This window comes from Ruegeria sp. YKSF131, assembly GCF_059612645.1.
The window spans coordinates 1-44,581 of record NZ_JBXWQZ010000009.1 but is presented as its reverse complement, the minus strand read 5'-3'; the positions used below and the strand labels follow the sequence as shown (position 1 = coordinate 44,581).

Annotated in this window: 40 protein-coding genes and 1 riboswitch; of the genes, 26 read left to right on the top strand and 14 right to left on the bottom strand. The window is 57.5% G+C overall.

Annotation, left to right across the window (positions count from 1 at the left end; all coding sequences use genetic code 11):
• From AC2FLZ_RS05170 to cmk, 9 genes are all read left to right on the top strand, one after another.
• Positions 1 to 678 (top strand): outer membrane protein (locus AC2FLZ_RS05170; RefSeq protein ID WP_496881906.1); only part of this gene is annotated, 678 nt, incomplete at its 5' end.
• 136 nt (positions 679 to 814) lie between these two features.
• Entirely contained in the window at positions 815 to 1,837 is a 1,023-nt protein-coding gene (locus AC2FLZ_RS05165) for a PhoH family protein (protein WP_480494855.1), read from the top strand.
• A gap of 36 nt (positions 1,838 to 1,873) precedes the next feature.
• Positions 1,874 to 2,368, top strand: a complete 495-nt coding sequence (ybeY, locus tag AC2FLZ_RS05160) for an rRNA maturation RNase YbeY (RefSeq protein WP_480473791.1) — start codon at positions 1,874 to 1,876, stop codon at positions 2,366 to 2,368.
• A gap of 35 nt (positions 2,369 to 2,403) precedes the next feature.
• Positions 2,404 to 3,291 (top strand): hemolysin family protein, encoded by an 888-nt coding sequence (locus AC2FLZ_RS05155; RefSeq protein WP_480476819.1) that lies wholly within the window; start codon positions 2,404 to 2,406, stop codon positions 3,289 to 3,291.
• On the top strand, positions 3,288 to 4,802 hold the full coding sequence (gene lnt / locus AC2FLZ_RS05150; RefSeq protein ID WP_480554532.1) for an apolipoprotein N-acyltransferase: 1,515 nt from the start codon (positions 3,288 to 3,290) through the stop codon (positions 4,800 to 4,802). The genes AC2FLZ_RS05155 and lnt overlap by 4 nt, the downstream gene beginning before the upstream one ends.
• Positions 4,803 to 4,832: 30 nt before the next feature.
• Positions 4,833 to 4,881: riboswitch (SAM-SAH riboswitch) on the top strand.
• Between the two features lie 5 nt (positions 4,882 to 4,886).
• On the top strand, positions 4,887 to 6,068 hold the full coding sequence (metK, locus tag AC2FLZ_RS05145) for a methionine adenosyltransferase (protein ID WP_480518737.1): 1,182 nt from the start codon (positions 4,887 to 4,889) through the stop codon (positions 6,066 to 6,068).
• Positions 6,069 to 6,162: 94 nt separating this feature from the next.
• Positions 6,163 to 6,873, top strand: a complete 711-nt coding sequence (gene trmB / locus AC2FLZ_RS05140) for a tRNA (guanosine(46)-N7)-methyltransferase TrmB (protein ID WP_480473788.1) — start codon at positions 6,163 to 6,165, stop codon at positions 6,871 to 6,873.
• A 68-nt stretch (positions 6,874 to 6,941) separates the two neighbouring features.
• The gene (gene aroA, locus AC2FLZ_RS05135; protein ID WP_480488258.1) at positions 6,942 to 8,288 is read left to right on the top strand and encodes a 3-phosphoshikimate 1-carboxyvinyltransferase; all 1,347 of its coding nucleotides are present in this window, start codon (positions 6,942 to 6,944) and stop codon (positions 8,286 to 8,288) included.
• Positions 8,285 to 8,902: a (d)CMP kinase gene (gene cmk, locus AC2FLZ_RS05130; protein WP_480488256.1), complete on the top strand. Its 618-nt coding sequence runs from the start codon at positions 8,285 to 8,287 to the stop codon at positions 8,900 to 8,902. Before aroA ends, cmk begins: the two co-directional genes overlap by 4 nt.
• 24 nt (positions 8,903 to 8,926) lie before the next feature.
• Here the strand turns inward: cmk and AC2FLZ_RS05125 are convergent, their stop codons facing one another.
• Positions 8,927 to 9,403 (bottom strand): YHS domain-containing (seleno)protein, encoded by a 477-nt coding sequence (locus AC2FLZ_RS05125; protein ID WP_480473785.1) that lies wholly within the window; start codon positions 9,401 to 9,403, stop codon positions 8,927 to 8,929.
• 629 nt (positions 9,404 to 10,032) lie between these two features.
• Here AC2FLZ_RS05125 and rpsA point away from each other — a divergent pair.
• The 6 genes from rpsA (at position 10,033) to AC2FLZ_RS05095 (ending at position 16,972) form a co-directional block, all read left to right on the top strand.
• Positions 10,033 to 11,709 (top strand): 30S ribosomal protein S1, encoded by a 1,677-nt coding sequence (rpsA, locus tag AC2FLZ_RS05120; protein WP_480473784.1) that lies wholly within the window; start codon positions 10,033 to 10,035, stop codon positions 11,707 to 11,709.
• A gap of 270 nt (positions 11,710 to 11,979) precedes the next feature.
• Entirely contained in the window at positions 11,980 to 12,264 is a 285-nt protein-coding gene (gene ihfB / locus AC2FLZ_RS05115) for an integration host factor subunit beta (protein WP_050603110.1), read from the top strand.
• A 7-nt stretch (positions 12,265 to 12,271) separates the two neighbouring features.
• Entirely contained in the window at positions 12,272 to 12,622 is a 351-nt protein-coding gene (locus AC2FLZ_RS05110) for a lipopolysaccharide assembly protein LapA domain-containing protein (RefSeq protein WP_209505811.1), read from the top strand.
• 5 nt (positions 12,623 to 12,627) lie between these two features.
• A complete protein-coding gene (locus AC2FLZ_RS05105) occupies positions 12,628 to 13,272 on the top strand; it encodes a phosphoribosylanthranilate isomerase (protein ID WP_480473783.1) in 645 nt (214 codons plus the stop codon).
• 98 nt (positions 13,273 to 13,370) lie between these two features.
• Entirely contained in the window at positions 13,371 to 14,618 is a 1,248-nt protein-coding gene (trpB, locus tag AC2FLZ_RS05100) for a tryptophan synthase subunit beta (RefSeq protein WP_480554530.1), read from the top strand.
• Positions 14,619 to 15,376: 758 nt separating this feature from the next.
• Positions 15,377 to 16,972, top strand: a complete 1,596-nt coding sequence (locus tag AC2FLZ_RS05095) for an Ig-like domain-containing protein (RefSeq protein WP_480554528.1) — start codon at positions 15,377 to 15,379, stop codon at positions 16,970 to 16,972.
• Between the two features lie 28 nt (positions 16,973 to 17,000).
• Here the strand turns inward: AC2FLZ_RS05095 and AC2FLZ_RS05090 are convergent, their stop codons facing one another.
• The 7 genes from AC2FLZ_RS05090 to AC2FLZ_RS05060 all read right to left on the bottom strand — a co-directional run bounded on the left by AC2FLZ_RS05090 (position 17,001) and on the right by AC2FLZ_RS05060 (position 23,022).
• On the bottom strand, positions 17,001 to 17,375 hold the full coding sequence (locus AC2FLZ_RS05090) for a DUF2237 family protein (RefSeq protein ID WP_480473780.1): 375 nt from the start codon (positions 17,373 to 17,375) through the stop codon (positions 17,001 to 17,003).
• 9 nt (positions 17,376 to 17,384) lie between these two features.
• Positions 17,385 to 18,548, bottom strand: a complete 1,164-nt coding sequence (locus tag AC2FLZ_RS05085) for a serine hydrolase domain-containing protein (protein WP_496881905.1) — start codon at positions 18,546 to 18,548, stop codon at positions 17,385 to 17,387.
• A gap of 83 nt (positions 18,549 to 18,631) precedes the next feature.
• Positions 18,632 to 19,312, bottom strand: a complete 681-nt coding sequence (pth, locus tag AC2FLZ_RS05080) for an aminoacyl-tRNA hydrolase (RefSeq protein WP_496881907.1) — start codon at positions 19,310 to 19,312, stop codon at positions 18,632 to 18,634.
• 143 nt (positions 19,313 to 19,455) lie between these two features.
• Entirely contained in the window at positions 19,456 to 20,103 is a 648-nt protein-coding gene (locus tag AC2FLZ_RS05075; RefSeq protein ID WP_480622797.1) for a 50S ribosomal protein L25/general stress protein Ctc, read from the bottom strand.
• Positions 20,104 to 20,350: 247 nt separating this feature from the next.
• Positions 20,351 to 21,517, bottom strand: a complete 1,167-nt coding sequence (locus AC2FLZ_RS05070; protein WP_480546307.1) for an alpha-hydroxy acid oxidase — start codon at positions 21,515 to 21,517, stop codon at positions 20,351 to 20,353.
• A gap of 145 nt (positions 21,518 to 21,662) precedes the next feature.
• Positions 21,663 to 22,454 (bottom strand): tryptophan synthase subunit alpha, encoded by a 792-nt coding sequence (trpA, locus tag AC2FLZ_RS05065; protein ID WP_480518752.1) that lies wholly within the window; start codon positions 22,452 to 22,454, stop codon positions 21,663 to 21,665.
• Positions 22,455 to 22,533: 79 nt separating this feature from the next.
• Positions 22,534 to 23,022, bottom strand: a complete 489-nt coding sequence (locus tag AC2FLZ_RS05060) for an acyloxyacyl hydrolase (RefSeq protein WP_496881904.1) — start codon at positions 23,020 to 23,022, stop codon at positions 22,534 to 22,536.
• Positions 23,023 to 23,222: 200 nt separating this feature from the next.
• Between AC2FLZ_RS05060 and ychF the strand changes: the two genes are divergently transcribed.
• The 6 genes from ychF to AC2FLZ_RS05030 all read left to right on the top strand — a co-directional run bounded on the left by ychF (position 23,223) and on the right by AC2FLZ_RS05030 (position 31,285).
• On the top strand, positions 23,223 to 24,320 hold the full coding sequence (ychF, locus tag AC2FLZ_RS05055; RefSeq protein WP_496881903.1) for a redox-regulated ATPase YchF: 1,098 nt from the start codon (positions 23,223 to 23,225) through the stop codon (positions 24,318 to 24,320).
• Positions 24,321 to 24,385: 65 nt separating this feature from the next.
• Entirely contained in the window at positions 24,386 to 25,267 is an 882-nt protein-coding gene (locus tag AC2FLZ_RS05050) for a LysR family transcriptional regulator (protein WP_480476813.1), read from the top strand.
• Between the two features lie 85 nt (positions 25,268 to 25,352).
• Entirely contained in the window at positions 25,353 to 27,056 is a 1,704-nt protein-coding gene (locus AC2FLZ_RS05045; protein ID WP_496808823.1) for an NAD(P)H-dependent oxidoreductase subunit E, read from the top strand.
• A gap of 13 nt (positions 27,057 to 27,069) precedes the next feature.
• The gene (gene fdhF / locus AC2FLZ_RS05040; protein ID WP_480622793.1) at positions 27,070 to 29,853 is read left to right on the top strand and encodes a formate dehydrogenase subunit alpha; all 2,784 of its coding nucleotides are present in this window, start codon (positions 27,070 to 27,072) and stop codon (positions 29,851 to 29,853) included.
• 111 nt (positions 29,854 to 29,964) lie between these two features.
• Complete coding sequence (locus tag AC2FLZ_RS05035; protein WP_496808825.1) at positions 29,965 to 30,753, top strand: cyclase family protein; 789 nt, start codon at positions 29,965 to 29,967, stop codon at positions 30,751 to 30,753.
• Between the two features lie 10 nt (positions 30,754 to 30,763).
• Positions 30,764 to 31,285, top strand: a complete 522-nt coding sequence (locus AC2FLZ_RS05030) for a thioesterase family protein (protein WP_496808826.1) — start codon at positions 30,764 to 30,766, stop codon at positions 31,283 to 31,285.
• Positions 31,286 to 31,306: 21 nt separating this feature from the next.
• Here AC2FLZ_RS05030 and AC2FLZ_RS05025 read toward each other — a convergent pair whose 3' ends face one another.
• Complete coding sequence (locus AC2FLZ_RS05025) at positions 31,307 to 35,395, bottom strand: translocation/assembly module TamB domain-containing protein (RefSeq protein ID WP_496881902.1); 4,089 nt, start codon at positions 35,393 to 35,395, stop codon at positions 31,307 to 31,309.
• On the bottom strand, positions 35,392 to 37,197 hold the full coding sequence (locus tag AC2FLZ_RS05020; protein WP_496881901.1) for an autotransporter assembly complex protein TamA: 1,806 nt from the start codon (positions 37,195 to 37,197) through the stop codon (positions 35,392 to 35,394). Before AC2FLZ_RS05020 ends, AC2FLZ_RS05025 begins: the two co-directional genes overlap by 4 nt.
• Before the next feature lie 331 nt (positions 37,198 to 37,528).
• Here AC2FLZ_RS05020 and AC2FLZ_RS05015 point away from each other — a divergent pair, with 331 nt between their 5' ends.
• Positions 37,529 to 38,464 (top strand): LysR family transcriptional regulator, encoded by a 936-nt coding sequence (locus AC2FLZ_RS05015; RefSeq protein WP_496881900.1) that lies wholly within the window; start codon positions 37,529 to 37,531, stop codon positions 38,462 to 38,464.
• Positions 38,465 to 38,500: 36 nt separating this feature from the next.
• Here AC2FLZ_RS05015 and AC2FLZ_RS05010 read toward each other — a convergent pair whose 3' ends face one another.
• The 3 genes from AC2FLZ_RS05010 to AC2FLZ_RS05000 form a co-directional block, all read right to left on the bottom strand.
• Positions 38,501 to 39,487, bottom strand: coding sequence for a type I glyceraldehyde-3-phosphate dehydrogenase (locus tag AC2FLZ_RS05010; RefSeq protein WP_496881899.1), 987 nt, complete (start codon positions 39,485 to 39,487; stop codon positions 38,501 to 38,503).
• A gap of 53 nt (positions 39,488 to 39,540) precedes the next feature.
• Positions 39,541 to 39,864, bottom strand: a complete 324-nt coding sequence (locus AC2FLZ_RS05005; protein ID WP_480554517.1) for a hypothetical protein — start codon at positions 39,862 to 39,864, stop codon at positions 39,541 to 39,543.
• A gap of 111 nt (positions 39,865 to 39,975) precedes the next feature.
• A complete protein-coding gene (locus AC2FLZ_RS05000; RefSeq protein WP_480554515.1) occupies positions 39,976 to 40,809 on the bottom strand; it encodes a bifunctional allantoicase/(S)-ureidoglycine aminohydrolase in 834 nt (277 codons plus the stop codon).
• 224 nt (positions 40,810 to 41,033) lie between these two features.
• Here AC2FLZ_RS05000 and AC2FLZ_RS04995 point away from each other — a divergent pair, with 224 nt between their 5' ends.
• Entirely contained in the window at positions 41,034 to 41,342 is a 309-nt protein-coding gene (locus AC2FLZ_RS04995) for a hypothetical protein (protein ID WP_480473761.1), read from the top strand.
• A 15-nt stretch (positions 41,343 to 41,357) separates the two neighbouring features.
• Here AC2FLZ_RS04995 and AC2FLZ_RS04990 read toward each other — a convergent pair whose 3' ends face one another.
• The gene (locus AC2FLZ_RS04990; RefSeq protein WP_480554513.1) at positions 41,358 to 42,293 is read right to left on the bottom strand and encodes a 2-hydroxyacid dehydrogenase; all 936 of its coding nucleotides are present in this window, start codon (positions 42,291 to 42,293) and stop codon (positions 41,358 to 41,360) included.
• Positions 42,294 to 42,525: 232 nt separating this feature from the next.
• Between AC2FLZ_RS04990 and AC2FLZ_RS04985 the strand changes: the two genes are divergently transcribed.
• The 3 genes from AC2FLZ_RS04985 to AC2FLZ_RS04975 all read left to right on the top strand — a co-directional run.
• A complete protein-coding gene (locus tag AC2FLZ_RS04985) occupies positions 42,526 to 43,329 on the top strand; it encodes a thioesterase family protein (RefSeq protein WP_496715072.1) in 804 nt (267 codons plus the stop codon).
• Between the two features lie 44 nt (positions 43,330 to 43,373).
• Entirely contained in the window at positions 43,374 to 44,048 is a 675-nt protein-coding gene (locus AC2FLZ_RS04980) for a DUF1007 family protein (RefSeq protein WP_496715073.1), read from the top strand.
• On the top strand, positions 44,033 to 44,581 hold a 549-nt coding region (locus AC2FLZ_RS04975), incomplete at its 3' end, for a nickel/cobalt transporter (RefSeq protein ID WP_496881898.1). The genes AC2FLZ_RS04980 and AC2FLZ_RS04975, both read left to right, overlap by 16 nt.

Sequence of the window (44,581 nt, the reverse complement as noted above, 5' to 3'; positions counted from 1 at the left end):
ATTGCCGGTGATTTGAAAGGTGAGATAAGCGATCCGGAAGTGGTCAGCCCGAAAAGATTCAGCAGCGATGTCAGTGCTTTTTATCTGGGGCTTACTGGTGGTTATGGCGCTGGTGGGGACGATCGATTTGGCCTGACAACACCCGGCGGACAGTTTGATATCGGTGATCAGGATTTGTCGGGAGCATACGGGGGGGTCCGGGGCGGCTGGCGTGGCATTTTACCTGCAAGGGAAGGGCGCGACTATGTCTACGGCTTCGAAATCGGGTATGAATTCGGATCTCTTGACGACACTGTCAGCAGGCGGATCGGCAGCGTCAATGTGCAGGGCGGAACAAAGATATCGGATGTTCTGGCAGTCCGATTTCGCAATGGTCTGACGAACCGCAGCGGACGAATTCTGTATTTTTTTAGCGTCGGATATCTGTGGGGCGATGTGGAAACAACCAACAGTATTGCATCGGCCACCTCGGTTCAGAATTTCCCGGTGTCAGATCGGCGGAACGGCTATTCGGCAAGCATAGGGGCCGAGCATAGGTTGTCCGACAATTGGTCGATTACGGGCGAATATGAATATGTCCAGTTCCAATCAAAAGACATCCAGTTCAGTTCTGGCTTCTCCACAAAGTCCACACCAAAATACAGCGGATTAAGATTCGGGCTGAATTACACCTTCTGATGTTCATCCAATCGGCAACCAATCACCGTTAAATCGGCTGTTATGACATCTCAGCATTTATTTTTTAAACTGTGGCTTGCGCCTACCAAGATTTGTTGTCTACGCTCGGGGTGAACAGCCAAGACAGGAGAGCGGATTGGCCATCGGTGCCCTGACCCCACCGCAAGATGAAATGCCCCAACACGAGGCGTTCGTAGAATTTCCCGACAACCGATTGCTGATTGACCTGTGCGGTGAATATGACCGCAATCTGGCTGAGATCGAAACCAAGCTTTCGGTCCAGATTGTACGCCGCGGCAATCAGCTTGTTGTGATGGGCGATGAAGATGCTCAGAAACAGGCGGTTGAGGTGCTTCAATCGCTTTACACTCGGCTTGAAGGTGGGCGCGAGGTTGAGGCCGCAGACGTCGATCGCGAGTTGCGGATGGGTGTTTCGGAACAGGGAACCGGTAGCCGCGATGGCGATCAGCTTGAGATGTTCAAGGGCGGTTCGGTCGAGATCAAAACCCGCAAGAAGTTGGTTGAACCGCGCACCGACGCCCAGAAAGCCTATGTCCAGTCACTGTTCAAGAATGAGCTGGCCTTTGGAATTGGTCCGGCGGGGACGGGTAAGACCTATCTGGCGGTGGCGGTCGGGGTTTCGATGTTCATCGGCGGGCATGTGGACCGAATCATCCTGAGCCGTCCGGCGGTCGAGGCGGGCGAAAAACTGGGCTATCTGCCGGGTGACATGAAGGACAAGGTCGACCCTTACATGCAGCCGCTTTATGACGCGCTGAACGATTTTCTGCCCGGAAAACAGTTGGCCAAGCTGATCGAAGAAAAACGAATCGAAATCGCTCCGCTGGCCTTTATGCGCGGTCGTACGCTGGCCAACGCATTTGTGGTTCTGGATGAAGCGCAAAACGCCACCACGATGCAGATGAAGATGTTCCTGACTCGTCTGGGCGAAGGAAGCCGCATGGTCATAACTGGCGACCGGTCACAGGTCGATTTGCCGCGTGGCGTTCAATCGGGCTTGGCGGATGCTGAGAGGTTGTTGAAAACAATCCCGAATATCAGCTTCAACTACTTCACCTCGAAAGACGTGGTGCGTCACCCGCTTGTCGCTGCGATCATCGAGGCGTATGAGGCCGATGCGGGCCGTGAAACCACGTGAACACATAGCCCGCTAACGAGGCTGTTGCGCGGTAAGATGACCCTGGAACTCATTTTCGAAGACGAAAGGTGGCAAGATCTTGAGGTCTTGTCACAAAAGGCGATTAACGCCGTTCTGACCCATTGCGGATTGGCCCCGGAGCAGTGCGAAGTCAGTATATTGGGATGCAACGATGCGCGGATTTCAGAACTGAACGCAGAATTTCGCGGTAAACCGACGCCCACCAATGTGCTGAGCTGGCCTGCGGAAGACCTAGCTCCGGATGAGCCAGGGCAATCACCACGCCTGCCAGAGCCGGATTTTACCGGCGAGATTGTTCTGGGCGATATTGCGATTTCCTATGACACCTGTGCCCGCGAGGCGGCCGAGGCCAACAAGGCAATGAGTGACCATGTGACCCATTTGCTTGTTCACGGAACGTTGCATTTGCTGGGTTATGATCACATTCGTGACCCCGATGCCACCTTGATGGAAGGGATTGAGGTCAAGATACTTGGCAAATTGGGTATTGATGACCCATATAAGGTATAATGTGGGTTCAAGACCCGATCAGTTGGAACAAGGTAATGGGCGATATAGAAGGCAGTTCTAGGGCGGCGCAAAGCGCGCAACCTCAGGACAGCAGTACTGAAACGGAAGAGAAAACCGGTCTGTTTTCTCGAATCCTCGAAGTGTTTTCGAGCGATGATACTCAACCGGACCAGACGGTGAACGGACAAAACGCGGCTGTGGCGCAGCCACGCGGGATGATTAACCTGCGCCGGATGCGCGTTGAGGATGTTGCCATCCCTACCGCTGAAATCGTCTCGGTACCTTCAACGATCACAAAAGATGAACTGGCGGATGTTTTCCGGAGCAGTGGTATGTCAAGGATTCCTGTCTATGAGGGAACCTTGGATACACCGCTTGGTTTTGTTCATCTCAAGGATTTTGCCCTGACCCACGGTTTCAACGGTGGCGGCAAAGAGTTTGATCTGACCTCGATGCTGCGGACGCTATTGTTCGTGCCGCCATCCATGCCAATCGGCGTCTTGTTGACCAAGATGCAAACCGAGCGGCGTCACATGGCATTGGTGATTGATGAATATGGCGGCGTTGATGGACTGCTCACGATCGAAGACCTGATCGAGCAGGTCGTCGGCGAAATCGCTGACGAGCACGATGCGGATGAAGACCAGCTTTGGGTGCAGGAAAAGCCCGGATGTTATGTGGTGCAGGCGCGTGTGCCGCTCGAAGATTTCGAGGCCGAGATTGGCCGGTCTCTGACCAGTCATGAAGACGTCGACGAAGAGGAAATCGATACTCTGGGCGGGCTTGTGTTTATGCTCTCCGGCCGCGTTCCGGCGCGGGGTGAAGTTGTCATTCATCCAGAGGGTCCGGAATTCGAAGTGATCGAAGCCGATCCACGCCGTATCAAACGGCTGCGCGTCATGCTGCCGGACGTTGCTGCATGACCCCAGTACGGGGCTGGCCATTATCGTTGAGATTGTTGGCCGGTGCCGCCCTTGGCGGGGTAGGCGCGTTTGGTCAGGCACCTCATCTGTATTGGGGCGCAACCGTTTTGGTTCTTGTCCTGATTGTCCCGATCTTCCTTGCCAGCGAAACCCGAGGCCGGGCGGCATGGGTCGGCTGGGCCTTCGCGACCGGCTATTTTGCCCATGCCCTCGGCTGGATCATTGAGCCGTTTCAGGTAGATGCTGAACGCCATGCCTGGATGGCCCCGTTTGCGTTGGTGTTCATGGCGGGCGGGCTGGCCTTGTTCTGGGCCTCTGCATTCGGCCTGTCGCGCAGAATTGGTGCCACGCCAGTTCGTCAAGGCATATTACTGGTTGCAGTTTTGTCCCTGGCCGAAGTGGCGCGGGGATATGTGTTGACCGGCTTTCCATGGGCTGGGGTCGCGCAAATCTGGGTGGACACGCCAGTGGCGCAGATGCTGTCTCTGGTCGGGCCGTATGGGTTGAATGTGCTGACCTTTGCCGCAACATTCCTAATTGGCGCGGCATTGGTGCAGGACAAACCCTTGGACGGTTTGGTGCGGACTCTGAGTTTTACCGGCGTTATGGCAGCGATGGCGATTGCCTACGGGTCGACGCGACCCGTCGTTCAGGGTAGTTCGCATCTGGTTCGCGTGATCCAGCCGAATGCCCCTCAGCATCAAAAATGGGATCCGGCATATGCGCCTTTGTTTTTTGCGCGTCAGGTTGAGTATACTGCAGCCTCTCCTAGACCTGACCTGATTGTTTGGCCCGAGACCGCGGTTCCCGCATGGTTGGGCAGCGCACAACCGTTTCTGTCGACTATTGCGGATGCCGCGCAGGGTGCGCCGGTGATACTGGGGATTCAGCGCGCAGAAGGTCCGAGGATTTTCAACTCGCTGATCTATCTGGATGAAACCGGGCGTCTGGCAGGGGTGTATGACAAACACCATCTGGCGCCATTCGGCGAATATGTCCCCTTGGGTGATCTGATGGGGCGTTTCGGGATCAGTGGTCTGGCAACTACAACCGGGCACGGGTTCAGCGCGGGGCCGGGCCCTGCCCTGTTGGACCTCGGCAAGCTGGGAAAGGCGTTGCCACTGATTTGCTACGAAGCCGTCTTCCCGCAAGATGTGAACGGTGCGCCGGGTCGGGCTGATTTCTTGCTGCAAATCACAAATGACGCCTGGTTTGGAACTCGGTCGGGACCGTTTCAACACCTGGTGCAAGCCCGGATGAGGGCAATTGAGCAGGGCTTGCCGATGATCCGTTCGGCCAATACCGGTATATCGGCCATGATTGACCCATTGGGTCGTTTGACTGCGTCGTTGGCTCTGGGTGAGGCTGGATATGTGGACGCCGTGCTGCCGCAACCACACCGTCGCACGACTTATGCACGTATCGGGGACAGTCCGATCGTTGTTGTCTTACTGTTTATTCTGGCAATGGCGCTGTTTGGTACCCGCGGCAACCGGGCAATTAGAGATTGACCCCAACTTTGGGCAAGCGTATGCGTCTGTGGTCTGCCACAACGGCTTCCTGGCGTGGCGGAGAAACCTTAATGGAGCACATTTATGTCCCGACAGAACTATACTTTTACTTCGGAATCCGTTTCTGAAGGGCATCCGGATAAGGTCTGTGACCGTATCTCAGATGCTGTCCTTGATGCATTTCTGAATGAAGAGCCTGAAGCGCGCGTGGCCTGCGAAACCTTTGCCACGACCAACCGCATCGTTATCGGTGGCGAAGTTGGTCTGTCGGACAAGGACAAACTGCACGACTACATGGGCCGCATCGAAGAGATCGCGCGCGAGTGCGTGAAAGATATCGGATATGAGCAGGACAAATTCCACCACGAAACCGTCGAGGTTACAAACCTTCTGCACGAACAATCCGCCCATATCGCGCAGGGCGTGGATGCCGCGGACAACAAGGACGAAGGCGCTGGCGACCAGGGCATCATGTTCGGCTTCGCGACAACCGAGACGCCTGCGCTTATGCCGGCACCGATCCAGTATTCGCACGCAATCCTGCGGCGTCTGGCCGAAGTGCGCAAGAACGGCACCGAGCCTGCACTGGGGCCGGATGCGAAATCTCAATTGTCGGTCGTTTATCAAAACGGCAAACCGGTCGGCGTCAGTTCGATCGTTCTGTCGACGCAGCATCTGGACGAGGCGCTGACGTCGGATGACATCCGCGCCATCGTTGAACCTTATATCCGTGAAACTCTGCCCGAAGGCTGGTTGTCGGCTGATACCGAATGGCACGTCAACCCGACCGGAAAATTCGTTATTGGCGGGCCGGATGGCGACGCTGGTCTGACCGGTCGTAAGATCATCGTGGATACCTATGGTGGCGCAGCCCCGCATGGTGGCGGCGCATTCTCGGGCAAAGACCCGACCAAGGTTGACCGTTCGGCGGCCTATGCCGCGCGCTATCTGGCGAAAAACGTCGTAGCCGCCGGTATGGCCGAGCGCTGCACCATTCAGTTGAGCTATGCCATTGGCGTATCGAAGCCGCTGTCGATCTATGCAGACACGCATGGCACGGGCCAGATCGACGATGCTGCTATCGAAAAAGCAGTTGGTGAGGTCATGGATCTAACACCCCGCGGCATTCGTCAGCACCTTCAGCTGAACAAGCCGATCTACCAGCGTACAGCGGCTTACGGTCACTTTGGCCGCGAACCGGATGCGGATGGCGGTTTTAGCTGGGAACGCACTGATCTGGTCGACGCGCTGAAATCCGCAGTTTGATCTGAAAAATCCAAAGCGCGCCTTCAGGGGCGCGCTTTTTTTGGGGCGGTGCACGCCCTTGCAACGTACTCCACTGCGCAGTATGGCCACCGCCATGAGCACAGAGACCCCACAACGCCCGCGCAGAAACTTTTATGGCCGCTTCAAGGGCAAGACCCTGAAGCCCAGTCAAAAGACCTATCTGAACGAAGATCTGGCCGCCTTGTCGCCCGGCGCCGTGGACTGGGCCTCGAATCCCGAACGCAAGCCACTGGACCTGAACGATCTGTTCGGCGGCAAGCCGGTCTGGTTGGAAATTGGCTTCGGAGGTGGTGAGCATCTGGTGCACCAGGCGCAAAACAATCCTGACATTGGCATCATCGGGGCCGAGCCATACATCAACGGTGTTGCCATGCTGCTGGGCAGAATCCGTCAGGCAGGTGTTGAAAACCTTGCCGTGCACCCCGGCGATGTGCGCGATCTGTTCGACGTGCTGCCAGAGGCCAGCATTTCGCGCGCGTTCCTTCTCTATCCCGACCCATGGCCCAAAACGCGGCATCATCGCCGTCGATTTGTAACCCAGGAACATCTTGAACCGCTGGCGAAAGTGCTGAAACCCGGGGCGATCTTCCGGGTTGCAACTGACATTCCCGATTATGTGCGTCAGACCTTGGAAGAGGTTCCGCGCGCCGGGTTTGAATGGCTGGCCGAACGCCCTTCTGACTGGCGCGAGCCGTGGGGCGACTGGATCTCCACGCGATACGAACAGAAGGCGCTGCGCGAGGGTCGGACACCTCACTACCTGACCTTCCGACGCAAAGGCTGATTGCCGCTGGACCAACGGGCGTCAATTCGCTAATCGGCTTGAGCACTGATAGCGCAAAAGGAGCCCTCATGTCCGGACACGGCACGCCCATCCCGATGACCTCGCATCCCTGCGGCCCGCTGACCGGCACGGCCGAGGTGCCCGGCGACAAGTCGATTTCGCACCGGTCGCTGATCCTTGGTGCGATGGCCGTGGGTGAAACCAGGATTTCGGGTTTGCTGGAAGGCGAAGACGTACTGGATACCGCAAAGGCGATGCGTGCCTTCGGCGCTGAGGTCACAGAGCACGGAAACGGGGAATGGACAGTGCACGGCGTGGGTGTCGGTGGCTTCGCCGAACCGGGTCAGGTGATCGACTGTGGCAACTCGGGAACCGGTGTGCGGCTGATCATGGGGGCGATGGCGACCTCTCCGATCACGGCGACCTTTACCGGTGATGCCAGTCTGAACAAACGCCCCATGGCGCGGGTGACTGACCCTCTGGCCTTGTTTGGGGCACAATCGGTTGGGCGATCCGGCGGGCGCTTGCCGATGACCATCGTCGGCGCTGCGGACCCGACCCCTGTGCGATACGAAGTTCCTGTGCCGTCGGCGCAGGTGAAATCCGCCGTACTTTTGGCGGGTCTGAATGCCCCCGGAAAGACCGTTGTGATCGAGAAAGAGGCTACGCGTGACCATTCCGAACGGATGCTGGCTGGATTTGGTGCCGAAATCACGGTCGAGGATACCGACGAGGGCCGTGTTATCACTCTGACCGGTCGCCCGGAGCTGAAGCCACAGGTCATCGCTGTACCGCGCGATCCGTCCAGCGCGGCTTTTCCGGTTTGCGCGGCATTGATCACACCTGGATCGGATGTTTTGGTGCCGGGGATCGGTTTGAACCCCACACGCGCGGGCCTTTTTACAACCTTGCGCGAGATGGGCGCTGATCTGACCTATGAAAACGAACGCGAAGAAGGGGGCGAGCCGGTTGCCGATTTGCGCGCCAAGTACTCGCCCAACATGAAAGGCATCGACGTTCCTTCCGAGCGTGCCGCCTCGATGATTGATGAATACCCGGTTCTGTCTGTGGTGGCTGCAAATGCCACAGGCACAACGATGATGGGCGGCGTGAAAGAGCTGCGCGTGAAGGAAAGCGACCGGATTGACGCCATGGCCCGTGGCCTGCGCGCCAACGGGGTGACAGTCGCTGAAGGCGACGACTGGTGGTCGGTTGAAGGGCTGGGCATCGGCAACGTTCCGGGCGGCGGCACCTGCGAAAGCTTTCTGGATCACCGCATTGCCATGTCGTTCATGGTGATGGGTATGGGGGCGCAGAATCCCGTAAGCGTGGATGATGGTGGCCCGATTGCAACGTCGTTCCCGATCTTTGAACCACTGATGGCGTCGCTGGGCGCAAAGGTACAGCGCACGTGAGTTTCACGGTTGCCATTGACGGACCAGCGGCTGCGGGCAAGGGCACGATATCCAAGGCTGTGGCGGCGCATTTCGGCTTTGCCCATCTGGACACGGGCTTGCTGTATCGCGCTGTCGGAAGGCGGACCCTGGAAGGGGTTGACGCGCTTGAGGCCGCACAGGCCCTGACAGCGGAAGAACTTGAACAAGGCGACCTGCGCACCGCCGAGATTGCGCAGGCAGCTTCCAAAGTGGCGGTTCTTCCGGAAGTTCGTGCGGCCTTGGTCAATTTTCAGCGCGCTTTTTCCCGCAGGGCAGGTGGGGCCGTTCTGGACGGTCGTGATATCGGCACGGTGATTTGTCCGAATGCCGAAGTGAAGCTGTTTGTAACAGCCAGTGCTGAAGTGCGCGCCGAGCGACGCTTCCTGGAGCTAAGTGCAAAAGGCGCTGACGTAACCCGTGAACAGGTTCTGGCAGATGTCAGAGAACGGGATGCGCGAGATGCTGAGCGCAGCACCGCTCCGATGAAACCCGCTGAGGATGCCGTGCGGTTGGACACCACCGATTTGAGTATCGAGGCGGCGTTGGCCAAAGCCCTTGAGGTGATCAACGCAAAACTGCCCGCGACGCGTTAACGCCGCAGGCAAACGGGGCAGGTCTTACAGCTCGCCCACGGCGACGGTTTTGATATTCGCCCATTGGTCATCCGCCGTCTTTGCGGTGGCGACAACGTCCTTCAAAAAGGCTGCCCGGGTTTCCGCGTTCAGGAACAGAAACAGTTTTCCGTCTGCGACAAGGTATTGATCCGGGTCACCGTCAAACTTCTTGCCGACCGATACGCCGAATGAACAGAAGCCACCATGCTGCGGCAGGTATGCAGCAGGGTTTGCCTCGAACGCTTCACGGTTCGCGGCGGACGTGAAATAATAGGAGGCTCCGTCATAAGTTGACGAGTGAGTGGCGAAGCCTTCGACCGGGTTGCCATCATTGACCAATGCAACCAGATCAACGCCATGTGCGGCCAGTGGCGCACCAGCGGCTGAAATGCCGTTGGACACGTTGATTTCGTCAGCGGCAAAGGCCGGGGTGGACAGGGCAATTGCAGTCGCCATGGCGGCAAAGATGAGAGATTTCATAATATTTTCCTTTTGGTTCTGGTTTCTGGTCGACCTCTTTGTCGACCGATAAAGCTAAATTAGGGAAAGGATACGGAACGTTTAATCTCAGATACGTCACCAAATCTTGCAGATCGTACAAACAGTCGAATGGTTGGCGTTCACTCTCCAATTCTCCACCATCCATCCTGTGACGCAGGAAGCCGGGCGCCGCGTGACGCGCGAAAAGTTGAGACATATCACCTTTGCGTTGCATGCTGAGGCTTAGCCGCGTGGTTCGGTTCCCGGTACCAAGATTCCTTCGGGCAAGAACCTGCCGCGGACCATGCAGACTTTTTCAGTCAGAACCTGTTATCATTCAGGTTGCCATCTTGCATTGGGGATCAGCGCTAGGCAGGAGTTCCTGCGCGCGCTGCCGCGCACCATAGGCTTTGCACTTGCACCGGTTCAAGATTCAGCCTATACGCGCGCTGTCGATACAAGGGCGGTCAACGTCCGGATGACGTTTCTGAGCAGGGCCGGGTTAACTCGGCCCTTTGTGTTTGTTTGCTCGGGGCGCACCGGATCACGCCTGAAGACGTCATGAAACAAGACCGGCGGAGACAACCGCTCGGCCAGCAAAAACGTACTGTAAAGGAAATGAACGCCACATGGCTAACACATCCATGGAGGAATTCGAAGCCCTCCTGAACGAAAGCTTCGAAATGGACACGCCCGAAGAGGGTTCTGTTGTCAAAGGCAAGATCCTGGCGATTGAAGCCGGTCAAGCCATCATCGACGTCGGCTATAAAATGGAAGGCCGCGTTGATCTGAAAGAATTCGCAAATCCCGGCGAAGCCCCTGAAATCGCTGTCGGCGACGAGGTCGAAGTTTACCTGCGTGCCGCAGAAAACGCCCGTGGCGAAGCCGTCATCTCGCGCGAGATGGCCCGCCGCGAAGAGGCATGGGATCGTCTGGAAAAAGCATATGCCGACGACCAGCGTGTCGATGGTGCAATCTTTGGCCGCGTCAAAGGTGGCTTCACCGTCGATCTGGGTGGCGCAGTTGCATTCCTGCCTGGTTCGCAGGTTGACGTACGCCCCGTACGCGACGCAGGCCCGCTGATGGGTCTGAAGCAGCCGTTCCAGATTCTGAAAATGGACCGCCGCCGTGGCAACATCGTTGTGTCGCGTCGCGCAATCCTGGAAGAATCGCGTGCCGAACAGCGCGCCGAAGTCATCGGCAACCTGACCGAAGGTCAGAACGTCGAGGGCGTGGTCAAGAACATCACCGAATATGGTGCATTTGTTGACCTGGGCGGCGTTGATGGCCTGCTGCACGTCACTGACATGGCATGGCGCCGTGTAAACCACCCGTCTGAGATCCTGACGATCGGCGAAACCATCAAGGTTCAGGTCATCAAGATCAACAAAGACACTCACCGCATCAGCCTGGGCATGAAGCAGCTTCAGGAAGATCCGTGGGATCTGGTTGCCGCCAAGTACCCGCTGGGCTCGGTCCATCAGGGTCGCGTCACCAACATCACCGACTACGGCGCATTCGTCGAACTGGAAGCCGGTGTCGAAGGTCTGGTGCACGTGTCCGAGATGTCCTGGACCAAGAAAAACGTCCACCCCGGCAAGATCGTCTCGACCAGCCAGGAAGTCGACGTCATGGTTCTGGAAATCGACGGCGCCAAACGCCGCGTGTCTCTGGGCCTGAAACAGACTCAGCGCAACCCATGGGAAGTGTTTGCAGAAACACACCCCGAGGGCACCGAGGTCGAAGGCGAAGTCAAGAACATCACCGAATTTGGTTTGTTCATTGGCCTCGAGGGCGACATCGACGGCATGGTTCACCTGTCGGACCTGTCCTGGGACGAACGTGGCGAGGATGCAATCCAGAACTACCGCAAAGGCGACATGGTTTCGGCCGTTGTCTCGGAAGTGGATGTCGAAAAAGAACGTATCTCGCTGTCGATCAAAGCTCTGGGTGGTGACAAGTTCGCAGAAGCCGTTGGCGGCGTGAAGCGTGGCTCGGTCATCACTGTCGAAGTGACCGCAATCGAAGATGGCGGCATCGAGGTCGAGTACGAAGGCATGAAGTCGTTCATCCGCCGTTCCGACCTGTCGCGTGACCGTTCCGAACAGCGCCCCGAGCGTTTCTCGGTCGGTGACAAGGTTGATGTCCGCGTAACCAACGTTGACAGCAAGACCCGCCGTCTGGGCCTGTCGATCAAGGCACGCGAGATCGCCGAAGAGAAAGAAGCCGTGGAACAGTACGGTTCTTCCGACTCGGGCGCGTCGCTGGGCGACATTCTGGGTGCAGCGCTGAAGTCGGGCGACTAAGCCCGGGGCGCATCCCAAGTATGATTTACGGCCTCGCATGGAAGTGCGGGGCCGTTTTTGTTGCGAATCAACATGTTCCAAACACACTGCTAAAACTCGATATTGTTCGCGCTTGAAGTGTGTAAATCGGCCTGTCGGGCAAAATTTCGCGTGAGAATATGGCAAAATAAGGCATCAACACGCAGAGTATCCGTTCCCCCGTTCTGGGTTTTTTCCTATACTGTCAAAACAGTAGACCTGTCACACCGGCTGCCTGGGAGGGTATCTCGAATGATCCGTTCAGAACTGATTCAGAAAATCGCTGACGAAAACCCGCATCTCTATCAGCGTGATGTCGAGCGGATTGTGAACACCGTGTTCGAAGAAGTCACCGATGCCATGGCGCGCGGCGACCGGGTCGAACTGCGTGGCTTTGGCGCGTTTTCGGTGAAAAAGCGGGATGCCCGCGTAGGGCGCAACCCCCGTACCGGTGAAACCGTTCAGGTCGAGGAAAAATGTGTACCATTTTTCAAAACTGGCAAGTTGCTCAGGGATCGTTTGAACGGTAAAGCCTGACCTCATGATGCGTTACCTTCGATATGCTTTTCTTGGGACTCTCGGGATCGTTCTGATTTCCGTGTCCTTGGCGAATGTTCAGTCTGTTGAACTGAAACTGATGCCCGATGCTCTGGCCGAGCTTCTGGGCTTTAACGTCAGTACCTCTTTACCGCTTTTTCTGGTCGTTCTCGGTGGCGTTGTCGCCGGTTTGATCATCGGTTTCATGTGGGAATGGCTGCGGGAACATAAACACCGCCGCGATGCGACCGTGAAAAAAGGCGAGGTCCGCAAGCTTGAACGCGAAGTCAAGAAGCTCAAGAAAAAGCAGAACGAGGGTAAGGATGATATTCTGGCCCTACTCGACGAGGCCAGCTGAGGCTTATGTCTACCGATGTATCCGTTAAAATCTGCGGTTTGACCGCATCAGAACATGTGCGTGCTGCGGTTGAAGCCGGCGCGCGCTATGTCGGGTTCAACTTTTTTCCCAAATCGCCCCGTTACGCACCAATACCGCAAGCCGCGGCCTTGGCCGCCGAAGTACCAGTCGGCGTTGCCAAGGTCGCTCTGGCCGTGAATTTCTCGGACGCGCAGCTTGATGAGATTGTCGCTGGGGTTCCGCTGGATATGTTGCAGCTTCACGGCGGAGAGTGCCCCGAGCGTGTGGCAGAGGTCAAGCAGCGCTATGGCCTGCCCGTCATCAAGGCGATCGGTGTGGCGGAGGCCGAGGACTTGGCAGCGATTGATCTGTATTCCGAAGTTGCAGACCAGCTTCTGATCGATGCAAAGCCGCCGAAGAATTCGGAACTTCCCGGAGGCAACGGTCTTCCTTTTGACTGGCGGCTGCTGGCAGGTCGCAAATACTGGCGCAGGCCGTGGATGTTGTCCGGTGGTCTCAACCCGGACAATGTCGCTGAGGCGATCCGCATGACTGGTGCGCGGCAAGTCGATGTGGCGTCGGGTGTTGAAAGCGCGCCGGGCGTAAAGGACGCGGGACTGATACAGGCATTTATTGACGCGACACGCTGATTTTGTTTGCCTCCGCAAGGGGGCAATATGGTGCGTTTTGCCATGGCAAATCCCGCGACGACCACCTATGACAGTCAGGTACGACGAGGGAGACACCCATGGCCAACGATCTTTTCAATTCCTTCATGTCCGGCCCTGACGAGCAAGGGCGCTTTGGCATATTCGGTGGGCGTTTTGTCAGCGAAACGCTGATGCCGCTGATCCTGTCACTGGAAGAGGAATACAACAAAGCCAAGGATGATCCGACCTTCTGGGCCGAGATGGATGATCTGTGGGCCAACTATGTGGGCCGTCCCTCGCCCCTGTATTACGCGGAACGCCTGACCGAGCATCTGGGCGGGGCGAAGATCTATCTGAAACGTGATGAGCTGAACCACACCGGCGCACACAAGATCAACAACGTGCTGGGCCAGATCATTCTGGCGCGACGCATGGGCAAGACCCGGATCATTGCCGAGACCGGGGCAGGGCAGCACGGTGTCGCGACAGCCACGGTCTGTGCGAAATTTGGTCTGAAATGCATCGTTTATATGGGTGCCCATGACGTGCAACGTCAGGCCCCGAACGTGTTTCGTATGCGCTTGCTGGGGGCCGAGGTGATTCCGGTCACTTCGGGTCGTGGTACGCTGAAGGACGCGATGAATGACGCGCTGCGCGACTGGGTGACCAATGTGCGCGATACGTTCTACTGCATCGGAACAGTGGCCGGTCCGCACCCATACCCGGCGATGGTGCGTGATTTCCAGTCGATCATTGGCAAGGAAGCGAAAGAGCAGATGATGAAGGCCGAAGGCCGCCTGCCGGATACGATCATTGCGGCTATCGGTGGCGGCTCGAACGCGATGGGCCTGTTCTATCCTTTCCTTGATGACAAGGACGTCAACATCATCGGTGTTGAGGCCGGCGGTAAAGGTGTGAACGAAAAGATGGAGCATTGTGCCTCGCTGACAGGCGGTCGCCCGGGTGTGCTGCATGGCAACCGGACCTATCTGTTGCAGGATGATGACGGGCAGATTCTGGAAGGCTATTCGATCTCGGCCGGTCTGGACTATCCGGGTATCGGCCCCGAGCATTCCTGGTTGCATGAGGTCGGTCGCGCGACTTACGTCTCGATTACCGACACGGAAGCGCTTGAGGCATTCCAGCTGTGCTGTGCCACCGAGGGAATAATTCCAGCTCTGGAACCCAGCCACGCCCTGGCGCATGTCATGAAGATCGCGCCCGAGTTGCCCAAGGACCACCTGATCTGCATGAATATGTGCGGACGCGGTGACAAGGATGTTCAGACCGTCGCAAAATATCTGAACTTCGATATGTCAGACACCGAAGGCCGCACTGCAGGGTGATTTCAACCAGGACCGCACCGGGGCCACATGCCCCGGTTGACAATCTTGATCGAACAAGTAGCGGGGAAAACCCGTCGGTCCACCCGTGATTGTAATGCCCCTTTGAAATGGCTTTCGAATCTGATTGCTGTTTTTCCGGGCGCAGCCGGATGTTGTTCCTGCCCTGGCGCGGCATCCGGTTTTGTCACGCGTGCTCGCCCTCGCAAGCGATCCTTTTGGACCCGATGGAGCCCGTGCAAAGAATCGTCCACAAGCGATATCGCCCTGTTCAACTTGTGCCAGAAGGTTTCCAAATGGTGGTCAGTGTAGCAACTGGAGCCACACTGTTGCAAAAATGCTGAACTGACAGCGATTATGTCCCTTCTGTCTTTGCAGACGAATTTCAAGCGCTGCCTGTCTCACGGTTCTTTCTCCACGCGACGACACAGTAAAAATTGGGTGTTTCAAGCTGTCTGAGAGTTGGTTCAGGTCAAAACCCGGTTGTTCCAACAACACTGTGTGGTCCGCACGCCCTAGTTGAATCCCGCAGCGTTCTATACAGCGTCTTCCAATTGAATTAACTTCTCATTAACCGGCGATTTGCCGCCGGTTCTGGGGATGTCTCTGCGAAGACGGGGCAAGGATGACGCTGCTTGGGATGTGATTTTGACCCCGGGCACTCTGGTGTTTGGCACCCACGCGGTGCTGTAGGAGGTAATATGGTTTGGTCCGCAATCACGAGGCTGTCATGTCTCTGTCTTCTGGTTTCCGCGCTTTTGATGGGAAGCGTCAAAGAGGGTCTGGCATTTGGCAACCCGTCCTTTCCGTCCCAGACAGTCGCAACACCTAACGGCGGGCAGATTTTCTTTTCCAATCTCCAAGGCACTGCAACAGCGTTTATGTCTTTGGGCGTTTCGGGAGAAGGCCCCGGAGGATCGTTCTATTTCAACAATGGTGTTTTGACTCAACCTGCTATAACGCCGGCAGGATTGGCCAATCTGGGGTATATTGGCGCGACGATACTCAGCCAGAACGGAGCGGACTCCACTTACGCCACTGATGGCTATCTTGGAGTCATGTTCACCGCGCGCGAAACCGTCGGAGGGCCGCTTTACCTTTATGAAATCGCGCTGTCCGGCGTCACGAATACCCAGATTATCAACACGCGGACTTTGGCCGACACGACGCAGCCGACGGCCTCAATCGGTGCACTGACAACAATCGGCAACGGTACGTTCCAAGCGGTGATCACACTTAGTGAACCCAGCACAGATTTCACAGTGGGCGACTTGTCGGTTACCAATGCTTCAGCCACCCTGACAGGGTCCGGAACCAATTATGTCGCAACGTTGACTGCGCAAAATAACGGTACAATTGAGCTGTTTATTCCCGCTGGCGTTTTTTCTGATGCCGCCGGGAACCTGAATCTTGCATCCAACAGGGTCAGCACACAACAGGGCGTAACGGATACACAGCGACTGGTGCAGGCCTTTCAGAACGCCCGGGCCAACAGCCTTGTGACCAATCAGCCAGAGCTGACGCAGTTTCTTCAGCAATCGGGATCAGGTGCGTTGGACTCATCAGTGACGCAGGGATCGGGGTATCTGAAATTTGCAAGTGATCCAACTCAACCGGTCTGGTTCAATCTGTCCGGTAACTGGAGCTCGCAAAACGATTACGACAGTTCTTATGCCTTGGCCGTGGTGGGGGCGCATGGCTGGGTGAACTCGAACCTTCTGATCGGTGCCATGTTGCAGATCGACTATGCCGAAACCGAAAACGGCCCGGCCAGCGTGGATGGCACAGGGTGGCTGGTCGGGCCTTATGTCGTCGCAAAACTACCTAGCCAGCCGGTGTTTTTCGAGGGGCGCGTTCTGTACGGTCAGGCCGATAACGATATTTCCCCGCTGGGCACCTATACCGACAGTTTCGATAGCGAGCGCTGGCTGATCCAGTCGCGCGTAACCGGAGAGATGAAGCGCGGGAACCTGACGCTTATGCCGTTGCTGGACATCAGCTATGCCAGCGACAATCAGGAGACTTATACTGATAGTCTGGGCAACCTGATTCCGCAGCAGGATTTCAGCCTGACCACCGCACGGTTGGGCATGGATTTCAGCCATCCAATCCAAGTGTCGCGCGGTCAGATGATGCTGACCGGTGGTCTATCTGGTATTTGGAGCACAACATCCGGCACAGGCACTGTTCCTGGCGTGACACCGATAGGGGATACGGCCCGTGCACGCGCTGATCTGGGTTTTGACTACCGACTGGAAAACGACAGCCTTCTGGCCGCAAATCTGTTCTATGATGGTATCGGTGAAAGCGGATTTGAAAACTACAGTGTCAGCCTGATCTGGCAAATGGCATTCTGAATCCGCCGTGTGCTATTTTGGGAGTCCGTCAGGTCTTCGCCTTGTTTTGGAGCAGAATGTCGAGCGGTACGATCTCAAGCGCGCGTTGATGTGTCGCCTCCAGATGAACCTGTGGCGCACATCCTTCGTCATGAGCTTGCAAAAACCGGCTTGCACATAAACACCAGCTGTCACCTGGGCGAAGGCCGGGAAAGCCGAATTCGGGCCGTGCCGTGCTCAGATCATTACCCACATATTTTGAGAACGCCAGAAATTCGGCTGTCATCACGGCGCAGACTGTGTGACTACCCTGATCCTCGGCGCAGGTATTGCACGCGCCATCCCGGAAAAACCCTGTCAAAGGGTCGCGTGAGCAAGGGGCCAAAAAGCCACCCAGTACATTTACACTGTCTTGTTTCTGCATAATGGCATCTTACAGACTTTCCGCAATCTTGCGGAACATTTCGATGTTAAGATCATTTACGCTGGGTTCACGGAACAGCCTGTCTGCACCAGTTGTCACAATTAGAACGCCCCTGGGCTGGTTGAAATAGATGTACTGACCATAGACACCGCGGGCCAGAAACTCTCCTTCATGTGCGCCGCGGGGAATCCACCATTGATACCCGTACCCGATCTCTCCTTGTGCGGTCGGTGCGCTGGGTTGGGTGGCTTCGAAAATCCATTCGGCAGGAACCAGTTGATTTCCGTTCGCGATGCCGTCCTGAAGGATCATTTGTCCGAACCGGGCGAAATCACGCGTGGTGAAGTTGAGGCCACCCAAAACAAAAGCGACCCCTGCACCATCAGTGATGTAGTATCCGTCCCGCTCCAGCCCCAACGGTTGAAGTATCTTTTCCGTCAGAAGGTCTGCCACGTTCCGCCCGGTCGCACCGCGTATCACCATGCCCAGAACATGGGTGTCGATCGACACGTATTGCCAGGTTTCACCCGGCGTCGCAAAGCTGTCCCGCAGCGAGGCTGCGAAATCGTCCAACTCACCACCCAGCGCAACCACACGCCCCATCCGATTGATGTCGGAATTTGGGTCGAGATAATCTTCATCAAACGTCACGCCGCTTGCCATGTTCAGCACGTTGCGGATCGATGCAGCCTCATACGCGCTGCCCTTCAGTTTGGGCGCATATTTGACAACCGGGTCATCCAACGACCCGATTGCACCCTCTTGCAGCAGGATACCGAAAAGCGCCGAAAGATAGCTTTTGGCGACCGACCAGGAAATCCTCCGGTCATCAGACCCGGTTCCAAGATAATATTCCTCGAACCTGATTTTGCCGTCCTGCATAACCAGCAACGACGTGACCGCGCGTTCATCGATCCAGCTGTCGGTTCCCTCCGGCAGCTCGAACCCTTCGCCATAAGGCAGGTCCCAGGTAGGTGCGTCGCCACGCGGCAGGTTCACGGTTAGAAAAGCTTCGTCCATGTGCGAGAAATTGTGAACGATCTTCTCTTCAGAAAATAAAGAGTTTACGGCTAAAAGGCGCTGCAACTCTTCGCGTTTCCACAGCCCGACGGCAGTGGCGGCCAGAACCAGCGCCAGCACGATGCGCAGCACCCACTTCAAGATGGATTTCATCGCATTGCCTCCCTAGTTGGGCGGTATTGGAACGCGGGAGATCACATTCCGCAACCTCTACGTAACGGAAAGAGGCCGACGTGCTACCTGAATTTGTCCAAAAGCTTCTGCATCGCCGACCGGTCATCGTCCGCGGCGTCGGGTGCGCCTGTTGAAGGTGTGTCGGTTTTTGGGGCAGCGTTCTTTGATGATCGCGGCGGGGCAGTGCGCAATGCAACCGCATTCATGAACTTGCCGCCCTCGTCCTGTGCCAGGTAGGGTGCTCCGTCCGAAACACCCCAAAGAACGTCGCCCAGCCATTCGGCTTCGGATTTTGCAAAGTCGTTCAGGACATATCCCGACACCATTTCCTTGCGGCCCGGATGCCCGATCCCAAGGCGCACGCGATCATAAGCCGCCCCGATATGCTCATGGATCGAGCGCAGACCGTTGTGCCCGGCGTGCCCGCCCCCTGCCTTGACACGCAGCTTGCCCGGAGCAAGGTCCAGCTCGTCATGGAACACAACAACGTCGGTGGAGTCGAGCTTGTAAAACCGCATCGCCTCGCCGACGGATTGACCCGAACGGTTCATGTAGGTTTGCGGTTTCAACAGCAGGACTTTCTCGGTGCCAAGTCGACCTTCCGAAATCTCGCCCTGAAACTTCGATTTCCAGGGGCCAAACCCGTGATCCTCTGCGATCCGGTCCAGGGCCATGAACCCGATATTGTGCCGGTTCCGGGCATATTTCTGGCCCGGGTTTCCCAATCCAACAAACAGCTTCATGTTTCCGTTTTGCCTCTGTAGCTCCAAAGCCATTTCATGCCCGGAAATTGCCAGGAAATCCAGTCAGGCCTGATGACTGAACCCGCAAAAAAAAACGGGGCTCACCCGAGCCCCGCTTCAAAGTCGGAAACATTGTTCCAGACTTATTCTTCTTCTTTTCTGACAACTTCGACTTCATCGGCTGCAACTTCACCATCTTCATCGTCGTCGCTGGTGGACAGACCAGTCGGCGCCGAGATGTTGGCAATCACAAAGTCACGATCGATGGTCGGTTTGGTGCCCTCAGGCAGTTCAACCGACGAAATGGTCACGACGTCATTGATGTTCAGACCGGTCAGATCAACAGTGATCTTTTCAGGAATGTCACCGGCGGTGCAGATCAGTTCGACTTCCGGGCGGACAACGGTCAGAACGCCACCCTTTTTGATGCCTGGGGCCACCCCTTCATTGATGAACTCAACGGGGATGAACAACGCGATCTTGGTGGTCCGGCGCAGGCGCATCAGGTCCAGATGGGTCGGCAGGTCTTTGACGACATCACGCTGAACGTCGCGGCAGATGACGCGCACGTCATCGTGGCCTTCAATTTTCAGGTTCCACAAAGTCGACTTGAACCGGCCCGCTTTCAGGCGCTTGAACAGGACGTTGAACGGGATCTGGATTGGCAACGGATCTTTGTCACCACCAAATACGATGCCCGGAACCATGCCGTCGCGGCGTGCCTGACGAGCGGCGCCCTTGCCTGTCCCCGTCCGTTCCAGAGCTACGAGATCAGGAATCTCACCAGCCATGATATATTCTCCAATGTTAGGGCGGGCATCCTCCAAGGCTGTATACCCGCGTGAAGCCGCGTCCTTAGCTTGATTCACCCGATTTGGAAAGAGGTAATCTTGCCATGCGTTCAGCTGGGTTCCACCGCCTATCCCGGAGTGTCGATCTGGCGGACGGATGAAGGATCCCCAGCTTCATCTGGCCAAAAATATCCCGGGGGAGGCGCCCGGAACGGGCGTCGGGGGCAGAGCCCCCCTGTTTGACCGGTTACGCTTGCCAGCGGCCCCCGAAGTTTTCAGGTATCAGCAGATTGTGACGCCCCAACGCGGCCACGTTTTTCTCACCACAAAGCGCCATTGTAGTGTCAAGCTCCCTCTGGATCAGCTCAAGCGCCGTGGTGACACCTTTCTGACCCATGGCACCCAGACCATACACAAACGCGCGGCCAACATAGGTCCCTTTGGCCCCAAGCGCCAAGGCTTTGAGCACGTCTTGCCCGGACCGGATGCCGCTGTCCAGATGCACCTCGATATCGCCACCGACCGCATCCATGATCTCGGGCAGGACACGAATTGAGCTTAGCGCGCCGTCAAGCTGACGCCCACCATGGTTTGACACGACAATTGCATCGGCACCCAGCTTGGCGGCCATCCTTGCGTCCTCTGCATCAAGGATGCCCTTGAGGATCACTTTCCCGCCCCATTGCTCCATCAGTTTTTCAACCTTGGACCAGTCAAGGCTGGGGTCGAACTGTTCTGCGGTCCAGGCCCCCAATGACGATGCGTCCGAAATACCATGCACATGCCCCACGATGTTGCCGAACTCGCGCCGCTGGGCCCGCAGCATTTCAATGCCCCATACCCATTTGGTCATCAGGTTGGCGATGGTTTTTGCCGTCAGTTTGGGCGGGGCCGACAGACCGTTTTTCAGGTCCTTGTGCCGTTGGCCCAGAATTTGCAGGTCGAGCGTGATCACCAGTGCGGAACATCTGGCATCTTTTGCCCGCTGGATCAGGCGGTTGATGTAGTCCGTGTCTTTCATTGTATAAAGCTGGAACCAGAATGGCTTGTCGGTATACCCGGCCACATCTTCGATCGAGTTGATGGACATGGTGGACAGCGTAAAGGGTACACCAAATTCCTCGGCGGCTTTGGCGGCCTTCATCTCTCCGTCTGCATGTTGCATCCCCGTCAACCCGACCGGGGCAAGCGCCACGGGCATTGAAACGTCTTCGCCAATCATTTGCGAAGTTGTCGACCGACCGGACATGTCGACCGCAACCCTTTGGCGCAGGCGAATTTTTTCGAAGTCGGTGCTGTTGTCGCGAAAGGTCTGTTCTGTCCAGCTGCCGCTTTCGGCGTAGTCATAGAACATACGAGGCACGCGGCGTTCATATATGCGTTTGAGGTCTTCGATATTGGTGATCACAGGCATGAAAACAGGGCTCCGCTCACTTTGGTTAGTTTTCCTTACCAATTCATTCCCAAGGCTGCAATGTCTTGACGTCACAGTGAAGGGTCACAAAAAACCCGCCGCGGTATCCGCGACGGGTCATCATTCTCGCATGTTGGCTGCGAAATCAGGCGCTGTGCGCGCCATCCGAAAGAGATTTCACAAAGGTCAGCACGTCGGCCACAGGTTTACCTGCGCCGATCTGGCTGACGATCGCTGACCCGACCACCGCGCCATCCGACACCGAGGCAATATTGCGCGATTTCTCAGGCGTGTTGATCCCGAACCCCACGATCACCGGCAGATCGGTCGCGGCCTTGATGCGGGCAACCTCGGGGCCAACATCGGTTGCTTCTGCCTCGGCTGCGCCAGTGATCCCGGTGATCGAGACATAATAAACAAAGCCCGAAGTGTTTTGCAGAACGCGTGGCAGGCGTTTGTCATCCGTAGTGGGGGTCGCAAGGCGAATAAAATTCAGACCTGCCGCTTGCGCGGGCAGGCAGAGTTCTGCGTCCTCTTCGGGGGGGAGGTCCACCACGATCAAACCGTCAATCCCTGCCGCTTTTGCATCGGCCAGAAACGCGTCGACACCCCGGCTGTAGATCGGGTTGTAATACCCCATCAGGACAATGGGGGTTGTATCGTCCGTTTCCCGAAACGTTCGTGCCAGATCCAATGTGCGTTGCAAGGTCATGCCCCGCTCAAGCGCACGTTGGCCTGCGGCCTGAATAGTAGGGCCGTCGGCCATCGGGTCGGTAAAGGGCAGGCCCAGCTCGATAACATCCACGCCAGCACCAGGCAGGCCTTTGACCACTTCAAGCGAAGTGTCATAGTCGGGATCCCCGGCCATGACATAGGCGACAAAGGCTTTTTTGCCTTCGGCTTTCAGGGCGGCGAACTTGGCGTCGATACGGGTCATCGGATGTCCTTGCACTCGGGTTTCGACCTGATGTGCAGAAACTTTGACCGAAAATCAATCCCGCCCAGACAGGAATGGATCAGAAGCCCAGATGATAGCGTACCAGCAGGGCATTCACGCCCGGGTTCTCGTCATTTGTGCTGGCGTTGGATTTATGGGTAAGTGCGACAGATACGCTATTGCCATTGTTCAGGTTATAGCCAAGTCCCAAAAGGCTGCGAATCTGGAAATCGCCCCCCAGATCATTCAGGTCGTTGCTGGCGTTATAATACCCAGGCATCACGCTGCCTTCCACGAACCAGCGATCGCTTAGCGCATACTGCCCGATCAGGCCCGCGCCGATATACGTGTCCCCATCCTCATCTACGGTTAGGGCCGCGCCCAAACCGGCGCGAAACCGCGTGGCCTGATGAAATGGCGTGTGGTGGTATTCGATCGAGATCAGACCCTGATCTTCAGATGTGTCTTCAGAATAGTCCGCGTATCCGGCACCAAAAACAACGGTCTGGGCTTGGGCTGACGCGCAGGCCGTTGCCGCCAGTACGGTTGCAAGAAAAAAGTGTTTCATCTGTGTCCGCCAACAAAAAGTGATCGTGCGCTATTAACTGGTATTCGTAGCCGTCGTTTTTCAATTTCGGCAAGAACACGTTTTCCAAACAATTTTGTGATGTGGCGAAATTGACTCTGCCAAAGAGCCGCCAGCAATCCCTTGCGCAATCAGGCGGACCTGCATAGAAGCTGCGATCGTATTCTATGCAGGAGGCCGTGATGGGCTTTAAAATGGGAATCGTGGGTCTGCCGAATGTCGGCAAGTCGACCCTGTTCAATGCGCTGACCAAAACCGCAGCTGCGCAGGCCGCGAACTTCCCGTTCTGCACCATCGAGCCAAATGTCGGGGATGTTGCGGTTCCCGACGCCCGCCTCGACAAGCTGGCGGCGATTGCATCCTCAAAACAGATCATCCCAACGCGGATGACTTTTGTGGATATCGCGGGTCTGGTAAAAGGCGCGTCAAAGGGCGAAGGGCTGGGCAACCAGTTTCTGGCGAACATTCGCGAAACTGATGCGATTGCCCATGTGCTGCGCTGTTTCGAAGACGGCGACGTGACACATGTAGACGGGCGCGTTGATCCGGTTGCGGACGCTGACACGATCGAAACCGAACTGATGCTGGCCGATTTGGAAAGCATCGAAAAGCGTCGGGCCAATCTGGTGCGCAAGCTGAAGGGCAACGACAAAGAAGCGCAACAGCAGGATCGCCTGCTGGCCCAGGCGCAGGCCATGCTGGAAAGCGGCAAGCCCGCACGTCTGGTCGAAGTCAGCGACGAAGACGCCAAGGCGTGGACGATGTTGCAACTTCTGACCACCAAACCGGTTCTGTACGTCTGCAACGTGTCCGAGGAAGACGCCGCAAAAGGCAACGAATTCTCTGCCCGCGTGGCCGATATGGCTGCTGCTCAGGGCAATGCCCATGTCATCATCAGCGCCAAGATCGAAGAAGAAATCAGCCTGCTGGATGAGGACGAAGCCCAGATGTTCCTTGAGGAAATGGGACTGGAAGAGCCCGGCCTCGACCGTCTGATCCGCGCCGGTTACGATCTGCTAAAGCTGGAAACCTATTTCACCGTCGGCCCGAAAGAGGCCCGCGCCTGGACCATCCGCACCGGCACCGCTGCACCGCAAGCAGCAGGTGTGATCCATGGCGATTTCGAAAAGGGCTTCATCCGCGCCGAGACCATCGCCTATGACGACTATGTCGCTGCCAATGGCGAACACGGCGCGAAAGAGGCGGGTAAGATGCGGGCAGAGGGTAAAGGCTATATCGTCAAGGACGGCGATGTGATGCACTTTTTGTTTAATACCTGATCAATTGGGCTGTTCCTGTCGGGTGAGCGGGGTATCCTGCCTTATCCGCAGCATTGGAGCTTTCCTTGATCGAAATCCGCGACCTGCAACTGCTCAGCGCTTTGGCGCGGCATCGGCATTTTGCCAAGGCGGCCGAGGAGTGCGGGATTTCACAGCCTGCGTTTTCTATGCGCATCCGCAATCTTGAGGATCGGTTGGGTGTCTCCATCGTCCGCCGCGCCAACCGCTTTCAAGGGCTGACCGAAGAGGGCGAGATGATCGTCCAGCGGGCGCGGCGCATTCTGGACGACACCAAGGCGCTGGAACAGCAGGTGCTTGCTGCCAAGGGCGAGATTACGGGCACACTGATCCTTGGCGTGATCCCGACCGCAATCGCCTTCACGGGGCGGTTGGTCAAAAGGCTGCGTGACGCGCATCCTCGTATCGTCACACGCATTGAAACCATGTCCGCCACCGCAATTCAACACCGGCTGGACGAAGGCAGCCTTGATGCCGGGGTAACCTATGGTGACAGCATCGGTACCGATTTCCGACAGGTTCAACCCCTTTACGAGGAAACCTATGTGTTGTTGGTGCCCACGCATTTGACGGACCAGACCGGCCCGATTCCGTGGGCGCAGGTCGCAGAATTTCCGCTCAGCCTATTGGAGCCGCAGATGCAGAACCGGCGAATTCTGGACCGGGTGTTTGCCGAACAGGGGCTGCACCCTGACATCGTGGCCGAAACCAGCGGTTTCACGGCTTCGATGGTCATGGTGCGTGAAGGGCTGGCAGCGACGGTTGTCCCTCGGGTTTTGGTGCGCGCGCTGGGCGATTTGAAGGGAACGAAAGTGTTGCCGCTGATTGAACCTGTTGTCAGCAAACCGATTTGTCTGGCAACCCTCAGCCGGGATCCCGAGCTGCCAACCGTCAAGGCTTTGCGGGATGTGGTGACCTCTTTGCGGTGATAAGGCGTCGTTATCGTGCGATTGCGAAAAGCGATTTGACGATATGTTTGCCTGATGAGAGACGGAACCTCAATCGGAGGGCATCATGGCACCATTAGATACCAAGCCATCAGGCACACCCAAGGGCGTCTGGAAGTCAGGTAAAGGCAAGGGGCGGCACACACCCAAGGGCCGTCAGTTCACGGATGAGGCGCAGGCTGAAATCACACGCCTGCTGGGTGATCGCCCGCGTCGCCGCGACCTGCTTATCGAGTTTTTGCATTTGATTCAGGACGAACACGGTCATATCAGCGCCGACCATATTGCGGCGCTTGCCGTGGAAATGCGGATCGGTCAGGCCGAGGTCTATGAGACCGCGACTTTCTATGCCCATTTCGATGTGGTGAAAGAAGGTGAGACGCCTCCTCCGGCATTGACCATCCGGGTTTGTGATTCCCTCTCCTGCGAAATGGCCGGTGCCCAGCAGTTGCAGAAGGCGCTGGAAGACGGTTTGGACCCTGCCGAAGTTCGCGTTGTTCGCGCGCCCTGCATGGGGCGTTGCGATACCGCTCCGGTATTGGAGATTGGCCACAACCACATCGACCATGCGACCCCCGAAAAGGTGCAGTCGGCGATTGCGGCAGGGGACACCCATGCGCATCTGCCCAACTATGAGACCTTCGAGGCCTATGAGGCCAACGGCGGCTACACCAAGCTGAAAGATCTGCGCGACGGCGGGAACTGGGAAGAAGTCCAGGAAACTGTTCTGGCCTCGGGCCTGCGTGGTCTGGGCGGTGCTGGCTTCCCGTCGGGCAAGAAATGGGGCTTTGTTCGCATGAACGACGGCCCGCGCTATCTGGCCGTGAACGGCGATGAGGGTGAACCCGGCACATTCAAAGACCGCTATTACCTGGAGCGCACACCGCATGTCTTCTTGGAAGGTATGCTGATCGCGGCATGGGCGGTCGAGGCCGAGACCTGTTTCATCTACATGCGCGACGAATACCCGGCAGTACTGGAAATTCTGCGTCGTGAGATTGCGGCATTGGAAGATGCCGGTATCGTCGCAAAGGGTTACATCGACCTGCGACGGGGTGCCGGTGCCTATATCTGCGGCGAAGAATCCGCGATGATCGAATCGATTGAGGGCAAGAAAGGCCTGCCGCGCCATCGTCCGCCGTTCGTCGCGCAGGTTGGGGTCTTTAACCGTCCGACCTTGGTGCACAATGTCGAGACGCTTTATTGGGTCTCAAAAATCTGCCGCGAAGGGCCGCAGATTCTGAACTCTGTTGAAAAGAACGGCCGCAAGGGCCTGCGCAGTTATTCGGTCTCGGGGCGTGTGGCGAAGCCGGGCGTTTACCTACTGCCCGCAGGTTCGACCATTCTTGATGTGATTGATGCCGCCGGCGGCATGGCTGATGGCTATGTGTTCAAGGCGTATCAACCGGGCGGGCCGTCGTCAGGTCTTCTCCCCTCGGGCATTGACGACGTCCCGCTCGATTTCGACACGCTTCAGCCGCTTGGCACTTTCATCGGGTCTGCCGCCGTTGTGGTTCTGTCCGATCAGGACACCGCCCGCGATGCTGCGCTGAACATGCTGCGGTTCTTCGAGGATGAAAGCTGTGGCCAGTGCACCCCCTGCCGGGCAGGCTGCGAAAAGGCGGTCAAGCTGATGCAGGCCGACAAGTGGGATACCGATCTGTTGGAAGATTTGTGCCAGGTCATGGGTGATGCCTCGATCTGCGGTCTGGGGCAGGCGGCCCCGAACCCCATCCGTCTGGTCATGAAACATTTCGCTGACGAAATCTGAGGGAGACAGAGCCATGCTTGACGCAAGCCCAACCAAGACCGTCACCTTCAACCTGAACGGCGATGACGTCACTGTGCCCGAGGGCACCACGATCTGGGAAGCGGCCAATGGCCGGGGCCTGGTGATCCCGCATCTGTGCCACAAGCCTGCACCGGGATACCGCCCCGATGGCAACTGCCGCGCCTGCATGGTCGAGGTGGAGGGCGAGCGTACTTTGGTCGCCTCGTGCATCCGCCCGGCGGCCGATGGGATGGTGGTCAAGACCGACACCGACCGCGCCGAAAAATCGCGCGCCATGGTGATGGAATTGCTCGTGGCTGACCAGCCCGAGCAGCCGCATGACGTATCCAGCCATTTCTGGGATATGGCCAAGTTGAACGATGTCAGCAACAGCCGCTTTCCTGCGAAAGAGGCCGAGAAAATCCCGCTGCTGGATGACAGCCATGTGGCGATGCGTGTCAATCTGGATGCGTGTATCAACTGCAATCTTTGTGTTCGGGCCTGCCGCGAAGTGCAGGTGAATGACGTGATTGGCATGGCCGGTCGTGGTCATACGGCGCAGGTGGTGTTTGACCAGAATGACCCGATGGGTACCTCCTCCTGTGTTGCTTGCGGTGAATGTGTTCAGGCCTGTCCCACCGGTGCGCTGATGCCTGCGACCGTGCTGGACGACCAGCAGCAGGGGGACAGCAAGGATTACGATAGCGAGACCGAAAGCGTCTGCCCGTTCTGCGGTGTGGGCTGCAAGGTGTCGCTGAAGGTCAAGGACGGCAAGGTGAAGTATGTCGAGGGCATCAACGGCCCCGCAAACGAAGGTCGTTTGTGCGTCAAAGGTCGCTTTGGCTTTGACTACATCCACCACCCACACCGCCTGACCAAACCGCTGATCCGGCGCGAGGATGCGCCCGCCAAGGGTCTGAACGTCGATCCGGGCGATCTGTCGACCCATTTCCGTGAAGCGACCTGGGAAGAGGCGATGGATCTGGCCGCGACCAAGCTGATGGCCCTGCGTGCCAAAGACCCACGCTCGGTTGCAGGCTTCGGTTCGGCCAAGTGTACCAACGAAGAGGCGTATCTGTTCCAGAAGTTCATCCGTCAGGGCTTCAAGCACAACAATGTCGATCACTGCACCCGTTTGTGCCACGCCTCATCCGTTGCGGCGCTGATCGAGAATGTGGGTTCGGGCGCGGTGACGGCGACCTTCAACGAGATCGAGAACGCCGATGTGGCGATCATCATCGGTTCAAATCCGATCGAGAACCACCCTGTCGCGGCGACCTATTTCAAGCAGTTCGCCAAGCGTGGCGGCAAGCTGATCGTGATGGACCCCCGAGGCGTTGGTATGCGCAAGTTCGCCGACGAAATGCTGCAGTTCCGCCCTGGCGCGGATGTCTCGATGCTGAACGCAATCATGAACGTGATCGTCGAGGAAGAGCTGTATGACAGCCAGTACATCCATCGCTGGACCGAGAACTGGGAGGCCGAGAAAGAGCACCTGCGCGCCTTCACGCCCGAAGCGATGGCACCGATCTGTGGTATTGAACCGGATCAACTGCGCCGGGTCGCCCGCACCTTTGCACAGGCCAAAGCGGGCCTGATCTTCTGGGGCATGGGCGTCAGCCAACATATTCACGGCACCGACAACTCGCGCTGTCTGATTTCGCTGGCTCTGATGACCGGCAATGTCGGTAAACCCGGCGCAGGCCTGCACCCGTTGCGAGGGCAAAACAACGTGCAGGGCGCATCGGATGCGGGCCTGATCCCGATGTTCCTGCCGGACTATCAGTCGGTGACTGACGACGGTGTTCGCGCCAAGTTCAATGATGTCTGGCATTCGGATGACTTTTCGAACGAGAAGGGTCTGACGGTGACCGAGATCATCGATCAGGCATATGCGGGCAACATCAAGGGCATGTATATTCAGGGTGAAAACCCGGCCATGTCCGATCCGGATGTGAACCACGCCCGCGCGGCACTGGCCAAACTGGATCTGATGATCGTGCAGGACATCTTCCTGACCGAGACGGCGAACTATGCCGATATCATCCTGCCTGCCTCGGCGCTCTATGAAAAGAACGGCACGGTGTCGAACACCAACCGTCAGGTACAGCGTGTACGGCCTGCCGTTACCCCTCCGGGTGAGGCGCGCGAAGATTGGAAGATCACGGTTGAGCTGGCACAGCGCATCGGGCTGAATTGGGACTACACCGATGTGTCGCAGGTCTTTGCCGAGATGAAACTGACCATGGCGTCGCTTGACAACATCACGTGGGAGCGTCTGGAGACCGAGACGATTACCTACCCGTCGCTCAGCGAAACCGATCCGGGTCAGGCCATCGTGTTCGGGGATGGTTTCCCCCGTTCGGGCGGCAAGGCGAAGTTCACTCCCGCCAGCGTCATTCCGCCGGATGAGGCCCCGGACGAGGAATACCCGATGATCGCCACCACTGGCCGTCAGCTGGAACATTGGCACACCGGCTCGATGACCCGCCGGTCCAATGTTCTGGACGCGGTGGAGCCGGAGGCGAACTGTTCGATGAATCCACGTACGCTCAAGCTTATGGGAATCGAGCCGGGCGATATGATCCGCCTGACCACACGTCGTGGTTCGATTGAGATCATGGTTCGCGCGGACCGGGCGATTGCCGAGGATATGGTGTTCATCCCGTTTGCCTATGTTGAGGCGGCGGCGAACATTCTGACCAACTCGGCCATCGACCCTTATGGCAAAATCCCCGAGTTCAAATTCTCGGCCATTCGCGTCGAAAAGATCGAAAGCGCAGTTGCGGCTGAGTAAAACCAACACATATCAAGCAAAGAAGGCGGCCAGATGGGTCGCCTTTTTCTTTTCTTGACAGGCGCTTGCGCTCGACCAACCCTGTCGTAGATGTTGGTGGAGGAATTTCTTATGGCACGCCGTTTCGTCGATCTGTCCGTTCCGTTGGAAACCGGGATCGTGTCTGACCCGCCAATCATGTTGCCGCAAATTGAATATCTGACCCATGATCAGACGGCAGAACAGGTCATGTCTTTCTTTCCGGGTCTGGAACGGCAAGACCTGCCGAACGGTGAAGGATGGGCAATCGAACGGTTGCAGATCGCGACCCACAACGGCACGCATCTGGATGCGCCGTATCACCATCATTCCACGATGAACAAAGGTGAACGGGCAATAACCATCGACGAAGTGCCGTTGGAGTGGTGCATGAACCCCGGCGTCAAGCTGGACTTTCGGCACTTCGAGGATGGGTATGTCGTTACCGCGGCAGATGTCGAAGCCGAATTGAAGCGCATCGGCCACGACCTTTGCCCGCTGGATATCGTCGTGGTCAACACTGCTGCAGGGACACGTTATGGCGCGCCGGATTATCTGGCCAAAGGATGTGGAATGGGGCGCGAGGCGACGCTTTTTCTGACTGAACGTGGCGTGCGTGTCACCGGCACCGACGCATGGAGCTGGGATGCCCCGTTTCCGCTCACCGCTCAGGAATACGCTGAGACCCGAGATCCATCTATAATCTGGGAAGGCCACCGCGCGTCGATGGACATCGGGTATTGCCACTTGGAAAAGCTGACCAATCTGGAAGATTTGCCGCCCTCAGGGTTCGAGATTTCCTGTTTCCCCTTCAAGATTAAAGGGGCCTCTGCCGGATTTGTCCGGGCAGTTGCAATATTTGACGAACAAGACGCGCAGTAAAGGGGGCCAGATGCAGCCGACTACGACACCTCCTGGCGGGCATGATGGCCCGTACGCTGCGCCGGTGGAAATTCGCGGCTTTGAAGTACGGCCCGAATGGATCGACTATAACGGCCATATGAATGTTGGGTTTTACGGTGTCGCCTTTGACATGGCGTTGGAAAAGCTGATGGTTGACCATCTCGGGCTGGGCGAGGTGCAGGTCAAGGCGTTGGGGCAGGGGCCTTACATCCTGCAGTCTCATCTGCATTTCGTGCGGGAGGTCAAAGACGGTTCATCGTTTTATTTCAGGTTCCGTATGCTGGATGCTGACAGCAAGAGAGGACATTATTTCGCACAGATGCTTTTGGCAGAAACTGACGAGATTTGCGCGACGCAAGAGGCGCTTTTTATGAATGTCAGCCACAGCTCCGGGCGCTCCGAGCCCTATCCGGATTGGGCAGCGGCGCGTCTTGCGCAAATGGTGGATGACCATAAGTCTCTGGGACTGGCTTCGCAGATCGGCCAACCGATAGGAATTCGCCGGGAATAATTTTGGAGGTCGGAAGCGATCCTAATAGTCCTTTGAAAAGAACACTCCGATGCCCGTTTCGCCGCGACCGTCAACCGTGCCCTTGACCGAGAAATTGTCGGTGACATCAAGGTTCAGGTTCACCTCGGTATCGCCTTCGGTATTGACGGTAAAGTCGGTATAGAGGTTTTCACCCAGATAGGCCCCGGCACCCAATCGGCCCGCGCCACCGTCTGACGCACCAACATCAATCGTATCAACACCGGTAGAGTCGCGTAATCCCTTGGTCGCGTCCCCTCCAGCACCGCTGAGTTGCGCCAGCGACGCGGCCATCTGAGCAATCAGGAAGGGTGAGATTTCCGAGAACCTGTTCCCAAAGAGCAGCATCGCCAGTGCCTCTTCCGCCGGGCGTTCGGGATCGGAAAACACGCTGACCTCGGGTGAATCCAGCGGCCCTGCGATTTCGATGGTCGCGGTGCCGTCCGAGGTGCTGGCAGAGGATTCAAACTCGATATAAGGCGTCAAGTCACCCTGTAGGGTCACGATGCCTTTGGTCAGGGCCAGCCTGCGGCCCAGAATATCGAAATTACCGCGGATCAATTCAATCTGACCTGATGGGACCACCGAGGTCGTGGTGCCACCAATGGAAATCCGGCCACCCAGTTCGGCATTTACACCGCGCCCCCGTACGAACACGGCTTTGGGTGCCAGCAAGTTGATGTCCAGTGCTATTCGGGATGTGCTTTGGCCCTTGTCTTTGGTGGTTACAAGACCTGCACGCTCGCGCGTGATGAAACTGGCACCGCTTTCGTTGACATGCTGTATTTCGGGGATCGGTGCGGCACCTACAGCCCCCGAAGCCGCAGCGAGGTTGATATTGGTCTCACCAAAGGTGATCTGCCCAGCCAGCGAACTGTTCCCGGCTAGAGCGCCGGTCATCGCAATCTGACCGTTCAAAGTCGTCTCGAATAAAAGCCGATCGGTCAGGACGAGGCTGTTGATTGTTGTCGTGATCTGCGCATTGAACGGGGGCGTCAGATCGACAGGTCCATTGACGGTAAAGCCACCACCGGCCCGCACCCCGCCGTTCAGCGTGATGGTTGCACGGCTTTGCGCCAGATCCACCTGTCCGTTGATCCCGGTGATGGTCTGGCCTGCGCCGGGAAGTGCAAGGGATGTTCCCGAAGTGGTAATCGATCCGCTTAGGGACGCCAGATCAGCCGGGCCTTTGAGGGCTAGATCAAAACGCGCGGACCCCTCAATCTTTCTAGGCGTGATGAAGACGTTTGCTATCCCCAGGTTTACGCCACCCTTCGCTGAAATATCTGTATTGCTGCTGGTTTCATCAAAGGTGCCTGCAACCGTGCTGACGATGTCTGCGGGACCTTGCGCCTTGGCGTCGATGGTCCAAACGCCACTGTCCCGCTTTGCATTGCCCGCAGCGGTAAGGGTGCCGGGAAATTCTGGCACAAACCTTTCGATGCGGTTGAACTTGGCATCGAAGTCCAGATCAGCGGATCCATTTGTGTCCACCGTACCGGACACTTTGGCATAGGAACTCTCTGGCCCAAGCAAGTGTGCGGTTCCTTCGAGCCCGGACCGTGTCGGAGCGACGTTGCCGTCCAGTTTCAGAGGCCCGGAGAGTGTTTTTGACAGCCGCCCCAGATCATCCAGCGCTGCGGAAAAGGTCAATCCGCCGGCATCGCGGTCCAGTTTGCCGGATGCATCCGCAGAAAGGGCGGTGCCGATCAGCTGGAATGTGCGAATATTCAGACCGGCCTCGTCATTCACCGCATCCACCGTCAGGTTCGTTCGCCCCTGGATCAGGTTGTCAACTGCATTGATGCCGGATTTGATGTCATCAGCAGCCAAGTTGCCTTTGATGTCAAATGCCTTGCTGCCAACCGTACCTTTGCCTGCGACGTCCGCGATGATCGAACCTGCAAGATCTCGCCCGGCAAGAGTTGAAAAAGTTGACAGGTCCGGGACGTTCAGACTGACCTGCCCGTCCACGGCCAATGCATCCGTCGGATCATCAATTGTTGCCGCGGCGCTTGCCACAATGGCTGAACCTTTGATCACCGCGTCGCGGATTTCAATCTGCTTCTGGCTCAGCGCGCCGTCGAAATTTATCTCGGTCCGACCGACCAGCAGCGGGTCAATCTCGGGTAGGCCCGTTTTGATGTCCCGGCTCATCACGCTGGCTGTGCCATCAAACTCGAGCGTCTGAACAGTGCCTTTGCCGTCCAGTTTCGCCTGTACCGCACCGCCAAGCTCACGTTTGGCGAGGCCCGAGAACACGGAAAGATCCCGCGCGTTGACTGTTGCTTGCCCGTCAATCGTCACGCTGCCGTCAGGGGTGGTAACCGTACCATCAGCCTGCGCGCGCAGAGTATCGCCGATCAGCGTAAAATCCCGGATCGTTACGCCATCTGGACCGCGTTTTGCGTCCAGCGTGATTGTTGTGTTGCCCCGGATCACTGGGTCAATGTCATCGCGCCCTGTGGAAAGACCGCGCCCTTCGACCTCCAGCTTGCCATCGAAACTGCCTTCAAGCGGCGAACCCTGGCCCGTGAGCCGGGCAGAGGCCTGACCGCCCAGTTCCAGCTGCGCCAGACCCGAAAACCGTGCCAGATCGGTCGCCTGCAATGTCGCGGTTCCATCGACGGCCAAACCACTGGACAAGCCGCTGATCTCGGCATCAACGCCCAGTTCATAGTCCGAGCCGACCATCTCGACCCCGGACACGTTCAGGGTCAGATCCCTGCCATACTGGAACGTACCGTCCAGCGTAATGCGGTCTCCAATAGCTGCGTTCAGGGCATCGTCAGTCAGGTCGATACCGTCCAAAGCAGCTTGCAAATCACCGTCGATCCGCAAAACGTCACCCTGTTCCAAAGTTCCCTGCGCCGTAATTTGCGCGCGTTGCAGGTTCAGGGTATCGGATTTTACCGCGTTAGCGGTCAGACTTAGATCCCAGAGATTGCCGTTTTTCTCATCAAACAACGCAGAGACCTGCGCAGCTTCGATCGATGTGTCGCCACCTGACAACGGAAGGACGACGCTTTGCCCCTCGGGCGGTGTAATGCGTCCTTGCAGGGCCGCCAGTTGCAGCCGACCGCCCGGCGCCAGTTGCAGCGCCCCTTTCAGGTTCAGTGCCTGAGAACTGAGTTCCAGATCACTGATATCCAACGCGCCTTCAGGCAGGGTCCGTCCATCCACGATCAACTGCGTTTTGGGGCCGAAAAACGTATCCATTTTTTCAGCAACAAAAGGTGTCAGGTCACCACCCAGATCCGCGGTAAAGGCGATGCCCTCCTCCGCGCTAGCCGCGGCTGTTGGGGCCGAACGCAACCGAACCTGTCCGGTCACTCGTGGCTGCCCATCACTGCTCAGGCCGATATCGGCCGTAAAATCCGTCACCGGCCCGGACCCTTTCGCGGACAATCCGATCGGGGGACTGTCCGGCATTTTCAAAGCGGTCGAGATCAGACCCCCCGCGGCTTCGGTGACCTGAAGGTCAAGATCGATCTGGCTGTCAGTGTTCCTAAAACCCGCAGCTATGGAGATTTGATCACCGGCCCGATCCAGTCGGGTGATGTCCAGTTTGGTGTCCAGCGTCCCGTCGGCCAGCGACAGGTTGCCATTGACGGCCAGTTCCGCCGCAACGCCGATCAAAGGTTTGCCCAAGGCCAGCTCGCCAATGTGGATTTCGCCGATTTCGATGGCCACGGGCAGTTCAGGCAGTTGAAAAGCTTGGGTCTCGGCAGAAGCGGACGGTGTGTCCTTGGTCGTGGTGCCCGGCGCACGGGCGACGTCGATTTCTTGTGCGGTCAGCGCGTTGACCGAGAACCGCCCACGAATCAACGCCAACCGGTTCCAATCCAGTTCCGCTCCCCGGATGGTCAGCCAGACCCCTTCATCATCGGCCACCGTGATCTCGGTAATGGTGGCGCGTGAACTCAGCGCGCCTTGCAGACCTTTGACGGTAACATTCTGATCGTCGCCCGACAGCGTGTCCTGTAGGAACCGCTCGATCATGCTGCCGCCTTCGTCCTCCTGCGCGGGGCCGGCCACTGGCACAAGCATCAGCGTGCCAATCAGCAGAAGGTATGAAAGGTGCCGCCTCAAAACGCTTGCCCGATCCCGATATAGAATTGCAGACCGTTGCCGCTGGAGCCGCTTACCGGGAAGGCCAGGTCAAACCGCAGGGGTCCGAAGCCGCCCAAATCATATCTTACGCCGATACCGGCACCTGCATGATCTTCCGCGCCACTTCCTATAAAGGAAGAGGTATCGACGACACCGTAGTCGTAAAACCCAACCAACGACAGAGAATCTGTCACCTTGCCCCGGATCTCGCCTGAAAGTCCAAGGAACGATTTGCCGCCTGCGACACCGGTCCCGACCGGGATGCCAAGGCTTTCATAGGGTTGCCCGCGCACGGTTCCTGCACCACCGGAAAAAAACAGAAAGTCGGGTGTAACGCCATCTGCTGGCGGGCCAATGACTGATCCAAGTTGCGCCCGCGCTGCCAGCACAACCCTGCCGCCGGTTCCAAGGCTGGTATAGATCCGGCCGTCGACAAACAGGCGAATGCCCGTATCGGTGCCGGAAAAGCCAATGAAAGGCATGACTTCGGAATCCAGATAATAGCCGCGCGTGGCGCTGACTTTATTGTCGCGTTCATCCCTTTCCGAGCGGAAGGGCAGGATAAAGTACCTGAACTTGCGGCCACTTCCATAGGCGTCGTCAGCATCTGACCACTGTAACCCAGCCGAGGCTTCGGCATAGAGCGTGTCCGAGAATGTGCGGCGCGCACCATATACCACAGACGCAACCGATACATTGTAGTTTTCAGTGTTGCGGCGCTCCAGCAACACGTTCCAGAATGTATTGTCGTCCGGACCCAGACGATCGGGCTGATCCAGACGCAATCCGATCCGCCCATCAAGATCTTCGGAACCACCGATATTTCGTATCGCGGCCTCAAAACGCAGACGCTCCGCGCGTTTGAACATGTTTCGATGTGTCCAGGTCGCGGTCACGTCGAGACCGTCGCGCGAGGCCAGCTCGAGCCCAAAGGTCAGCTGACGCTTTGGTAGGTCTTCGAATGTGGCGTCGAAATCCAGTGTCCCGTCGGGGTTTGCTGTCTCATGTTCCTGCAATGAGACGACGTTGAACGTGCCGGTTCGGCGCAAACGCGTTCCAACCTTCTGGATTTTTTCTGGTGAGTAAACTTCCCCGCTTGGGAAACCGGCGATTTTTTCGATGGACCGGTGGCGCACATCCGTGTCGCCCTTAATGAACATTCTGCCAAACGTCAGCCTGCGCCCCGGGTCCAGATCAATCTGCGCATCCAGACGGGCCTGTGCGTGACGGGCGATAATGGTCTGATCCTCAATTTTTGCTTTTGCGTGGCCTGCATTCCGCCAACCCTGCACACCGTCCGAGCCTGCTTTTTGAATGACCCCTGTTGTTGCTAGTTTGCCGGGGGCGAAACCTTCGGGCAGCACGGTGCCAGACGCCAGGGGCTGAACAATGGCCGTGCCGAATTTGAAGCTTGGCCCGGTTTCAACGGTAATTGCGGCCCTGTTGATCTGGGCTGGCACAGTCAAAGAGCTCAACTCAGCGGCTTCCTGCCCGTCAAGCTTAATGCTGACAACCGGGCTGAAATACCCTTCGTCATACAAGATCTGCACAAGCGTGCGGTAATCCGACAAGGCGGCAGAAAGGATCTCAAGTGGCGTATCCAGACCCCGCTCTTCCGCTGTTGTCACCGATGATGTCTTTTTCAGACGTTCAACAAGTTCCTTTGAAGCGCCCGGCGCCGTCAGAGAGGTTTCCAGCGCCATCAGAGCGGTCGGGGTCAGTGCCATGACAATGGCACTCAGCCAGCACTTCAAACGGCCTTGCGGCATGCGCCCTTGCATGAATAGCCCCAACTGTCCCAGTTCCAGATCTCAGCTACCGTGTGATGCACGGTCTTATAGTGTCAGGTTAGAACATCTGAATGCCGTTGGGAAAAGGGATAAACGCGGGATCGGGAAATTTTGGTCGAATTGTCCCGGCCTTTGCTGACACAATCGCTTTGCCGCACCTCGATTGGCAGACCGGAATTGCCGCAGTCCGGGCCAAAGCCAACCGTATACAACCAATGTCCTGGCCAGTCCTTGGCTTCGGCCCTGTGTAATTCACTAGGCAAACGGGCGGTTCTTCGGTATTCCCAATATATTGTCAACTGGTATCAAAAAAACCGAAAAAATGTCCTATCTCGACAACATCCGAACCTTTGTCAGGGTTTACGATCTGGGCAGCATGTCTGCGGCCGGGCGAGATCTGAGGATTTCGCCAGCGGTGACATCGGCGCGAATATCGCAGCTTGAGGACCATCTGGGTGTACGTCTGTTCCAGCGCACCACACGTAACCTGTCCCCGACAGAGCAGGGAAAAGCATTCTACCCCGGTGCGGTGGCGGTTCTGGATGCGGTGGACGAGGCCGAGGCTCAGGTCACGCATCTGACCGAGGCACCGCGCGGGTCGTTGTTCGTGGCGTCTCCACTGGGGGTGGGGCGGCGATTGCTGGCACCGCATGTGCCTGAATTTCTTGCAGAATACCCCGAGATTGATGTCCGCTTGCGCCTGACGGATCGCTCGGTTGACCTGACGACGGAAGGTCTTGATCTGGCGTTTTTCATTGGCCAGCCCGAGGACAGCACGTTGCGTATTCGCAAGATTGCCGACTGCCAGCGTGTATTGTGTACTGCGCCGGATTATGTGGCGCGGCGCGGTATGCCTAAAACCGGAGCTGACCTGATTGCCGACAAGCATGAATGCCTGAATCTGCGCTTTCCGGGTGCGACCGAGTTTCAGTGGATGCTGAAAACGACCGATGGTCCGAAACGTTTTGCCGTGTCCGGGCGCTTCGAATGTGATGATGGGGATGTTTTGACGGACTGGGCGTTGTCCGGTCAAGGCATTGCAATGAAGCCGGTTTTCGAGGTGGCCGAGCATCTGAAATCCGGTCGCCTCGTACCGGTTGCGACGGAAACTCCGCCTGTTCCAGTTCAGATGGCCTGCCTATACACGCATCGGCGCCATCAGGACCCAAAGGCACGCCGGTTCATGGATTTCATGATTGAACGGATCAGTAAGGTAGTCCGCGTTACAGAATACCCTATCGCGGGGCCTAAACCATAGGCACTGACCCGACGCTGTGCACGAAGGTAAGTCCGGTCACGGCGCGGCCATCAGGCAGGCCACGTCCAGCATGCGGGCCGAAAAGCCCCATTCGTTGTCGTACCAGCCAAAAACGCGCGCCTGATTTTCACCGACCATGCGGGTTTCTGGCCCGGCGATGACCAGCGATTCCGGGCGCGCCCGCAAATCGGAGGACACCAGCGGCATATCCGTCCAACCCAAAACCGGCGACGCGTCAATGGCCTGACGCAAAGCATGATCGAAATCCTCGGCCCTCATGCCGCGTTCCAATGTGACCACGAGGTCGACCGCCGAAACGCTGGCTGCCGGGACGCGAACTGCGGCCCCCGAGATGCGCCCGGCCAGATGTGGAAGGACCACGTCGATCAGGTGTGTGGCGCTGGACGTTGTCGGAACCATGGACAACGCACCAGCCCGCGACCGGGCAAGGTCGCCGCGCGGGGCGTCAACCATGGGCTGGCTGTTTGTATAGCAATGGATGGTTGTCATATGGCCTGACAAAACACCACCAATGTGGTCCAGCACTTTGACCAGCGGTGCAAGCCCATTGGTTGTGCAAGAGGCGTTCGATACGATCCGGGCGCTGCCCAACTGATCCTCGTTCGCCCCCAGAACGACGGTTATGTCGGCCGCGGGCGAAGGGCCCGAGATCAGGACCTTGCTAGCGCCCGCAGATAACCCGCGACGCGCCACGTCGGATGTGCGCGCGACCCCGGTACAGTCCAGCATCACGTCAACGCCGGACAGGTCAACGCGTGTCAGATCGACACTGTGGGTCATAGGAACAGAGCGCCCGTCCACGATCAGCGTTTCATCCCCCTGTGACACATCGCCGGGATAAGGGCCGAAGGTGCTGTCGTATTTGAACAGGTAAGCGCAGGTCTCCAGCGGCGCGATGTCATTGATCAACACCAGCTCGATATCCGACCCTTCGGGCAGGGCCAGAACCTGCCGCAGGATCGTGCGGCCAATGCGGCCGAATCCGTTTATCGCGAGTTTCATGCGCAAGCTATGGCAGGGCGTCGGGGCGACCTCAATGCCTGATCAGCAACAGCTTACTTGCAACTGACCTGAGAAAAGAACTGACCCGAGATATTCTGGTACATGCTGTTGAAGATCACCTTGCAGCCCGTCGCTTGTTGAATGGCAACAATAGCTTGCGTCGTGCGAAGGCGTGGGGGCGGGCCGAACGGGTTCAGGTTGTTGTTGTCGCGTGTGGCGCGATAAATGACCGGTGCGTCAGCGACCTGTGTCACAGCCCAGTTGCGGCTCATGACGAAGACGGATTTGGTCTCTTCCCCCGCAATGGCGGGTGCTGTGTGTAGGATTGCAGAGGTAGAGAGTACGGCAACGGGTATCAGGGCAAGGCGCAGTTTCATGGACAAATCTCCAATGCACTAAACAAGAATTTACCTGGAGTTCAGCAAATTCCGACCCTTGTGTGAAGCCCTGGGATAAAAAATCACTGCGATTTCCAGCCAGACCAGCGTTTAGCGGTGCGACAGGGACAGGGGCATATGCCGGTTGACGTCCTTGTAAAGCAGATACCTGAATCGACCCGGCCCCCCTGCGTAACAGGCTTGCGGGCAAAAGGCGCGCAGCCACATGTAATCTCCGGCCTCAACTTCGACCCAGTCCTGATTGAGACGATAGACCGCTTTCCCTTCCAGAACATAAAGCCCGTGTTCCATCACATGAGTTTCGGCGAAGGGAATGACCCCGCCCGGTTCGAAATTGACAATGTTCACATGCATGTCATGGCGCAGGTCCTGTGGGTCTGCGAACCGCGTGGTGGACCATCGGCCTTCGGTCCCCGGCATTTCGACTGGCGTCACATCGCGTTCATTGGTGATGATCGGGTCTGGCGCGGGCAACCCGGGAACAGCATCATAGGCTTTGCGGACCCAGTGGAACCGGGCTGCCGTCTGGCCAGTGTTCCGCAATGTCCAGTCGCTGCCGACGGGGATGTAGGCATAACCGCCTGTCTCCAACACATGGTTTTCCGAGTTCAGTGTCAAAGTCACTGTTCCTTCGACGACAAAAAGCACCGCCTGAGCTTGCGCGTCTGTCTCTGGCTGATCGCTGCCGCCGCCGGGCTGCACTTCCATGATGTATTGCGAGAACGTTTCGGCAAATCCGCTGAGCGGGCGTGAAAGAACCCACAGGCGTGTTCCTTCCCAGAACGGCAGATAGCTGGTGACGATGTCGCGCATCGTACCTTTGGGAATGACCGCATACGCGTCGGTGAACATGGCGCGGTCGGTCAGCAACTGGTTCTGGCCGGGATGGCCGCCGGTCGGGGCGAAGTAGGTCGGATGGGTCATTTGTCTGCCTCGGGATCGTTTGAATGGCACTATGGGCACAAAGGCGCGGCGCTATTAGGTCCTGACGCGCGATAGGTTTGTTCGGGATATTTTGAAGGTCGGCACCCCGGGGCTTGGCCCTGCTGAAACAGAGGTATATCCTTGGTCACAAATGATTTCAGTTCTGTGAGGCCCCTATGAAAGCCCAGTTGTTACCCATCATTGCCGCGTGTGGCGCCCTTTTGATGACCGGTTCCGCCGACGCCAAGTCACTCTCCCGAATCATAGCTGAGATGGGGCTGTCCCCGGCAGACTTTGAAGTGGTTAGTGAAACCTCGAATGCGCTTTTGAACAATGGCACGCCCTCTGTAGGGCAGGAACGGTCCTGGCAAAACGACGAGACCGGCTCAAAAGGAACGATCAGGGTGCAAAACGTTCAGGGCAACTGCGTCGGCCTTCAGCATGTCATCCAGCCGGAAGGCAGCGATCAAAGCCGAGAAATCAGAACCCGCCGGTGTAATGACGGTAACGGAAACTGGATCCTGACACCCTGATCTCTGACTTGGCTATCAGTACCCGAGGTCCCGGCTGACTTCGTGCAGCAGGGGATCGCCGGATTTGAGCCTGTGGTAGTTCTCGGCCACATCCGACAGTGCATCGCCCAGATACCAGCCCGAGACGTGCGGTGTGATCGTCACAGCGGGGTGCCGCCACAAGGGGCTGTCCTTCGGCAGCGGTTCCTGTGATGTGACGTCCAACACCGCATGGCCCGGAGAACCGTTATCCAGCGCCGCGATCAGTGCCGCCTCGTCAATCAGGTTTCCGCGTCCGGCGTTCAACAACTGACTGCCCGGCTTCATCGCGGCCAGCGTCTGTGCGTCAAACAGACCCACGGTTTGCGGCGTCGAAGGCAGGATGGCACAGACGTGATCACATTGCCCCAATAGCCGAGGCAGCGCGTCTTGCCCATGCTGGCAGGTGACACCATCGATGGACTTTGGTGAGCGGCTCCAGCCCATGACCTGAAACCCGACGGCACGTAACATGCGGGCAGTGCGGGCCCCGATATGGCCCAGACCCAGAACGCCCACAACCGTATCAGGTGTGAAAACGGGCGCGCGCGGCAACCACTCGGCGCGACTCTGGGATGCCTCGTGAAAGACCATGTGGCGCTGAGCGCGCAGAATATAGGCGAGAAACCATTCGGCAATGCCCTGCGCAGGCGCGTCTGGCTTCAATCGCGCCACACGGATATGCGGAGGCAGGTCCGGATGGCCAACTATGGTCTCAACCCCGGCCCCCAGCTTCTGAACCAGTTTCAGGTTGGGCAGCTTCGTCGGGTGATTGCTTTGCATGCTGACTACCGCCAGCATCGTAATGTCGTTGGGGTCGCCCAGCGTTTCGGGTGTGCGGATGTCGGCACCAGGCGCCAGGGCCTGTAAAGTGGCGGCGATTTCCTCATCCCCAATCCAGTCCGACAGCCCGGTTTCAATCAACAACGCCATATGCGAACCCCACTTGGATTTGATGTGGTGACGTCCCGTCACAGCGGTGGACAGGATCAGGTCTGTTAAGCCATCCTCGTGCCTAAAAGTACAGCCCGGTTTCAAAACCCGAAAAGGACAGTTTCGTGAAGATACCACTCACCGCGCACCGGGGAAACCACGTTACATCGCAATCGGTTACCGGTATGAGTGAGCCGAGGCACACAACGCAGCGAATGACCAGAGGGGACTGATGGCAGGGCTCGACTTCACGGATCAGACCTATTTTCATCAGCGCGAGGATGGGGCGTTTGTAGGACATGATCCTGCACGCGGTCCGTGGTCTGCCGATCATTGCCACGCAGGGCCTGTCAGCGGGTTGATAGTGCGGGCAGCGGAAACTGAGGTTGGCCCCGAAAAGATGCTGACCCGCCTGACAGTTGACCTGTTGCGCCCTCTGCCCTTGGCCGGGTTGCGGGTTGCCGCAGAAACCACGCGCCATACCAAGACGCTGGCGACCACACGGGTTACGGTGCACGACCTGGATGACACACTCTGCGCCACGGCCACCACCATGCATCTGGCGCGACGCGATCTGGGCGCGGTGGCAAACGTCGAAATCAGTGCGCCACAGTTGGAAGACGCAGTAGAAGGTCCTTTTCCAATCGGCGAGATTCGTCATGATTTGAAGGGGTTTGCCCACTACAGTGACATCCTTTATCCCAAAGACGGCAAACAGGGGGCCGGACCGAAAACGGTCTGGATGCGCACCCCAAAGCTGTTGAGCAGCGAAGATCAGTCGCCCATTCAGGCACTGTGCCCGTTGGCGGATTGCGGCAATGGAATCTCGTGGAATGCTCCGACGTCGGAGATGGGGTTCATGAACACCGATCTGACCGTGAATATCCACCGCGAACCGGTGTCAGATTGGCTGGCGTCCCGTTCGGTTTCACACTGGCAACCTACGGGCATCGGCATGTCTCAGTCGGTGCTTTTTGACACGCAGGGTCCTGTAGGGACGGCCCTGCAAACACTGGTGCTGTTCCCGCCAGTCTGAAGGTCGGCTGGTTTTCGCAGGCGTGTGTAAAGGCCGTTGTCGCCGTGTCCCTTCAGACCTATCTTGCGCATATGCGCTGGCTGTTCACTGTCATGACCTGTTGCCTGCCGATCCCGGCCCTGTCGCACCCGCATGTCTTTATCGACACCGGGCTGGAATTCATCGTGGATGAGGCCGGTCACCTGACCCATATCCGGGTGACTTGGGCATATGACGAATTCTACTCTCTGCTTGTTCTGGAAGACATGAATTTGGATCAGGATGCCGACGGCATTTTGACGAAAAGCGAAGAAGAACGTCTGAGCGGGTTCGATATGCAATGGGTCGAGGGGTATGACGGCGACCTCGTGCTCACCAAAGACGGAGCGCTGGTTGCTCTGTCCGGTCCATTAGAGCCCAGTGCGACAACGGAAGATGGGCGGGTCGTGACCACCCACATGCGCGCGGTCGAAGGCGACGCGATACTTGCCACAGGGCTTTCCGCCAAGGCATTTGATGAGTCCTTCTATACGGCCTACGAGATTACGCGCCCTGTAACCGTGACGGGCCCGGCTTTATGCCGGGTGGATCGTAACGATCCCGACATAGACGGGCAGCTTGCACAGATGCAGGCGTTTCTGTTGACACTGGACGCGGATTACGACCTGGAGGAAAACGATATTCCATTGGTTGGTGAGAACTTTGCGACTGAGATCCTCGTTTCATGTCCCGTTTCCTGATTGTTCCGGTCGCTCTGGCCTTTGGTTTGCTTCTTTGGTTCTGGGGCAGTGGTGGGTTTGACAGCCTGGCAAGTTGGGCAGCCGGAGAGCAGCGGGACTTTCAGAACCAGATCGCGCGGTCCTTGCGTGCCGCGCGTGCGGAACAGCCTCAGGCGGTGGCCACGCTTCTGACCGTCTGTTTCGCCTACGGGTTCTTTCATGCCGTGGGTCCGGGCCACGGGAAGGTTTTGATCGGGGGCTACGGTTTGGGTCGGCGTGTTGCCTTCTGGCGGTTGTCGGCGATTAGCGTATTGTCCAGTTTTGGACAGGCGGTGATGGCGGTTGTGCTGGTCTACGCGGGGGTGCTGGTCTTTCAGATGTCCCGCGAAAGCCTTGTTGGGACGACCGAACAGGTGATGGCTCCGATCAGCTACGGAGCCATTGCGTTGATTGGGCTTTGGTTGGTTGTACGGTCTGTGCGCAATTTCGCACGACAACGAAAAAAGCATGTCCCTAACGATCACACCCATCAGCACCATCATGATGACGGAGAC

Coding starts and splice junctions, on each gene's coding strand:
- metK (WP_480518737.1), top strand. CDS start 4,887: ATGTCCCGACAGAACTATACTTTTACTTCGGAATCCGTTTCTGAAGGG.
- ychF (WP_496881903.1), top strand. CDS start 23,223: ATGGGCTTTAAAATGGGAATCGTGGGTCTGCCGAATGTCGGCAAGTCG.
- AC2FLZ_RS05010 (WP_496881899.1), bottom strand. CDS start 39,487: ATGAAACTCGCGATAAACGGATTCGGCCGCATTGGCCGCACGATCCTG.
- AC2FLZ_RS04985 (WP_496715072.1), top strand. CDS start 42,526: ATGGCAGGGCTCGACTTCACGGATCAGACCTATTTTCATCAGCGCGAG.
- ihfB (WP_050603110.1), top strand. CDS start 11,980: ATGATCCGTTCAGAACTGATTCAGAAAATCGCTGACGAAAACCCGCAT.
- AC2FLZ_RS05110 (WP_209505811.1), top strand. CDS start 12,272: ATGCGTTACCTTCGATATGCTTTTCTTGGGACTCTCGGGATCGTTCTG.
- AC2FLZ_RS05075 (WP_480622797.1), bottom strand. CDS start 20,103: ATGGCTGGTGAGATTCCTGATCTCGTAGCTCTGGAACGGACGGGGACA.
- AC2FLZ_RS05125 (WP_480473785.1), bottom strand. CDS start 9,403: ATGAAATCTCTCATCTTTGCCGCCATGGCGACTGCAATTGCCCTGTCC.
- AC2FLZ_RS05095 (WP_480554528.1), top strand. CDS start 15,377: ATGGGAAGCGTCAAAGAGGGTCTGGCATTTGGCAACCCGTCCTTTCCG.
- AC2FLZ_RS04995 (WP_480473761.1), top strand. CDS start 41,034: ATGACCGGTTCCGCCGACGCCAAGTCACTCTCCCGAATCATAGCTGAG.
- AC2FLZ_RS05085 (WP_496881905.1), bottom strand. CDS start 18,548: ATGAAATCCATCTTGAAGTGGGTGCTGCGCATCGTGCTGGCGCTGGTT.
- AC2FLZ_RS04990 (WP_480554513.1), bottom strand. CDS start 42,293: ATGGCGTTGTTGATTGAAACCGGGCTGTCGGACTGGATTGGGGATGAG.
- fdhF (WP_480622793.1), top strand. CDS start 27,070: ATGCTTGACGCAAGCCCAACCAAGACCGTCACCTTCAACCTGAACGGC.
- AC2FLZ_RS05035 (WP_496808825.1), top strand. CDS start 29,965: ATGGCACGCCGTTTCGTCGATCTGTCCGTTCCGTTGGAAACCGGGATC.
- aroA (WP_480488258.1), top strand. CDS start 6,942: ATGTCCGGACACGGCACGCCCATCCCGATGACCTCGCATCCCTGCGGC.
- AC2FLZ_RS05060 (WP_496881904.1), bottom strand. CDS start 23,022: ATGAAACACTTTTTTCTTGCAACCGTACTGGCGGCAACGGCCTGCGCG.
- AC2FLZ_RS05090 (WP_480473780.1), bottom strand. CDS start 17,375: ATGCAGAAACAAGACAGTGTAAATGTACTGGGTGGCTTTTTGGCCCCT.
- pth (WP_496881907.1), bottom strand. CDS start 19,312: ATGAAGCTGTTTGTTGGATTGGGAAACCCGGGCCAGAAATATGCCCGG.
- rpsA (WP_480473784.1), top strand. CDS start 10,033: ATGGCTAACACATCCATGGAGGAATTCGAAGCCCTCCTGAACGAAAGC.
- trmB (WP_480473788.1), top strand. CDS start 6,163: ATGAGCACAGAGACCCCACAACGCCCGCGCAGAAACTTTTATGGCCGC.
- AC2FLZ_RS05005 (WP_480554517.1), bottom strand. CDS start 39,864: ATGAAACTGCGCCTTGCCCTGATACCCGTTGCCGTACTCTCTACCTCT.
- trpB (WP_480554530.1), top strand. CDS start 13,371: ATGGCCAACGATCTTTTCAATTCCTTCATGTCCGGCCCTGACGAGCAA.
- AC2FLZ_RS05155 (WP_480476819.1), top strand. CDS start 2,404: ATGGGCGATATAGAAGGCAGTTCTAGGGCGGCGCAAAGCGCGCAACCT.
- AC2FLZ_RS05105 (WP_480473783.1), top strand. CDS start 12,628: ATGTCTACCGATGTATCCGTTAAAATCTGCGGTTTGACCGCATCAGAA.
- AC2FLZ_RS05000 (WP_480554515.1), bottom strand. CDS start 40,809: ATGACCCATCCGACCTACTTCGCCCCGACCGGCGGCCATCCCGGCCAG.
- AC2FLZ_RS05045 (WP_496808823.1), top strand. CDS start 25,353: ATGGCACCATTAGATACCAAGCCATCAGGCACACCCAAGGGCGTCTGG.
- lnt (WP_480554532.1), top strand. CDS start 3,288: ATGACCCCAGTACGGGGCTGGCCATTATCGTTGAGATTGTTGGCCGGT.
- AC2FLZ_RS05030 (WP_496808826.1), top strand. CDS start 30,764: ATGCAGCCGACTACGACACCTCCTGGCGGGCATGATGGCCCGTACGCT.
- ybeY (WP_480473791.1), top strand. CDS start 1,874: ATGACCCTGGAACTCATTTTCGAAGACGAAAGGTGGCAAGATCTTGAG.
- AC2FLZ_RS05015 (WP_496881900.1), top strand. CDS start 37,529: ATGTCCTATCTCGACAACATCCGAACCTTTGTCAGGGTTTACGATCTG.
- AC2FLZ_RS05070 (WP_480546307.1), bottom strand. CDS start 21,517: ATGCCTGTGATCACCAATATCGAAGACCTCAAACGCATATATGAACGC.
- AC2FLZ_RS05020 (WP_496881901.1), bottom strand. CDS start 37,197: ATGCAAGGGCGCATGCCGCAAGGCCGTTTGAAGTGCTGGCTGAGTGCC.
- trpA (WP_480518752.1), bottom strand. CDS start 22,454: ATGACCCGTATCGACGCCAAGTTCGCCGCCCTGAAAGCCGAAGGCAAA.